Source organism: Pseudoalteromonas sp. (assembly GCF_036960685.1).
GTDB lineage: Bacteria > Pseudomonadota > Gammaproteobacteria > Enterobacterales > Alteromonadaceae > Pseudoalteromonas.
On sequence record NZ_JBALXK010000002.1, the window covers coordinates 1 to 57,671 of the forward strand.

The following is a 57,671-nucleotide window of genomic DNA, read 5'->3' on the forward strand; positions in this document are numbered from 1 at the left end:
CCCTGTCGCTGTACGCGCAGCTAAGCAATTAATTAACGATGTGGCAGGTCATGATATTAATGGTCAAATCATTAATTTAACCGCCGAGCGAATTGCAGAAATTCGCGTATCTGAAGAAGGCCAAGAAGGCTTAACTGCCTTTTTTGAAAAGCGCCCACCAAATTGGCAGAAATAGGGATCACCATGAGCACACAATCATTACAAAAAATTCTTATTGCTAACCGTGGTGAAATTGCCTGTCGGGTAATGCGCACTGCCAAGCAAATGGGTTTAACAACTGTCGCTGTCTACTCAGACGCCGATAAGCACGCACAACACGTAAAGTTAGCTGACGAAGCCTACCATATTGGCGCAGCACCGAGTAAAGACTCCTACTTAGTCGCAGATAAAATTCTTAACGTGGCGCTGTATGCCGGTGTTGATTGTATTCACCCAGGCTATGGTTTTTTATCTGAAAACAGTGAATTTGCCAAAGCGTGTGAACAAAACAACATTGCTTTTATTGGTCCACCAGCGACAAGTATTGAAGCCATGGGCTCTAAGACCCGTGCCAAAGAGATCATGGCAGCAGCCAATGTGCCTTTAGTACCGGGTTACTATGGTGACAAACAAGATCCTGCTTTTTTACAAGCTGAAGCAGAAAAAATTGGTTACCCAGTGCTTATCAAAGCGGCCTTTGGCGGTGGCGGTAAAGGCATGCGTATTGTAGAACATGCGAAAGACTTTATTAGTGCACTACAAGGCGCTCAGCGTGAAGCCATAGCAGGGTTTGGCAATGACTTAGTGCTGCTTGAGCGCTACGTAAATAAACCTCGTCACGTTGAAGTACAAGTATTTGCTGATAACCATGGTAATTGCGTTTATTTAGGCGACCGTGACTGTTCGTTGCAGCGCCGTCATCAAAAAGTAATTGAAGAAGCACCAGCTCCAGGCTTGAGCGATGCATTACGCCAAGAAATGGGTGAAGCTGCTGTACGTTGTGCCCTTGCAATCAACTATCGCGGTGCTGGTACCGTTGAGTTTTTATTATGTGGCGATGAGTTCTTCTTTATGGAAATGAACACGCGTTTACAGGTAGAGCATCCAGTAACTGAAATGGTCACCGGCGTTGACTTAGTTAATTGGCAAATAAATATTGCTGCAGGTCAGCCATTGCCTCTTAAGCAAAGTGATATTCAATTACATGGCCATAGTTTTGAAGCCCGTATTTACGCCGAAGATCCAAGTAATGACTTTATCCCTTGCTCTGGCACGATTAATGGCTTGTATATACCAGCTCAATCAGAGTATGTACGTATTGATACCGGTGTAATGCAAGGGGATGAAATTAGCCCGTTTTACGATCCCATGATCGCAAAACTTATTGTTCACGATGAAAACCGTGAACAAGCCTTAGCCCGTTTAAGTACTGCACTTGAGAAATTTCATTTAGCGGGCTTTAGCTGTAACGTGAGCTTTTTACATACACTTGCTAATCACCCTACCTTTAAACTAGGAGCGCCTGATACCCACTTTATCGAAGAGCAAGGTGATGCCTTAATCAAAGTTGATCAAAAGCACCGTGATATTAGCCAAGTTATTGCTGCTTTTAGCTATGTAACCTCACTAAATCAGCAGGATAAATGCTCTGCATGGGATAATTTAGCCGGTTTTAAACTAAATAGTGCAACCACCATCACAGTCCCTTTTGCAGAGCAGCATCTACTTGCTACAGCAACTGCCGAAGGGTTTATTATTCACGTTGATGAAGTTGACTATACAACCTCTGGCGACATTGAAAATAAACTTTGTAGTGTATTTATAAATGGTGAGAAACACACATCCCACGTAGATACGTGTGATAACACCATTACAGTGATGTATAAAGCGCTACAAAGCCGTTATGAGATTGTTGATAAGCACTATGTCAGCGAACACGAAAGTGATGCACTGCCACTTGCAGCCCCGCTCAATGGTACTGTTGTTAAGCATTTAGTGGATGTAGGTAGTCAAATTACTAAAGGTGATGCCGTGGTGATCATCGAAGCGATGAAAATGGAATATACACTCACCGCCCCACATGATGGCGTACTGCAAAGTTATTGTTTTGCTGAAGGTGAACTGGTAAGTCATGGCGCACTGCTTGCGATAGTCACTGATGAGAGCAAAGCTGATGAGTAATGCAATGACAAACCAATTCCCAAGTCATGTACGGATTGTTGAAGTGGGTGCCCGTGATGGCTTACAAAACGAAAGCGCAGTGAGCACTCAAAGCAAGATTGCGCTTATTAATGCACTTGCCGCTGCCGGTATCAAAGATATTGAAGCAGGTGCCTTTGTCTCGCCCAAATGGGTGCCACAAATGGCCGATTCAAATGAAGTAATTAGCGCACTTGAGTTGCCTGATTGCAATCTAACCGCCCTCACCCCCAATTTAAAAGGGGCAGAAGCAGCACATGCGGTGGGTATTAAAGAATTTGCTATTTTCACCGCAGCCAGCGAATCGTTTTGCCAAAAAAATATCAACTGCTCAATTGAAGAAAGTATTGCCCGTTTTACTGACGTAATGGCATTTGCTAAAGCACATAACATTCGTGTTCGTGGTTATGTAAGCTGCGTTTTAGGTTGCCCTTACGAAGGTGATATTGACCCTCAGGCAGTGCTGGCGGTAACAGAAAAGTTATTAGCACTTGGCTGTTATGAAATTAGCCTTGGCGACACAATTGGTGTGGGCACTGCAAAAAAAGTCGATCAGCTACTAGACTTACTGCTTACTCATATTGATAAGTCATTGTTAGCGGTTCACTTTCACGACACTTATGGGCAAGCGCTCACAAATATTTACACAGCCCTAAAACGAGGTATAGCAACGGTTGACAGTGCAGTTGCAGGCCTTGGCGGTTGCCCTTATGCCAAGGGTGCGTCAGGAAATGTTGCCACTGAAGATGTGGTTTACTTACTACAAGGGCTTGGCATTAAGCATGGAATTGATTTAGAAAGACTGGCTAAGGCTGGTTGGGCTATTTGTAGTGCATTAAACAAACAACCCGTAAGCAAGGTTTCCCTTGCCCTTAAAAATCAAGCTGCTGAGCAATAACAGCAGTTATACACATAATTATAAGGAGTGGGCCCATGGCCGGTTTCGATAAAGTAGTTTCAAGTTATGAAGCTGCAATGGAAGGTTTAAAAGATGGCGATACCATTATCGCTGGTGGCTTTGGTTTATGCGGTATCCCGGAGGGGTTAATTAGCGAGATCAAACGTAAACAAACCAAAGATCTCACTGTGGTATCAAATAACTGTGGTGTTGATGACTTTGGTTTAGGGATTTTATTACACGACAAACAAATTAAAAAAATCATTGCCTCGTATGTCGGTGAAAACGCTCTCTTTGAACAACAATTATTAAGTGGTGAAATTGACGTGGTGCTAACCCCACAAGGTACCTTAGCTGAAAAAATGCGCGCTGGCGGTGCTGGCATTCCTGCGTTTTATACTGCGACAGGTTACGGCACACCGGTTGCTGAGGGTAAAGAAGTTAAAGAGTTTGATGGCCGCCCGTATATTCTAGAAGAATCAATCACTGGCGAGTTTGCTATTGTAAAAGCGTGGAAAGCCGACCGTTACGGTAATTTAGTGTTTCGACACACGGCGATGAACTTCAACCCAATGGCTGCAACTGCGGGTAAAATTACCGTTGCTGAAGTTGAAGAAATTGTTGAACCAGGCGAACTTGAGCCAAGCCAAATTCATACCCCAGGTATTTTTGTTAATCGCGTTATCAAAGGCAGCTTTGAAAAACGCATTGAACGCGTCACCACCAGCGATTAGGAGCAACATCATGGCATTATCACGTGAACAAGTCGCAATGCGTGTTGCGCAAGAATTACAAGACGGTTACTACGTAAATTTGGGGATTGGTATTCCTACCCTCGTTGCTAACTATGTACCTGATGGTATTGAAGTAATGTTACAGTCTGAAAATGGCTTATTAGGCATGGGGCCATACCCTACTAAAGCTGAGCTTGACGCCGATATGATCAACGCGGGTAAAGAAACCGTGACAGCAGCCACTGGTGCAGCCATATTTAATAGTGCAGATAGTTTTGCAATGATCCGCGGTGGTCATGTAGACTTAACAGTCTTAGGTGCATTTGAAGTTGACCAGAACGGCAACATCGCATCGTGGATGATCCCAAAAAAGCTGATCAAAGGCATGGGCGGCGCGATGGACCTTGTCGCTGGCGCTAAGAATATAATTGTTACTATGACTCACGCTAGTAAGCATGGTGACTCAAAATTACTTGAAAGTTGCTCTTTACCGTTAACTGGTGTTAACTGTGTAAAGAAAATAGTAACGGATTTAGCCGTGTTAGAAGTTAAAGACGGCGCATTTCATCTGCTAGAGCGCGCACCTGGCGTATCAGTGGACGAAATCATAAGTAAAACGGCAGGAAAATTGCTTGTTAATGGTGATGTTCCAGAGATGGTGTTTTAACTTTACCACTCATTCACCTTGTACCGACCTCATTCCCAGTGCCAATGGCGCTGAGTTACCCAAAATCCCTCGCAAGAGGGATTTTTTTTCGCCATTTAACTGCACCAAATTACAGCAAAACATTTTTTTGTGCCCCATAACTGTGATTTGTACTACAATTGGATAACTCAGCTAGTTGTTGTAGACAAAAAGTCAAAGCAACGATTAACCTGATAACTAATATCACACAAATTAAATAACCCTAAATTGGTTATTTTTTAATTATAAATGCAGAAAATAGCTATGTTGCAAACTAATTTTGCTAATGTCTCGCAAGTTGGGATAGTTATTGCTTTACTAACGTTATTGAGAATTACTAACATCGATTATGCAAACACCTATTAGAGGATTACGTTCTTTTTGTTTTGCGGCAAGAACGTTAAGCTTTAAAGAAGCCGCTAACTTACTTTACCTTACGCCTTCGGCTGTTAGTCACCAAATCAAGCAGCTAGAAGAGCAGTTAGGTATTGAGCTATTCGAACGCCAAACTCGCTCTATCAATTTAACTGCCGCGGGTAAAAACTTTTATGATTCTGTGTCACCGCTGATCAAAGCGCTTGAAAAAACCATCACTGAATTTAGTCAGTTGCAAGAGAATGTCACTATCAGTATTACTTTACCTGAGTTTTTTGCCAGTGAACTATTGATGCCAAAACTCAGTGAGTGGACCACCGAGCACCCGAAAACCAATTTACAACTTAATACCATGAAAACCCGTAAAGAATTGGCCATTAACAGTGATTTATCGATTGTGTTATCGTCGTCAAAACCACTTGAAGGCGTGGTTCACGAGCTGTTCTCTTTACAATACTCTCCAGCGTGTAATAAAGAAAACTGGCAGCAATGGCATGAAAATCCCCATGAAGCGTTACAACAAGTACCGCTGATTTTACATAAAGCCCGTCCTTGGGCATGGCACCAATGGGCTGAACATGTAGGCCTTGATGACTTTTCACCTAAACAAATCATCCAAATTGATAGCATGTTTGGTGTCGCCCGAGCAGCCCAACAGGGCATGGGAATAGCCCTAATTCCGCTACCAATTAGTCAAACTTGGTTTGATGAAAGCTGGCTATTTAACTTCACCGAAGAACCATTAGTGACTAAAGACAAATATTACTTAGTGCAACATGAGCCGAGCGAAACCAACGCCTCACTTGAACTATTTATAAAGTGGTTACTCGATACCTTTAAACACCTCAAATAAAGCCTATCGCTAGGCTTTTCTTTTAACTAATTTATTCCTCCATCCCTTTAATCTTGAAACGTTTCTTCAATATTGCTATTTCATGACTAGAACGTGATAAAAACTGATTAAATTGCAAAATAATTTCAGGGTGCTTAATACTCGACAAATAAAAGTTTTGTGCATCAACCTTTAGGTGGTTTTGAAAATAAATTGTTGCATCAGCAAACTCTTTACTTAATTGATACTGTAAAACATCATGTGATATATAAATACAATCGACTCTTTTTAAAATTAATAAGCTGATTAACTCACTCGTATCGGCTGTTTCAACTACTTCAATTTCCTTTTTATCAAAATAAGATTTATAGCTTTGTGATGTGAAGCCTCTTACTTTTGCAAAACTCAAACATTCTGACAATTCAATGCTTTTTTTCAGGCTCGCAATGCCCGTCACGGTTGTTAAAATTTTATTAGAGTAAGTCACCGGTTTTATTTCAGCGTATTTTTTCTTATAAGCTTGATGCCACTGAGGATTATCGGGGTATTTGAAATCAATATAATCTTGAACGATAAAATCTTTGTAAAGTCTGTTTATTGGTAATGAATAAAAATCAAATTTATAACCATAATTATGAGCAAACAATTTTAATAATTGCTCACTAAATCCGTAATAATTACTGCCTTGCTGGTCACTGCCATCATAGTATGGTAGATATTCTATGTTTTCGACACCAATCATTAAAGGCGTAGCCGTTCTAGCTACCACTACTTTGGACTGTAAAGTTATTACAAAAAGCAATAACCACTTTAATTTAATCTTATTCACTACCAAATCTTTTTATCCTTTGTTGTATAAACTTAGAACATAACAACACAATTAACTAGCTCTCTAGCTATATTTAGTCATTACGAGCAACAAAGTCTAACACCGTCGCATTAATACAATAACGGTCTTCCCCCTTTGGACCTTCACCTGGGAATAAATGTCCTAAATGAATACCGGTAGACTTAGACTTAATTTCGATACGCTGCATACCATAACTATTATCTTCATGCATGGTCACACTATTACCTATTGGGTGAGTAAATGACAGCCAACCAGTGCCCGATTTAAAGCGATCACGAGTATCAAATAACGCCACACCACTGAGCTTATCTATAAAAATACCATCGGGCGTATTTTTGAATATATCGTATTGCTTACAAAATGGGCTATCTGTTCTGGCATTAAATGCCACCGAGTAAGCCTCAGTATCACCTAACTTAAAAGCGCCTAGTGCTTTATAAAATTCAGCTGCTGAAACATAGCCTTGACGGCCATACACCTCTTTGCCATCTTCTAAAAACAAGATGGTTGGCGTTGCCCACGTTGGCGTTTTAATCGTTAAACCGTCAAGTTGATCGGCCTTACGATAAGTTAACGCAATACTGCCTTTGTACTCGTTACTAACCTCTTTTTTAAACTTTTCACAGTACGGGCAGTAATCACGTGAATCAATCACAACGATCTGTTTCCCTGCTAGTAATGCCGTATTGTCGATTGCATCTTCGGTAACTTTTTCAAATACCACGCCAGTTGAATGATCAGGGCAATAACCATTTGGATTTTTGACTAAATAGTCTTGATGGTATTCCTCTGCTGGAAAAAACTCAGTCAGCGGTTTAACGATAGTTTGAATTTCTCCAAACCCAGCTGCGGTTAGTTTACTTTGATATTGCGCTCGTAATTTTTCAACCACTTCTGCTTGCTCTGTAGTGGTGGTTAAAATAATTGAACGATATTGAGTGCCGATATCATTACCTTGGCGATTCTTTTGGGTTGGATCATGACTTTCAAAATAATTTTTCAATAATGTTGCGGCGCTGATAATATTGCTGTTGAAAGTGACTTGAACGACTTCAGCGTAATTGTTCTCATCGAAGCGGCGTGATTGTTTAGTTATATTGCGGTAAGTTGCTTTGAACCCTTTACCATCTGCATAACCAGATTCTGCATCAATCACACCATTTAATGCTTCATAACGTTTTTCAGCGCCCCAAAAGCAACCTGAGCCTAATACAATCGTTTCTAAATGCATAGTTGCTTGCACATCAGTACCTTTATCACTTTCAAGCGACAGCGCATAACTTGCCGCGCTGAACAAAACGCTACAAGTGGCTAATTTAAGCCAATTATTTGATGTCATCATTGTCCTACCTCACTCTATTAATTGCTTCATTTTAGTAGACCTTAGCGCTGATACTATTATTTCATCGGTTAGCATTATTTTATCGCTCAATATCGCAGCTTTACCGAATTCGACTTAACCTGCGAACCCAAATAAGGTAAAAAGGCTTTTATTTAATATAGGTTAAACAATGAAGACGCTTTTCAATCTATCGGCACTGGCACTTGCTGTAACAATGAGTACGAACACGCAGGCCGCAGAGTTTAGTTTTACTAACAAAATTGATGACAATGCCCATGCATTAGTGCTGTTTTATGCTCAAGATGGCAATAATAAGCAGTTCAAATCTGTTAATAAAACACTAAACAACCAATTACAGCGTGCAATTGAAAGTAATGATTTTAGTGGCAAATACGCCAGTGTTGTTGAAGTATTAGCCCCTCACAACAGTGACTATAACCGTGTGCTTATCGTGGGCACTGGCGAGCAAGAAAAACTTGATAAAGCGTTAATGGCAAAGTTAGGTGGCAATATTCACGCACAATTACTTGCCAATAAAACCGCCACTGCAACGGTGGCTATTGATGAAGTAAACGGTGTAAATAGTAATAGCATTTTAGCCGCTAATTTTGCTCATGGTGCAAATTTGCGTGATCACCGCTTTGAAAAATACAAACAAAAACCAAATACAGAAACAATTAGTTATAGTGTTGATGTTGAAAACGCTAAGCAAACACAGCGCGCATACTCACAACTTGAAAGTATTCAGGCGGGTGTATTTTTAGCCCGCGACCTTACCTCAGAAGTTGCCACCGAAATGACCCCTGTAGATTTTGCTAATGCAGCAAAAGAGTTGGAGTCTTTAGGTGTTGAAATCACCATTTTAGAACCGCAGCAATTGAAAGAGCTGGGTATGGGTGCGCTTGAAGCTGTTGGTCGTGGTAGCCAACAAGGCGCGCGTTTAGTGGTTGCACATTACAAAGGTTCAAACGACACCCCTATTGCACTAGTTGGCAAAGGGATCACCTTTGATTCAGGTGGCTACAGTTTAAAAACTGGCGCATCGATTGCGCGGATGAAATCTGATATGGCAGGCGCTGCAGCCGTACTTGGTACAGTTAAAGCTATGGCATTAGCAAAAGCAGATAAAAATGTAGTGGCTGTAATGGGCATGGCTGCCAACATGGTGTCGCAGTTTGCAGTCGCACCTGGCGATGTAGTACGCACAGCAGAAGGTTTGAGCGTTGAGATTGTAAACACCGACGCAGAAGGTCGTTTAGTGCTAAGCGATGCAATGTGGTATGCCAGAGAACACTTTAAACCACAAATAATGATTGATGTTGCAACCCTTACTGGCTCTAAAATTAAAGCTGTGGGCAATGACTATGCAGCCGTATTCTCTGACGATGACACTTTAATAGAACAATTAACTTTAGCTGGTAAGCAAGTTAATGAAAACCTATGGCGCTTACCTTTAGGCTATAAAGACACATTATCATCGGATATTGCTGATCTTAAAAACTTAGGTTCAAGTGGCCCAGGCGCAACGACTGCGGCAAGCTTTTTACAACACTTTGCAGGTGATACTCGTTGGGTTCATATCGATATCGCTGGGAATGCATTAGCGAGCAAAGGTAAGGATGAAATATCAGCCGGCGGTACTGGCTATGGTGTTCGTCTCTTAAGTGAGTGGCTTTTGAGCAACTAAACTACATTACTACGCATAAGCCGCAATCTGCGTGCTTATGCGTAGCTTCTGTTTGTCTGCAAACAATTAAAATCCGTAAATCTAATCGCATTGCTGTAAACATTTAATACTGAGTGTGCTAGTTTGGGATGATTAAGAATTAATAAAAAATAATCATCAATGAACTCACAAGCAACCGTGTCTGTTGCAATACTCAGTAGCAATAGTCTGTATTTAGATGCAACACATTTAAGCGAAGACAGCTTAATTATTCAAAAGAAGATCTGGGCTTTGGTGAGCAAATGCAAACAGAGTAAAGCCTTTATTGATATCGTACCGGCAATGAACTCACTTAGCGTTTATTTGCTCAATACTGAAGAGCTCAGCCACTGGCAAGCCACCTTAGCAACTTGGTGGGACGAAATAAATGCACAAAACTATCAAGGTGCACATCATAAAATACTCACCCACTACGGCGGTGATCACGGCCCTGATCTTGATTATGTTGCCGATGTGCATGGCCTTACGCCAAAACAAGTGATTGAATTACACAGCAGTGCCCATTACCAAGTGCTGTTTTTAGGTTTTCAACCTGGTTTTGTCTACCTGCATGGTTTAACAGCGCAATTACATACACCGCGCAGAGCAAACCCGCGTACACACGTTGCTAAAGGTTCTGTTGCGATTGGTGCAGGTCAAACCGGTATCTACCCTGCTGACTCTCCCGGCGGTTGGCACATTATTGGCCACACTGATTTTACTTTATTTAACTGCCACGCTAATCCACCCAGTGTTATTCAACCTGGCGATACATTGCAATTTGTTTGTCAGGAGTCTACATCATGATCACGGTACTAAAACCCGGTTTATTAATGACTATTCAGGATAAAGGCCGAACAGGCTTTCGTCATTTAGGTGTTGCACAATCAGGGGCCATAGACAGTTACGCTATGACCATAGCAAACCGCCTGCTCGATAACGATGATAACGACGCCGTTATTGAAATAACATTAGGACTGGCTCAACTGCAATTTAATTGCGATACCCAGATTGCGCTGATGGGCGCCGATATGAAAGCCAAATTGGATGACACACCAGTTTACCCAGGTTGGACATACACCATTAAACAAGGCCAAACACTGACGTTTGCTGCGGCTAGAAATGGCTTTAGAGCTTACTTAGCTGTTAAGGGGGGCATTAACTGTGAACGCGTTATGAATTCTCGAGCGACCGATTTAGCAGCAGGCTTTGGCGGTACAACTGGCGCAGCACTCAAAGAAAACGATACCATTGCGATTACGCCATATTCGCAAAACTGGCCAAAACTGGGGGCAATATCCCCACCAAAGCGTAATGTAATTCGTATCCACCCAAGTATTCATACCCAGCTACTTGGTCAAGCTACGCTAGATGAGTTTTGTGCCAAAACCTGGCAAGTAACCCCGCAAAGTAATCGCATGGGGGTAAGATTGCAGGTAAAAAATAACCAATTAGCGCACTCGCACTCGTTGCCGTCTTTAGCAGTCAGTCCAGGTTCAATTCAGTTACCACCCAATGGTGAGCCAATCGTTTTGTTAAATGATGGCCAAACGACCGGTGGCTACCCATTACTTGGCACCGTAATTAGTGCCGATCTTTATCATTTTGCGCAGCTAAAACCAGGCGACAGTATCAACTTTAGTTATGTCGATTTAACAACTGCGAATGCCGCACAGGCCAAGCTAGATGCGCATTTACAGCAACTTGCTATTGCCCTTAAGAATAAGCATTAGATTTAAATAGACATAATTCGCTTTAAAATGCACTTACCATGCTATAAAGGGTCAAATGCTGGCGCCTTCATACTGTTGGCGGTTGATAGTTTTTTAATCTATATGGAGATTTTTAATGACTAAACTGACATCAAGTATGCCCTGTGTATTGATCACCGGCTTTGCCCCATTTGCAGGGGAATCGATTAACCCCTCTTGGCAAGCTGTCAGCAAGTTGGACGACAATTTAATAGCAAAACATCGCGTTATCGCTTTAGAATTGCCGTGTGAATTTAATCGTTCATTAGCCCTTCTGTACCAAGCAATAGAGCAGCATCACCCCGTCTTGGTACTGTGTGTTGGCCAAGCTGGTGGGCGCAGCGAAATTAGCATTGAACGTATTGCTATTAATATTGATGATGCGCGCATTAAAGATAATGCCGGTAACCAACCAATTGATACGCCAGTCATCGCAGACGCGCCTGCAGCTTATTTTGCAAACCTACCCATTAAGCGCATGTTGCTGGCATTACATCAAGGTGAGATCCCGGCTGTTATATCAAATACCGCGGGGACCTATGTCTGTAATCATGTGATGTATGGACTGTTGCACCATATTAACCAACACGAACCACATATCAAAGGCGGCTTCATTCATATTCCGTATTTACCCAGCCAAGCATTGCACCACAATGGCGCACCCAGTATGAGCGAAGACACCGTGCTAAGTGCTTTAAAAGTGCTGATCAACGAAGCGATCAGTACAAAACTGGATACAAAAGTAGCAGCTGGCACCACGCACCGATCAATTTGGTGCACGCATGCTCGCGTTGGTGCATAAATTATTCTGAAAATATTGTAAAAGCTATGTGACTTAGTTAATTATTTCTGTTAAAACAAGTGTGAATAGTTAGGTATTTTAGGCCTAACTAACACACATGATAGGAATGAGGAGTTACTATGTGTTCAATTTTTGGTGTATTAGATATAAAATCTGATCCCGCTCAGTTGCGTACTCAAGCAATTGAAATGTCAAAATTATTACGTCACCGTGGGCCTGATTGGTCTGGCGTATATTCATCTGAAAAAGCGATTTTAGTGCATGAGCGCTTAGCCATTGTTGGCGTTTCAAGCGGCGCACAACCTTTATATAACCCAGAAAAAACACATATTTTAGCGGTTAACGGCGAAATTTATAACCACAAAGAGCTAGCGGCTAATTTAGAGACTGATTTTACCTTCCAAACACAATCAGATTGTGAAGTGATCTTAGCGTTGTACAAACAAAAAGGCCCTGAGTTTTTAGACGACCTAAACGGTATTTTTGCTTTTTGTTTATACGATGAAGAGCAAGATGCTTATTTAATTGGCCGCGACCATATAGGTATTATTCCACTTTATACCGGTCACGATGAGCACGGTAACTTTTATGTTGCCTCAGAATTAAAAGCGCTGTCACCTATTTGTAAACACATTGAAGAATTCCCGCCGGGGCATTTTTTATGGAGCAAAGATGGTGAGCTACGTCCTTATTACGCTCGTGATTGGCAAAGCTTTGCAGCAGTTAAAGACAATGATGCCAAAGCGCAAGACGTAAAAGAAGCACTCGAAGCTGCTGTTAAACGCCAGCTAATGTGCGACGTCCCTTATGGCGTATTACTTTCAGGTGGTTTAGATTCATCGGTTATTTCAGCAATCACGCAACGCTTTGCCGCTAAACGCATTGAAGATAATGATGAAAGTGATGCGTGGTGGCCAAAACTGCATTCTTTCTCGGTTGGTCTTGAGGGTTCACCTGATTTAGCCGCAGCGCAAAAAGTAGCCGATATGATAGGCACTGTTCATCACCCTATCCACTTTACTATTCAAGAAGGCATTGATGCGCTTCGCGAAGTGATTTATCACATTGAAACCTACGATGTGACAACCATTCGTGCTTCAACACCGATGTATTTAATGGCCCGTCAAATTAAAGCCATGGGTATTAAAATGGTACTCTCCGGCGAAGGCGCCGATGAATTATTTGGCGGCTACTTATATTTCCATAAAGCCCCTAATGCACAAGAATTCCATGAAGAGCTAAATCGTAAAGTGTCTAAACTGCACATGTTTGATTGTTTACGTGCCAATAAGTCAATGGCTGCATGGGGTGTTGAAGCCCGTGTACCGTTCCTTGATAAAGAGTTTGTAGATGTGGCAATGCGTATTAATCCTGAAGGGAAAATGTGTGGCAATGGTAAAATTGAAAAACATATTTTACGTGAAGGTTTTGAAGGCTACTTACCGGATGAAGTACTTTGGCGTCAGAAAGAGCAATTCTCTGATGGCGTTGGCTACAGCTGGATCGACACATTAAAAGAATACGTTGCAGAGCAAGTAAGTGACCAAGATTTAGAGAATGCAAAATTTAAGTATCCAATCAACACACCGGATTCTAAAGAGGCGTATTTTTATCGCAGCATTTTTGAATCACACTTCCCAGGCGATGCGCCAGCGAAATGTGTACCGCATGGTAAATCAGTTGCCTGCTCAACGCCTGAAGCACTTTTATGGGATGCATCATTTCAAAATAATGCTGATCCATCGGGTCGCGCTGCGGGTATCCATAACGATGCCTATAAGCAAAAGTAATAAGTTTACGCAATTATTACCTAGATACCTGCATAAAGCCCCGCGCTTTGTGCAGGTGTTTGCTGAACAAACTGTTTTTGATAATCCTCCCCACAATAAAGGCTCATCGGCACTGATCGTTATTTATAAATCTGGCTTAAGCCGTTTTATGATGCAGCATATCGCAAGCCATACTCATCACAGCGCCACTGTATTTTTGAAACAAACTGAAATTAAAAGCCCCAGCTGCAGTATCCGCTGGTTTAACCAACACAATGAAATAAAGCGTTGTGGACACGGTACCCTAGCAGCTGCTTTGTATTTAAAAAAATATCAAGGTAACCCACCTCGTCAATTTTATTCATTAACGGGTGAAATTTTTAAAATACAAACCAGTATTAATAACTTACAGCTTGAGATCACGGCCATAAACAGCGAAAAAATTGCCCCTGTGCACGCCATCGAAATGGCGATTAAAGCGCCGATCCTGCAAAGCTATTCAACAACCAGTAAACATGGGTATACCACTGTTTTAATTAATACTGAGCATCCACTTAAAGAGCTTAATGTTAGAGTGAAAGAATTAACAGACTACCCCAATGCTGTTATTGTGCTTCAGCAAAATCCCCATAACGGCTGCTTCTCATTTCGATATTTTGCTCCTTACTATGGCATAGCAGAAGATCAGGCAACTGGATCTGCGTTAAGTGTGCTTGCGCCGCTTATTAAACAGCTAAACACAGAATATAAAGGCGTACTTTTTCAAGCATCTGTAAACGGCGCTGTAATAAATTACCAATTAAAAAAACAATCTGTGAGACTTTATTAACCTTTTAGCAAGGGCGCAATAAACACAGTGCAAAGTAATCATTATCATCACACCAAGTATGTTCTAACTTCAAGTTCGCCTGTTTTGCTAAAAGCTCAAAGGCCGTTAATGTATATTTATGTGAATTTTCGGTATGGATGCTTTCGCCTTGTTTAAAATTCACTTCAACATTATTTATAAAAATGCGTTGCGCGCAGTTACTGACAAGATGCATTTCAATCCTGCTTTGTTGTTCATTAAAGCGAGATTGATGAGTGAAATTATCCAGTTCAAATGTCCCATTTAGCTCTTTATTGATACGCAATAACATGTTTTTATTAAATGAAGCCGTAATACCCGCTTTATCATCGTAAGCATTAAGAAGCACTTGGCGGTCTTTAACTAAATCGATACCAATCAGAACATAGCCGTTGATGCCACATAAGCGGTGGAAGTTTTGCAAAATTTCAATAGCCTGAACGGGTGCAAAGTTACCCAATGTAGAGCCAGGAAAATAAACTAGGTTTGTTTGATCCACCAATGCAGATTTTTTTGCCAATTGCTTAACCATCTGACTGTGTGTGAAATCCCCCAACAGTGGCGAGATAACCAGCTCAGGAAAAAGCGGCGATAAGTGTGCTAAGGAATAATTGAGCATCTCTTTGGAGATTTCAAAAGGAACAAAGGTTTTTACATTGACTAAATGAGCAAGCAAATAAGCCACCTTTTTTCCAGATCCACAGCCCGGCTCGATGATCGAGATATCTTGTGGTAATAATTGAGCAATCGCATGAGAATACTTATCTAAAATACTCAGCTCAGTACGTGTGACATAATATTCACTAACGCTGGTGATTTGCTCAAACAATGCAGCCCCTCTATCATCATAGAAATATTTACACGATAGAGACTTTTGGTGCTGCGTTAAGCCATTTAAAACATCATTTAAAAATTGCTGATCTAAAACGTTTTTATTTGCTACCGCTGTAAGGTGACTCATTCGCTATCCCTCGCTAGTCTTATACTACTTTGCATCCACGCTTGATGTGGATAATAAAAATTTCGATATGTGGTGCGTAAATGATTGCTTGGTGTAAATTGACAACCACCACGCAGTACCATTTGATTACTCATAAACTTGCCATTGTATTCACCTGCGACACCACTGATAGGTTTGAAGCCGGGATAAGGCAAATAAGCACTGTTTGTCCACTGCCAGCCACTATCACTTAGTTGTAGGAGTGTATCGGGTTGTTGAGCCGCGTATTCCCACTCGAACTCTGTCGGCAGCCTTGAATTTACAAAATTTGCATAAGCACATGCTTCATAGTAATTCACATGAGTAACAGCAGCGTTTAAATCCAGCGGCTGTAAGCCATTTAAAGTAAACTCAAACCACTCTGCGTTTATAAAATGCCAATACAAAGGCTGTGTTAGTTGCTCTTTTTGAATATAGTTCCAGCCGTCACTTAACCAATGTATGGGTTGTTGATAGCCCTGTTGATTAATAAATTCGAGGTATTCACCGTTAGTCACTAATCGATTTGCTAAACTGAAAGGGTGCATCAACACTGAATGATTTGGCCGCTCGTTGTCATAAGAAAAGTGCTCATCTAGTGCTGCCCCTACAGTGATAATAGACTCTTTAAATTGCACAAATTCGAGTGGTGTTGATACCTTGTTCGCGGTTGCTACCGCAGGTTGGTGATAAGCTGGCAACAAGGGATTAAATGAAAAGTTATATTTAATATCCATTAACATCAGCTCTTGGTGCTGCTGCTCATGATTAATGCCAAGTTCAACAATCTCTTCTAAGCCATTATCACTTGTCAGCAATTCAGCCATTGCTTGGTCAACATACCGACGGTACTCAAGTACTGATTCTAAACTTGGTCGTGATAAAGTCCCCCGATAAGCTCGGCTAAACTGCTCTCCAACACCATTGTAATAAGAGTTAAATAGCACCTTAAATTCGGCATTAAAAATACAGTAGTTAGTAAGGTGCGGTACTAATAAGAAAGTTTCAAAGAACCATGTGGTGTGCGCCAGGTGCCATTTCATAGGGCTTACATCTGGCATTGCTTGAAGCTGGCAATCTTCAACGCTGAGGTTGCTAATTAATTGCTCTGAATCCCGCCTTACTTTATTAAAGTTACGCAAAAGCGTTTGGTTATCCTTTGCTATCATATTATCCCTCACAAACTAGCTGTATTAACTATAGTTTAAGTTTAGTTAAAAGGCATTTAAGTGACACTTAGATGAAATATTAATTAGAGTTGGATATTAAATTAGTGATTATTGCTTATTTTTCCTCATCATCATGACAGCACCAAAACGATCCTGTAAGCTATTCATTACCGTAATGGCTATAATTCAGCGGTTTACGAATAATCTAGGTTTACATTTTGACGATTACTTCTACACTTTAGCATATTACTAAGTGCTATTTTTAGTTTGTCTACGAAGTAATAATCCTGTTCGGGATCGCTGCTCAAACCATTAAAACAAACGGAAATTTAACAAAAGAGGCTTATTCATGAGTGATAATCATGACAAATATAGTATTGATAATACGGACTATACGGTAGGCCAGGATAATATTCAGAAATGGGGATTTGATGTACATAATCCAGTTTTTGGTACCAGTGCTGGCTTAGTTTTAATTTTTTTAATCGCAGTGTTAATTAGTGATCCTGACTCAGCAAAAGCAATGCTAGACGGGATAAAATTCGACATCATTAATACATTTGATAGCTTTTTGATGTGGTCCGCTAATATTTTTTTATTGTTCTGTATCGGTTTAATTTTCTCACCTTACGGGAAAATTAGATTAGGTGGTGTAAGCGCGCGCCCTACTCATTCACGTCTTTCATGGATGGCAATGCTGTTTGCTGCGGGTATGGGTATAGGTTTAATGTTCTGGGGGGTTGCAGAGCCAGTCGCCTACTACACCGGTTGGTATGAAACGCCACTCAATGTCACACCTAATACGCCTGAAGCTGCAAAACTTGCCATGGGCGCGACCATGTTTCACTGGGGACTACACCCTTGGGCTATTTATGCCGTTGTTGCTTTGTCATTGGCCTTTTTTACATATAATAAAGGTTTACCGCTTTCAATTCGCTCTATTTTTTATCCTATTTTAGGTGATAGAACATGGGGTTGGCCAGGTCACGTTATTGATATTTTAGCAGTACTGGCGACGTTATTTGGTTTAGCAACTTCCCTCGGCTTAGGTGCGCAACAAGCCTCAGCGGGTATAGACCATGTATTTGGTATTGAATCCGGTGTTGGTTTACAAATCATAGTCATTTCCGTCGTCACCTTATTAGCGATTATTTCGGTAGTACGCGGTATTGATGGCGGCGTAAAGCTACTCAGTAATATTAATATGTTGATTGCCTTTGCCTTGCTAATGTTCGTTTTATTAGTTGGCTTTGCAGCGTCTGTAGGAAACATTCCAACCACAGTAATGGGCTATGTTGAAAACATTATTCCGTTAAGTAACCCGCATGGTCGCGAAGATGAAACCTGGATGCACGGTTGGACTGTGTTCTACTGGGCTTGGTGGATCTCTTGGTCTCCATTTGTTGGTATGTTTATCGCACGTGTATCTGAGGGGCGTACTATCCGTGAGTTTTTAATTGCGGTATTGCTTATTCCAACTATGGTCACGATACTGTGGATGTCAATTTATGGCGGTATTGCAATTGATCAAGTCATTAATGGGGTTGGTAAACTTGGTACCGAAGGATTAACGCAAGTACCACTGGCGATGTTTGAAATGTTTGATGAATTACCAATGGCTAAATTACTGTCATTCACTGCGGTTGTTCTAGTATTGGTATTCTTTATTACCTCGTCAGATTCAGGGTCATTAGTTATTGATTCGATCACTGCCGGTGGTAAAGTTGATGCGCCAGTACCACAACGCATTTTTTGGGCGACGGTTGAAGGCGCCATAGCAGCAACACTACTTTGGGTAGGTGGAACGAAAGCAATGGAGGCACTGCAAGCCGGTGCCGTGTCCACAGGCTTACCATTCACGATTGTACTACTAATGATGTGTGTAAGCTTACTGTTAGGACTTAGAACCGAACCAAGAAGCTAAACACAGTTAACTAAAATCTAAAAACGCCGCTAAAATTAGCGGCGTTTTTTATATCCATAAATCTGCAAGCCGTGTGTCATCACGATAATGATATGCCAGCTGTGCTTGTAATAACTCTGCGGTAGCCAATGCATCAGTAAGTGCACTGTGGCTTTGATAAGCAGGCAGTGAATAACGTTTACGTGAGTCGCCCAATCTTACTGAATCAAGTTTCTTATTAAATAACCGGCCAATTAGCCCTTGTCTGGCTTTTAACGCGCGTTTCTCTAACTCAAGTGTATCAATCGCTGCAAACTCAAGCCCCTCGCCTAGTCGAGCCTGTAAAGCCTGATATAGAAAGTGACGTTCAATCGGCGCAAAGTGAACAACCACCACTTTTCCTGCCAATGCCGCTAATAAAGGCTCAATGATTTTAGAAAAATCAGGAGCATCAATCAATTCAGAATGGGTGATGCCATGAATAACAATTGATTCTTCATCAAGCTTTTGTTTCGGGTTTACCAGCCAATGTTTACTGCCACTGCAGCTGATACGCCGGGTATTAAACGGCACTAAACCCGCACTGACAATATCATCATGATTAAAATTTAGACCGGTCGTCTCAAAATCTAAAGCAACTAAAGGAACGTCACTAATCGCGGTATTACCATCAAAAATAGCGTTCCTGTAATAGTTTTTGATACAGTCATGTTTGCTGCTGTTTTCTAGCTGCTTATAACGTTTTTGCCAATCAATTTTATTCCCCGCCATATTATTTAATACCTGAATTAGCTGAGTATCTAAATTTAAGGAAGTTTTGTGCTTTGTCTAAAATAGCAAATGCTTCTTTTAGATTGCGCTGCTCAAACGGCGATAATAAATGTGGTTCTAAATCATTATCCGGTTGCTCATCGAGTTGCTCTATTTGCCACGCTTGGTGGCGAATACGCACCATGGCAATGTATTCAAGTGCGTCTCTTAAATCCTGTGCTTTGCCTTCTGGCAGCAATTTAGCATCTATAATATCTTCTAAGCGCTCAAATGAATTTTGTTTACGTGAACCTACGGCCAAAGCATGCACTCTTATCACATCAGATAATGGCGCAGTACCGCGTCGTTTAAGGTTCATCGAACGCTTATGTTGACCATTGTGCTCAAGCACAAAGTCTTTAAAAAAGCCCAGTGGCGGTGTACGGTTTCGCGCGTTGGCAGCCATATTTGCTAAAAAGCGTTTATTGTTGCGCCCTTCTATGGCAATAAAGCGTTGCAGCTCTTGCGCCCATTTAACTTTGCCGTATACGCCATCTAAATCAAAAAAAATGGCGCTATTGAGTAAAGCTTGTGGTTTTGGCTCGGCAATCCATTTAGCAAATTGCGCCTGCCATTGATCTTTGGTTAATCGCCACTTTTTAAATGAAGCCATTATTTCACCAGCACAATATGTATAGCCGCATTCAGCTAAACCATCGCACACAAAGTCAGCCAGCTTTTGAAAATATTCATCATGCTTTGCTTCATCAAAACTGTTATCTAGGATAATGGCGTTATCTTGGTCGGTAACAATAAGCTGTTCATCACGGGCCATTGAACCTAAAGCGATAAAGCAATAAGGCACTGGCGGAGGGCCAAATTCTTCCTCAGCTAAACTTAACAAACGTTGTTTAAAGGTGCGGCCAATCACAGCCATTGCAGTACCAATCATGTGTGAATTAGCGTCTTCATTTACCATACGTACAAACACGTTTGGTAATTGCCGTGCATAATATGCAAGATCTTCAACAGAGGGCTGCGATAATATCCCTCTAACTAACAGTAAGCTGCTTTGCGATTCGTAACGTAAAATATCGGAAAGTGAAATCACACCAATAGGCTTTTTCTTAACAACAACAGGTAAGTGATGGATATTCTCTCGTAGCATCGCTAAAACAGCTTCAAAGATATACGCGTTACTGTCTAGTAAAATTAAATCTTGCTGCATGATAGCTTGCGCGGTCATCGTGTAATCAAGACCTGCGGCAATGACTTTACTGCGTAAATCTCTATCTGTGATAATACCAACAACTTGACCATCATCATCTTCAGGATCGTCACTAATTGGCTTATCAACATCGGTTACAAGTACCGACGATACCGATTCATCCGTCATCACTTGCGCTACGTGCTGTATACTGGCATCTTTTGCCACAGTGACAACGTCGCGATGGAGTAGAGATTTTACTTTAGCCGTTGTTAAATCATTACTATCGGCTTGTTCAACAATTGCTTGATGCAACCTTACCGTGCCGTTGGCTTCAAAATAGTCTGCAAATGCGTCAAATTTATCACAATATTTATTAAAGAATTCAACGTTAATACAATAAACTAAAGTATCTTCAAGTGCTTTTGCAGGGTAACGAACTTTGCGATTCATTAATAAACCCATTTGCCCAAATATACCACCAACCGTTAATCGGTTGTACAGCTCGCCATCGCGTCGATACATTTCAACTGCACCACTGCGAATTATATATAAGTCATTTATATCATCGCCATAGAGAAGAATATTGGTTCCAGCGCGAAAGTAAGCAACTTCGATTTGACACGCTAGTTGGTTTAAAGCTTCTTCTGGTAGATCATCGAATGGAGCGTGCTCACACAGGAAATGAGCGATATCAACATGTTCGGCTTGCATTAACTTGTCCGTTTTGATGCGTTTTGTTGATTGTGGGCCTAATCGGCTATTTTTTCAAAGAAAAATAACCGATTAGTACAAGTAACGAGGTTAAACTTGCTCTAACTCCTGAGCTAATTGTTTAGTTTCATCACCCCGAGGTGAGGTAAAACGCGCAAGACCTAAGTAAATAACGGGCGTTAAATACAAGGTAAATAATACCGCAAGTGATAAGCCACCAAACACCACCCAACCGATAGCGTTGCGTGCTTCTGCCCCTGCGCCCGTTGATAATATTAACGGCAAAGCGCCAAGCAAGGTAGATACTAAGGTCATAGTGATTGGTCTTAAACGCACCAGTGCCGCTTGCTCAACCGCTTTACGTACCGTTAAACCTTGATCTCGTAATTGATCGGCAAATTCAACCAGTAAAATCGCATTTTTAGCAATTAATCCTATTAGCATCACTAAGCCTATTTGCGAGTAAATATTAAGAGAAGTCCCCGTAAGATACAGCGCTAGGATTGCCGAAGTGATACCAAATGGAACGGTGATCATCACCACTATCGCGCTGTTTACGTTTTCAAATTGTGCCGCCAACACTAAGAACACAATTAAAAATGCCAGTATGTAGGTAATAAACACTTCATTAGAGGTTTCTTCAAACGTTAAAGCTTCACCTTTGAATGCTAAGCTAATACCACTTGGCAAAGTTTGCTCTGCAATATCACGGAGCTGCGAAACTAGCTCTGCAATACTCATATCTTCTGGCAATTCCATGTCCAATTCGATAGCGCGGCGCTGTGCATGGCGCTCAAGCTCTGCCGCAACACCTTCTTCGCTAATAGTTGCAACACTGCTCAATGGTACGAGTCTGCCATTTGATGCACTGACATAGAGGTTTGCTAAATCACTGGGATCATTAATGGTTTGATTTTGTGCTTGCAACATAATAGGCACTGATTGATCACCAATATTGAGATCGGCAATATCATCGCCGTTAATTGCAGCACGCAATGTCACTGATATATCACTTAATAAAACACCTAATTCATCAGCGCGGCGTCTATCTATATTAACGCGTAACTGCGGTTGAGATGGTTGATATGAAATTCTAACATTATCAATGGCCGGAATTTGCTGCTCAACTTGGGCTGCAAATTGCTGTGCGGCTTTATAAATTTGCAGGTAATCTTGCCCTAATAACGCCAGTTCAATGCCGCCACCTTGACCACGTAAATTTAAACTATTTGAACCATTTGGGTAGCCTGCTGCACCGGGCACATTGCCCAATGGAGTACGGATTTTATTGATGATCTCTTGCTGGGTAAAATGGCGTTCGTCCCAATGCTTTAATGGCACGGTGATAAACACGATATTAGGATCCCATTGCCCTACTACAGTATAAATGGATTCTATCTCACCGCTTTCTACGTACGGCAATAAAATGTCTTCCATTTGCATGGCTTGTCTGTCCATAAAGTTTAAGCCAACGCCATCTGGTCCACGGGCAAAGATACGAATTTTTCCGCGATCTTCTGATGGGAGTAACTCATTGTCTAAATTGACATACAAAGCACCCGACCCCGCTGCAATCAATACGCACGCTGCAAACGTTAGCCATGCGTGATCAAGCACCCAATGAATGGTTTTAGTGTAAACATTAGCAAGCCAATGGCCTATTTTTGCAAACGGGTGCTTGCCACCTTGCTTAAGTTTTAGTTTAGAGGTTAATGCAGGAACCAAGGACAGTGCGACAAAACTTGAGATAATCACCGCGCCCGCAAGCACTCCACCAAACTCTCTAAATAGCCGCCCTGCGGTTGAAGGTAAAAATGCGATGGGTACAAATACGGCAGCCAACACGGCAGTTGTGGCAACGACCGCAAAAAATACTTCACGGGTGCCCACCACGGCAGCAGCGCGTCGGCCAAGACCTAAACCACGTTGACGTTGGATATTTTCGCTAACCACAATCGCATCATCAACAATTAAACCGGTTGCAAGCACTAATGCTAACAGCGTAAGTATATTGATTGAAAAACCCAGCGCCCAAATCAAGGCTAATGAACCAATCAGGGCAACAGGAATGGCAAATGCCGGCACTAGAGTTGCCCGCCATGAGCCAATAAATATCCACAACGTAATGATCACTAATAATACAGTGAGTACTAATGAAGAGATCACCTCATCAACTGAGCTTCTAATAAACTGTGCATCATCCGATGTCAGGGTAAATTCAAGCTCAGGAAAACGTGTTTGCATTTTCGCTAATAAACTTAACACTTCATCGGATATCTCAATGGTATTTGATTGCGCTTGACGGATAACTTCCATGCCAATCACAGGTTGGCCATTTAAACGCACCATAGAACGTGGATCTGCGGGGCCAAAATAAACCGCTGCAATGTCGCCAATACGCGTGCCATCGCGAATGATAATATCCGCTACTTGCTCTGCTGTGACCGATGTAGCATCTGCGCGAACAATAATTTGTTGATCCGCTGACTTTAAACTACCCGCGGGTACATCAAAGGGAGCTTGGCGCAGCACACGTGCCACATCGGGGACCGTTAAATTAAAACTGGTTAATTTAAGGGGATCTAATCGTACCCGTAATACTCGTTTACGGTCGCCATTTAAGCGGACATCGGCAACCCCTGGAATGGTTAAAAACTGCGGGGCTAAATCAACCTCAACTAATTCTGTTAAAGCCTCAAGCGCTAATGACTCACTGGAAACGGTTAACGATACGACGGCTTCAGCATCGTTATCCGCTTTGATTATAGACACTCGCTCAACTTCTTCAGGTAAATCACGTTGCACGCGCGCTACGGACTCACGGGTTTCATTTGCGGCATCATCAAGATCAACGCCCGCACGAAACTCAACCACAATTCGCGCACTACCTTCTTCACTTTGTGCACGAATCGTTTTAACACCACTGACTCGCGCAACAGCACCTTCAAGTTTACTGGTTACCTCGGTATCAACCGTCTCAGGTGAGCCACCTGGAAAAGAAGCCGATACAGTGATCCTCGGCGTATCAACATCGGGCAGTTCACGTACTTCAACCCCCGCAATGGCAGCAATACCAGCGATTATAATTAATAAGTTAAGAACGACTATCAATACTGGGCGGCGAATTGCCATTGACGGCAAGTCTTGCATCGTAGGTGATTGCATCCTTGCTACTCCTGTACGTTTGCAAGTGGCTGCACAAACTCAAGTGCTTGCGCTGGACGAAGTCGTTGCACGCCTTCAACTACTAAAAGATCGTCTTCAAGTAAAGGGCCAGAAACCAATAAACGACCCGCTAAACGTTGTTGAATTTTTACATCAACACGGGTGGCTTTTTGCTCAACACTTTTCCAGACGTACGGACCCGTAGCGCCCCACAGTAATGCCGCTTCCGGCACTGCCGCATAACGTTCACCTTGAATTTCTATATGCACTCTAAAACTCATACCAGGTAAAAATTGTGCGTTTTTATTCTCTAATTTTGCTTTGACCCGCAACGTACGCGTTTGAGGATCGATTCGTGAATCAAGGTAAGCAACCTTAGCATTAACAGCAGTACTGCCTTGCCATGGAATAACCTGCACATTTGCGCTGTTTCTGAGCATACTAATTGCTGATTCTGGCGCGTTAAAATTGATATACAAAGCACGGGTATCATCAATACTGGCGATGGCCGTTTGTGTGGTGATACGGTCACCAACTTCCACATCAGTTAACCCCATAGTGCCACTAAATGGCGCACGGACTTGGCGATCTTGTAATTCAGTTTCAGCTTTGGTGACTGCCACTTTTGCTAACTCGTACACGGTTTTAGCATCGTCTAAGTCACTTTGCGGAACCGCACCTTTTGCATGACTTTGCTGTAAACGAGTTTGGATACGCTCGCTATCAGCAAGCTTTATTTTCGCTTCGTTTAATGCCGCTGTTTGTCTACGCGAATCAAGTTCGAGTAACACAGCACCAGATGATACTTGATCGCCGGGCTTAAAATGTACCGCTGTCACCTTATCACCTACTGCAGGATATAGGATTACGGAGCGGATAGCTTCAGCATTACCAACGGCTTGCACTTGCTCTTTGGCATGTTCCATCGCAACGTGTTCTACAAGTACATTGGCAGCCAATGCCGAAGGTACAACCGCAGCACAGCAAAAATAAACACAGGTTATAAGCACGCGAAATTTCAAAAGATCACCTAATTAATTATTATTTCCATTATGATACGCAGTGTATCAGCCTTTTGATCAATAAAAAGTCTAGTTCGATTAACTGGCAAAACAATACGTTGAAATACCTTAGAAGTGGCAAGAAAAAAGGTAATTGAAAGCGTTGTATTGAATGCAGCGCTTTACACTTGTTATTAGGTGAACATTTAGATGAATAATTATTAGCTGAATAAGCCTTAACTTGAACGGTTAGATTTGATTTACAGGCGGAAGCAAGCCTGACCGTCAAGATGTGCCTAAACTAAGCGCTAAATTTCCCTCATTTACTTCTCATTCCCTTCTCTTTGTGCAAAAAAAATTTAGTGAATTATTCACAAAGAGGTTAAGAGAAGCTGCGCTTTAGAGGGCAATAAGTAAATGCTGCCAAAAGTAGGGCTTAGAAGCGAAGACCCTTGTCAAAGCTCAAAAACAAAAGGAATTAACATTGTGCTGGGCAATGACTATTTAGCGTCACAAGGTTTAGTGTCATTGAAAGATATTTGGATCAATATTCATTACGAGAGGTGGACCGCCCATTGCACTTCCTGTTAATAAAAAGCGCCTGATGGGTGGTGTGGGAGATGGAGGAGACCTCCAGCTACCCGATTATAAGCATACTACTCAGTTTTGGTTTTCGATTCAATTAGACGCCCAACCATTGTTACACCAACTAGAACATCTGGTGAATCTAGCCCAAATATGTAGAGCCATATTGTTTTCATCTCCCCATCAATAATACAACTTTCGTGCTTTAAGTGAATAAAGGCAAAGTTAATGTCTTCTTTGGGATAATTATTCTCTATGTGTGAAACAACTTTTTCTGTTGCGATATTAAGTGAAACTGGAGGCTCCACATCTCCTAATTTCCAGTCAGAGCTGTTTAGAAAATCATCATTAGAAAGGTAGATATTTTGATTTCCTCGACCAAAAACGAAGATTTCGCCACAGCCAAAAGAAATAACATCACCAAAAGCATTGAACGAAATTAATAGAAATACAATTAAAAACTTACTCATAAGTTAAAGTGCTTATAACGAGCCTGTAGAATAACTCGTTTTAAATTTATTTTTATTGATGCATTAACCATAGCCGATTTCCTATTTTGATTCAATTAGTTACTTCGATTTTACGTAAAATATAAAAAGAGGATTTAGTGCCGGTCTAATTGGCGTTTTGAAAGGTATCACAGGTGTTTGAGTGGCTGTATTTAGGTTAGCAGGGCCTACCCTTTTTAATGCATCGTGTTTTGCAGCTTTTCTATATTATGAACTAAGCAATACAGTTGCCGCAGGATGAAGTTGACGCAAGTCCTGCAAAGAATAACTTTCGTTCTCATCGGCCTATTATAAGTTCGCCTGTTAAATAAATCATTCTGGATAGTAATAGTCAGCTTTCATCCGTTAGCATTGAGCTCGGCATTTGCAGGACGTTATTTAGTTTTTGGCGAAAGTATTATAACCAACGCATGCGCTGTTTACTTTTTATACTGAAGCGTTCAACACGACAGATAAAATTATGATATAGCTTAAAAATCCAACAGTAAGAATGTTAAATCACTTACTTTGCTCAACTAATTGCACTATATAAGTGCCACTCGGTTAGCGGTTTAACCACATTATTAATTTACTTTTTAATGTGTCGGGTTTTATCGGTTTGGTTATATAGTCGTTCATTCCGGCTGAAATACAGCGCTCTCTATCGCCTGCCATTGCACTTGCGGTCATGGCGATGACGGGCACATGCTTGTAAATAGTGCCAGCTTGCCCCTTACGGATAGCCGCTGTTGTGTCATACCCATTTAAGTTTGGCATTTGGCAGTCCATTAAGATCAAATCATAAGGTGTGGCTTGCTGTAATGTTAATGCCTCAATTGCTTCTAGGCCGTCATTTACGCAGCTTATCGAAATCGCTGTACTTTTCAATATTGCTTTGGCTACTTCAAGGTTAATCATATTATCATCAACAAGTAATACATGAAATTGTGAAAGATTTAGCTGCGCTTCGTCGATGTGAGGCTGTTTTTGTGCTGGCAATAAAAAGCTATTATTTGCACCAAAAATACTGGCTAATTTAAAACTAAATTGATCTTGAGTGAGTGGTTTATTGAGTACGTGGCAGTTTTCTGCAAAGGTGGCTTTAACTTCTTTGCTGAGCAATAAATCTCTTAAAATCAGTATGTATTTTTTGTTTAGTTGATCACACAGCGCTATTAATGATTCTAGCTCAGGGTGCTCATTATCAATCACGAGTAAATCGACGTTAAGCTCATGATGCTTTAAAAGATAATCAAAGCGCTGAATATTATTAGCTTTTACGTTACAATTTTTCACTAATAAATTGCTTACGTTATTAAACACACTGTCTTTAGCTATCAAAACGCCAACATGTATATCTGTGCTTAATTCTATTGCCGTGTTTAGTTTTTTCTCTGCTGCAACATGTAATTCTACCAATGCGGTAAAACAACTCCCTTTGCCTTTTTCACTTGTTACTGTGATGTCTCCGCCCATTAATTGAGCAAGCTTTCGACAAATTGATAAACCTAACCCTGTACCACCAAAATGACGGGTGGTACTGGTGTCTTCTTGGGTGAATACATCAAATAACTTATCTAGGTTAGCGGCTTCAATACCAATACCGGTGTCGGTTATCGCGAAGCTCATTATTAATTTATCGTCCGTTAAATAATTACAATCTAAGCTTAAACTCACTTCTCCTTTATGAGTAAACTTAAATGCATTGTTTAACAGGTTAGTTAAGATTTGTTTTAGCCTATGACTGTCTCCAACGACCAAGCGATCTATAACTTTGCCAGTATTAAGTATGACTTCTAAACCTTTGCGTTGCCCTTGTAATGCCATTGATGTGATCATGTCACTGCACACTGTAATAATGTCAAAACTATGGTTATCAATATCAAGTTTGCCCGCTTCAATTTTTGAAAAGTCTAAAATATCATTGATGAGTGTCATCAACGAATTAGCACTGTTGTTAGCGAGCTTCAAATAATGTTGTTGCTCCTCGTTTAAGGAGTCATCTCGAAGCATGTCTAACATGCCTAACACACCATTCATAGGTGTGCGTATTTCATGGGAAATATTAGCGACAAAGTCGCTTTTGGCTTGGCTTGCTGCCAGTGCATCCTCTATCGCGGTTTCCAATTCAATGGTACGTTGGGCTACCTTTTGTTCAAGTGAATCGTTGAGCTTTTTAAGCTCAACTTGCGTTTGTTTGAGTGAATCAATATTCCTCAAAATAGCGGCGACTTGAGTTTGCTGGCTAAATACGTCAAAAACCGCGGTTAGCGTAATAGAGTAATAATGCTCTAGATTATCAGCTGCTATATACATGCCTTCAAAGGGGGCTTTATTGCCATCAACAATTGTCGTAGCAATACAAGATTTATCTTGGTCTTTTAAGTGAAAGAGCTCATTAAAAACGATTTTCTCACCAATTAAGTTAAAACTGGCTTTTGCAGTTTGATTTGCATTACAGATCACGCCATCGGCTTTTACAGTCACAATTGCATCGAGTGAGTTTTCAATAATTTTATTATTCTGCTCTTTTAGTGAATGTAACTCTAATTTACGGTTTATATAGCGTTGGTATAACCATACCAAAACAAGTAAAGCTGAAAACAAGCCAATTACAACAAGCATTAAATTATCTCTGCGTTGTGTAACTTCTTTTAGTAAATAGTCTGTATCGATTGCTACCGCTAATTTAAGGGGGTGCATTGCAACATCCCCCGCTAATGTAATTTCTTTACTTAGGTAATAGTGTGCAGGCAGATCGGTTAATGGTAATGCCGTGTATTCACTCATCAGCTGAGTCGTTGAAAACTCATCATGCCAATTAGTTGTTTGGCCAAATTCAAATGCGAATCTCAGTTTAGGATTAGGATGATATAGAAACTGATCATTATGATTCAATAAGTACAGATTGATACCTACCGGTGTGTTAAAGGTTAAACTGTTAATGAGTTCCTCAGCGAAGTAATTGGTAACCAAAACACCAAAAACCTGTCCTTCGCTATCAAAAACAGGCTTTGCAACACGATACATACTGACGTAAGGGATCTGCATTTCGCCATTTTCGCGATTATAATTAATGGGAGAAATATACACCGTGTTGTTATCAAGTTTACTGGCCGCTTTTACGTAATCACGTTGGCCCTTTTTTTGTAATTGTAGCCCCGTTAAGCGTTTAATACCTTGCTCAGTTCTATCGATGCGAACTATTTCTTGGCCTTGCTCAGCCAACATTATATAACGCGACTGCGCTAAGTAGCTGTCAGTTTGCATAAAGCCACTAAAAATCTCAGCTAAACGTGCTTGCCAAACCGCTATTGGTGTTTTTAATACAGGATCAACCAAGTCATTCTCTGCTGCGCGTATAATACCTGTAACGGGTGGCGTGACATTAAAAAAATGAATCGCAGCAATGCTGTGTTGCAAGTGCCCTCGTAATGCTTGGCTTTTGGTATCTAATTCTTCTTGTAAATTAGCGTATGCTAATTGGTAGGCGTCTTTTCTACTTTTTAATTCAAAAAAGTACAATGTGGGGATCAATAAAATACAAAAAACGAGCAGTGCAATCAGAAATACTTTATTACCACTTACGAAACGGTTAACTGGACTATTATTTGGCATTGAACACGTTCTACAGTCTATTATCTGAATCACAGTATAGATAACTTACTACGATATTTCCCACGCTTGTTAAAATAAAAATGGCGGATATGCCGCCATTTTAAATTAGTTAGTTTTGAGTGTGCTATTTAAATCAGCTTACCTAAACAAGACTTCTTCTTTATTAAACCATTTAACACAAAATGCCAGTAACGCACCCGCAACCAATACTGTGGCTAAGAAAATCAAACCAAGTAAGGTGTAATCAATCGTACCTTTAATAATTTCTTTTATGGCCAGTGCTACATTGGTAACAGGAATAAACGCTGTTTTAGCCGTCAGCTCTACGTTAGGTAATAGTGCAACAATAATTGGAAAGATAACCCCCATGGTCAGCGGTGTCATGTAGTTTTGCGCTTCTTTAAAACTACGTGCATAGATTGAAATCGCTAAGGCAAGTGATGAAAATATTGCTGCAACAGGCAGTAATATAATAAATATTAAAGCAAGATCTAACACGCGTAACGAGCTAAATGCTGTTTTAACAACGGCTAAATCTACAAACGTGATCGCTATACTGATCCAAATCCCCATACTCAGTACCGTAATTGTGGTGGTCGCAATGGATGCCGCAAGTAAGGTTATAAACTTACCTAATACCAGTTGTGTGCGAGTAATAGGGGTAAGTAATAGCGTCTCTAATGTGCCGCGTTCTTTTTCACCCGCACCCAAATCAATTGCTGGGTAAGTTGCACCCATTAATACCAAGGGGATCAGTAGATAAGGTATTAAGCCCCCTATTTTCTCACCGAGGTTCTCTCGTTTATCGGCGGTATCAACTTTTACAACTTTTATCGGTGCAATGATTGCTTGCTGTTGTTGCTCATTAATACCGTAACTAAGTAGCTTTTCGGTGCGTAAATTATCACCAAATTCTTCAGCTAATTCTTTTACACGATCAAATAAAAAGTTGATTGTTTTGGCATCATTATAAACCACTTGCCACTGACTTTGTTTAGCTTCATCTAATGCTTGCTTGGCGTCCGATGGCAGGTAAATCCCCATATCTATGGTGCCCGCCTTTACTGCCTCAGTGAGCTCTGCAACGCTGGTAAAAGTTTGCTCACCTTTGTAGAGTTCAAAACTTTTATGGTAAAACACTTTATCAGTGAACGACTGTGCGTACTGGCCATTAATAATGGCATACGTATTTACTTTTTGTTCTGCTTCAAGCGCAGCTTGAGAGCTTATAAACGCCATAACAGCGAATAACAGTGGAAAGATAGCAACTGGCAGTGCGACGATAAATATTAACGTTTTCTTATCACGCAATAGCTCTTTTATTTCCTTTTTAAATACTTCAAACATCATTTTTCTCCGTTAGAATGTTCATAAATGCTTGATTCAATTCGTCGCTTTTGCCTACTTTTTTAAATTCCTCAAGACTGCCATCAAAACAACTTATGCCTTCGTTGATCACTGCAACGCGGTCACATAATAAGGCCACTTCATCTAAATGATGGGTTGAAAAGATAACCGGCGTACCTTGCGCTTTTAACCCTTTGATAAAGTTGATCACGGTTTGCGTGGTCATAATATCAAGCCCTGTAGTTGGCTCATCAAGCACAACCACTGCCGGATGATGCACAACGGCGCGAGCAATATTGGCTTTTTGCTTCATCCCGGTTGATAGGTTTTCTGCGCGCTTATCAATAAAGCTGTGCATATCGAGTAAATCAAATAATTCCTCGCAACGAGATTTAATGGCCGCTTTACTCATACCGTGCAGTTTAGCAAAGTACTCAATGTTCTCTTTAACAGTTAAACGGCCATATAACCCTGTACTACCCGATAAAAAGCCAATAGATTTTCGGCCAAATAATGGCTTTTTAATAATATCTTCACCCGCAATGTGAATACTGCCAGCATCTGGCTTTAGGGCTGTGGAGATCATTCTTAAAGTGGTCGTTTTACCTGCACCATTTGGCCCAAGTAAACCTAGCACTTCACCTTTATTACAATGAAAATTTACATCACGTACTGAGTGAAAAAAATCTTTATCCTCTCGAGGATCGACTTTATCTTGTTTATTTTTTTTATGATCTTTGGTCAGCTTAAACTTCTTTTTAAGCCCTCTTACTTCTATCATATTCGCGTCCTTCGTTTCGGTCTAAAGTAATCCGTATTACTATAGAATTCGGGGTTATTATTGTCATACCAGCCCGGTACGCCTAACAAGGGTAACGGTGACAGCTGGCTGTTGTCCCTTAAACAGTTATCAAGTTTAATCATCTCATAAAGTCTGCGATCAATATACTGGTACTGCTGTGCTAAATCTTTACAAAATATGTCACTCGGTACTTTTACAAATAACGCTTTCCCTGTTAAACCAATATACGGTTTTGTCAGCATTTCATAATTAGCATGACCGAACATAAACGGTGCAATAGTTTTACCCCATAAAGCTCTGTGTGTAATAAATGCCTCTTGCCATTGGTGATTTTTTAGAAGCTGTGGCCAAACATCATCACACACCGCAAGTACCACCCCACATTCATCAAATAAGGTCAGTGCATTACGGTGTTTAGAGCGTTGCTTTGTGCCGTGCAAGGTGATCTCTTCAACATGACGCTGGTTAATTAATGCTTTTGTTTTAGGAAATAAACACCAGCTCAAACCACCAAATAGGTCATGCCAATTTTGTTGCCGCGTAGGTACTTTACCGGTGTCAAAAATGATTTGTTCGTAGTAGCGCTCTTCCTCAGTAAAACAGGCATCGTCAACGAAACTAATGACTTGTTGATTAGCGTTTTTAGCATCAAGAAAGCTTGAAAACCATGCACATGCTGGCCAGTCAGTTAAACTGTTCAAAGAAAATAATCTATTTAAGTGGTTAAATGCGCCATTTTCTAAGCTGGCGCTATGCCATTGTTCGTGAGGAGTAAAACGCTTCATGAGTATCTTTAGCTTTACAGTAATTTTAGGGGGAGTTTACCGCAAAAACTGGTTCTATTTAATAGAAGTTCTTATACTCTGCCCACTTAAAACAAAAAAAGAGCGACTATGAAACGTTATTTTTCTCTTACACTCCTTGCAACTGCGGTACTTGCAGGATGTGCAACAACAAGTCTTACCTCTGATGATGTTAGCAAAGGGTATGATTCAATAAATGCCGAACAACTCGCTGAGCATGTAAAAGTGCTGGCATCGGATGAGTTTGGTGGCCGTGCACCATCTTCTAAAGGTGAAGAGCTGACACTAGCCTACCTGACAACTGAATTTAAAAAACTGGGTTTTGAGCCAGGCAACGGTGATAGTTTTTTACAAGAAGTGCCGTTGGTTTCGCTAGAAGCTGATTCAGATATGGTGCTTAATATTGGTGGTAAAGCGTACCAATATAAAACAGACATGGTAATGGGCAGCAGCCGTATTAGTGAACAACAAAGCATTAAAGATTCTGAGTTAGTGTTCGTGGGTTATGGTGTTAATGCACCTGAATACAACTGGAACGATTATGAAGGCCTAGATGTAAAGGGTAAAACAGTCGTTATGCTGGTTAATGATCCAGGTTTTGCAACTAAAGATCCTGCTTTATTTACTGGCGATGCTATGACCTACTACGGTCGCTGGACCTACAAATACGAAGAAGCAAGCCGTCAAGGTGCTGCAGGTGCCATTATTATTCATGAAACAGCGCCTGCGTCATACCCATGGTCTGTTGTAGAAAATTCATGGAGTGGTGAACAGTTCGGTTTTCAAAAAGAAAACAATAATATGGACAGAGTTGCCGTTGAAGGTTGGGTAACCACAGACGTTGCCAAAGAACTTTTCACTAAAGCTGGTTTAGACTTTGATACAGCAAAAGCTAATGCAGCTAAAGGTGCATACCATGTTGATATGGGCGATTTAACAGCGTCAGTTGCGGTTAAAAACACCATTAAAAAGTCTATTTCGTATAATTTCATCGCCACCTTACCTGGTAGTGAAAAAGCCGATGAACATATTATTTATTCAGCACACTGGGATCATCTAGGCACAGATAAAAACCGCAAAGGTGACCAAATATACAATGGCGCTCATGATAACGCGACAGGCACCGCTGGATTAATTGAAGTAGCCGAAGCCTTTGCAAGTTTACCTAAACACCCTAGCCGTTCGATGACCTTTTTAGCTGTTACAGCTGAGGAGCAAGGTTTATTAGGGTCTAAATATTATGCTGCAAACCCAGTGATCCCGGCAAGTAAAACGGTTGCGAATATCAACATGGACAGCCTGAATTTATTAGGCAAGGTAAAAGATATCAGCGTGGTGGGTCTTGGTAAATCTGAAATGGACTCGCTTTTAGAAGTAGCAGCAAAAGCACAAGGACGCACTGTATCAGGCGATCCTAAGCCATCATCAGGAGGTTACTACCGCTCTGATCACTTTGCATTTGCTAATATGGGTATTCCAGCCATGTATGCAGGTGGTGGCAGCGAAGCGCTCGATGAAGACACGGCTAATTATCGTAAACGCATGAGTTTAGTGCTACGTGGTTGTTACCATCAGCCATGCGATAGATACCGTGATGAGTGGGATTTATCTGGCGCAGTGCAAGACTTACAATTGTTTTATCAAGTAGGTTTTGACATTTCTGAGCAAGCTCAGTGGCCAACGTGGAATAAAAATTCTGAATTCCAAAGAAAATAACGCAAATGATATTGATTTTCATTTGATTTAATTTTAAAGTGCAACCTAGATTATTTTTAGGTTGCACTTATGCCCCCTCTCTCACTAGCTAAAATAAGTTTTCCAACTTCCAGCCATTTTATTTTCAGTAATAAGCGACTGTTGCTGCCACTATTGCTACTAATTTGTTTAGCTTATTCGCCAATCAGATCACTGACATTAGCGGCAATGAGCGATGCGTTTTTTCAAGTAAGTGTGTTTGTAGCAGCCACTTTGTTTATTTATTATTTCGCCATTGATCGCCTGCCGCAGTTAGAGTTGGGTTATTTAAGTCAAAAATCGCCATTACTAGAGGTCAGTTTTGCCTCATTACTCGGTGCTCTGCCCGGCTGTGGTGGCGCAATAATCGTGGTAACACAATTTACTAAAGGGCAAGCCAGTTTTGGCTCTGTGGTGGCAGTGTTAACAGCGACCATGGGGGATGCCGCATTTTTATTATTAGCTACCAAACCGCTAGAAGGTCTCATGATCATGCTTATTGGTCTGAGCGTTGGCATCATCAGTGGCAGCGTAGTAAATGCCTTACATAAAGCTGATCACCTTCGACCTGCAAAAAACAACTACACAGATGACTGCTATAACCAACCAAGTAAAGCACTGATAATGAGTAAGTCTATTTGGCAAGTTGTATTGATCCCCAGTATCATTATTGCTGTAATGATCGCTCTTAATACTGATTTCAATAGCTTCGATGCCGTTTTGGCAGACTCAATTACGCTATTTGGCGCTTGTATGGCGTTAATAGCCGTAGCAACCTGGGCATTATCATCTAAAGGACAAAGCTACCAAGACGTTGCCTCAGAGGAAGAGACCATTACGCCGCCTTCAAAGCTCTATAAAGTTTTGCAAGACACGCATTTTGTGACTGCTTGGGTGGTTGCATCATTTATGCTGTTTGAATTATTGATCACCTTTGCTGGCATTGATTTAAAAGCCTGGTTTGCCCATTATGCTTATTTAGCCCCTTTAATTGCCGTGTTGATTGGTTTTTTACCTGGCTGTGGTCCGCAAATAGTGGTCACCACTCTTTATATTCAAGGGATCATTCCGTTTAGCGCTCTCGCAGCTAATGCCATATCAAATGATGGCGATGCGCTTTTCCCAGCAATAGCCATGGCGCCGCGTGCTGCATTAGTGGCAACTATTTATTCTGCTTTGCCAGCAATACTTGTAGGTTATGGCTTGTATTTTTATGGTGTTTAAAATTCAATAATAAAAAAGCTCAGCGATCGCTGAGCTTAAGATTTAATTATTTACTTAAGTACTTTTAAGCGCTTTGTAGTTCAGCTTCTTTTGGGTTAGCGCCATGATCATTTTCACCTTCTTGCGAGTCTTGTGCTAGGAAGATAATTAGAGCAATCGTACCAATCAATGGTATTAACGCTATTAACTGCCACCAACCTGAACGATTAGTATCATGTAAGCGTCTTGCACCAGCACTGAGACTCGGAACAAGCAATGCTAAACTATAGATTGTTGAGATCCAAACTGTATTTAATGCGCTGTCCAACAAAACACAAATTACATAAAAAATAAAATAGAAAAGTGCAAACATCCAATATGCTTTACGACGAATACGGCCGTTAAAATCGGCGTATCGACGCAGTGCTTCCATAAAATATTCCATATCAACTCCTTAATTATTTTAAATTCCCTTCCGGGTGTCGCTTTTTAGCGACAACAATATAATAAATAAAAAGCAACAATATGAAAACAAAAAACCAGCATTAAGCTGGTTTTAAAATAGGAAACGTCTAAAGTTAACTCATTGCCATCATCATTTTGGCTGGGTTTTCTAAGTAAGATTTCCACAAGTTGTTAAAACGTGCAATCGTGCCGCCATCAATCACTCGATGATCACCAGACCAACTAACTTGCATAATAGCTTTACTCACAACCTGACCTTGCTCATCAAAGCGAGGTAAATGCTGTAACTTACCTAAGGCAACAATTGCCACTTCTGGCTTATTGATGATCGGCGTTGCGATGGTGCCACCAATTGCGCCAATATTAGAAATACTAATAGTGCCGGCTTTTAAGTCATCAGGTGATACGCGCCCTTCTCTTGCAGCATCCGTTAGTCGCGTTACTTCATTGGCAACATCAACAATACTTTTCAGTTGGCATTGTTTGATATTAGGCACTAACAAGCCGATTTTTGAATCGACTGCCATACCAATATTGTGATCAGCAAAATAAGTAAGCTCAGTACACTCATCATTTACTTTTGAATTTAATACCGGAAACTCTTTCATCGCAAGCGATAAGGCCTTGATGAAAAATGGCATCATGGTTAACTTAACGCCTTGTTGCTTATACTGCTCTTTCAATTCAGTACGTAGGGCAATAAGCGCAGTTAAATCAATTTCGTCACAAAATGTAAAATGTGGAATAGTACTAACAGAGGCAACCATTTGCTTAGCCATCGCAGCTTTAATGCCTTTGATTGGCTCAACTCGTGTGTCACTTGCGGTAGAATTAGCGGTCTTTGCAACATCAGTGTTAACTTGCAATGGCGAGGTATCGATACTGTTTGGCACTTCACCTTTTACAAAGCGTTCAATGTCTTCTTTATAAATACGACCATTTTTACCAGTGCCTGGAACGGTGGTTAAGTCAACATCAAGTTCTCGCGCCTTGCGTCGAACAGCAGGTGAAGCGACTGCTTTTTGATTAACTTGTGCTGCCACTTGTTGATTGTTGGTGGCGCAAACCTTTAGCTCAGTGGCTGCAGCTTTAGGCTCTACGGCTTTTGTTTGTGCTTTAACAAGCGCATCACTGACATCAACTTTAGCTGAATGAGTACCTGCAATCGACATTTTAAAAAGTGGACTGTGTACTTGAGCCACCTCCCCTTTTGCATAATAAAGCTTGACCACAGTGCCTGTATATTTGGCGGGAATTTGCACCAAGGCTTTATCTGTCATTACATCACAAACAGCCTGATCTTCTTCTATAACATCGCCTTCACTAACTAGCCATTCAACAATTTCACACTCGACAATGCCTTCACCGATATCTGGTAAAATAAAGTCTTCGAGTTGCTCTGTACTGTCGCTGGTAGTTGCAGTTTCACTAGGGGCTGCTTGTTGTTCTGGCTCAGCGCTCGTCTCACCAGCCACATCCATTGCAAAAAGCGGCGCATGCACTAAAGCAATATCGCCTTTGCCGTAATATAGCTTGCTGATCACACCATCATGTACCGCGGGAATTTGCACTAGCGCTTTATCAGTCATTACATCACAAATAGGTTGATCTTCAGTAACCTTGTCACCTTCGGCTACCAGCCATTCAACCACTTCGCATTCAACAATGCCTTCACCGATATCCGGTAAAATAAAATCTTTTGCCATGATAACTCCTAAAATTCGACCGATTGCTTAATTGCAGCAAGTACTTTTAATGCATCCGGTACATATTCTTTTTCAAGTGCTAGTGGATACGGAGTATCTAAGCCGCAGACGCGTAAAATAGGTGATTCTAAATGCAAGAAACATTCTTGCTGAATTGTCGCCGCAATTTCTGCACCAAACCCGTTCGTAATTGGCGCTTCGTGACTGACAATTAAGCGGCCTGTCTTGGTTACAGATTTGGCAATTGTGTCCATATCCCACGGTAATATACTGCGCAAGTCTATCACTTCGCAGCTGATACCCTGCTCACTGGCGCGTTTTGCAGCATCTTCGATGATTTCCATCTGAGCGCCCCACGCGAGCAGTGTCACATCTGTACCTTCTATAACAACTTCAGCTTTACCCAGTTCGATACTGTAATCTTCTTCAGGTACTTCACCTGTAGAGGCACGATATAGACGTTTCGGCTCAAAGAAGATAACTGGGTTATCATCTTTTATCGCTGCACGTAATAAGCCTTTTGCTTGATACGGGTTACGCGGGACAACAATTTTAAGTCCTGGTGTATGCGCAAAATACGCTTCTGGTGATTGAGAATGATATAAACCACCGGCAATACCGCCACCGTAAGGAGTACGAATAGTCAAGTTACCAACATTAAACTCATTACCACTACGATAGCGGAACTTGGCTGATTCATTCACTATTTGATCAAACGCAGGAAAAATATAATCAGCAAATTGAATTTCAGCAAGTGCTGGTGCACCAAACGCAGCTAAGCCATTGGCAAAGCCCATAATACCTTGCTCAGTAAGCGGTGTATTAAACACCCGATGCTGGCCGTATTTTTCTTGTAAGCCTGATGTGGCACGAAATACCCCACCAAAAAAACCCACATCTTCGCCAAAAATACACGCTTGTGGGTGCTCAGCCATAGTAATATCAAGGGCTGAATTAATTGCATGTAACATATTCATTTTAGCCATTACTTAATTCTCCCTGCTGTGATTGGGTAAGCATCTGGGTGTTGCTTGATATGGGTTTTTAATTGCTCATATTGACGTTGTAAAGAAGGGATCGGCGTATCATATACATCCGATATCAACTCTTCTAATGCCGGTTTTGCAATCACTTCAGCGCGTTTTAATGCCGCAAGAATGTCTTCACGGATGCTTTCTTTCGCTTTCACGTCTTCTTCTTCATTGAGCCAGTTTTGTTTCACTAACCATTTACGAAAACGTTCAATTGGGCATGCTTGGTAATTCGCTTCTTCATCTTTAGAACGATAACCGCTTGGATCATCTGAAGTTGAATGCGCGCCTAAGCGATAAGCTATTGATTCAATTAAAATTGGCTCGCCGGTAGTTGTGGCTATCTCGCGTGCTTTTTTGGTTGCTGCATAGACAGCCAATGCATCAGCACCATCCACACGAATTGTTTTAATACCATAGCCGACACCGCGACAAGCAATACCGTCCCCTTTAAACTGTTCATCTGCAGGCGTTGAAATTGCATAACCATTATTACGAGCAAAAAAGATAACCGGAGACTTATGTACCGCAGCCATATTTAAACCCGCATGAAAGTCACCTTCCGATGCAGCACCTTCACCAAAATAACAAATAGTGATGTTATCAATGGCCGAATTTAGCTCACCCGTTTTGGCATCAATATGCTTAATTTTTTGACCGTAGGCATAACCTGTCGCTTGCGGAATTTGCGTACCAAGCGGAGAAGAAATAGTCATATAATTAAGCGCCGCACTACCATAATGGATTGGCATCTGGCGACCTTTACCTAAATCGAGTTCATTTGAAAACATTTGATTCATAAACTGATCAAGGGTAAATCCACGATAATGCAATGCTGCCTGCTCACGGTATTGGGCCATGATCATATCATCTTGATCAAGGGCTGCCGCTGATGCAGTTACCGCGGCTTCTTCACCCAAACACTGCATATAAAAACTGACACGCCCTTGGCGTTGCGCGGCTTGCATACGCTCATCAAGCGCACGAATAAATCGCATTGTTTCGTATAATCGCAGCGCTGTGCTTTCGTCAATATCAGGGGCTGTTGCACCGTCGTGGATATCGCCATCCTCGTTTAAAATACTCAAGGTCGGAATATTCAAGGCATGACCGTCAATAAATTCAAGATCGTGACTGATATTCAGCGATACGTTATTTGGATTACTCATAACCTACCTTCTTTTGTTGTCAACACAGTGCAAATCGCTTGTTATTATTGGATGAATTCTGCTGGTTAAAGTTTGCAGAAATTACACTGTATTTAAATTAAACCTGTCGACACTTTACGTTAACGTAAGGTGTTATTCAACTAAGCATAGACGAAACAAATTGAATTGGCGAGAGAGGGACTGGAAAGTTAACTATACAAAAATATAAAACATATACAATCATATAGTTAACAACTTAGGTAAGATTTTTTAACGCTAATTTAAATAATATTATCTGTTAATTGCAGCGGAATTACGGTTAATAACGCTCGCTGACCTAAAGCAACATCTGCATTGGGAAATATAATTGCCTCTCCCTCTACATCGGCGTAATAATGTGTTTCGCCATCCGTTGCGAGTAACTCTCCCTTACTAAAGCCCGTAAAATTCTCTGCATCATCAGCAAAAGGAAAAGAAAAATTTTGTGCTGTACGATTAATTGAACGATGCACAGAGAATAACTCAAAGTCACTTGCATTAAATTCTTTGTATGAAACTTCTTTTTGGCTAATTAATGCAGTAAGCGTGTCGCGCGTTTTAGCAAAGCGGCTCATGTCATTTTCACCAAATGGCTTTACTTGGCCAAGCTCCACAGTAAAAGAGTCTGCATTATGGATGAATGATGAATAATAACTAAATGTTGTTGCCGCAGATTTCATCATCAAAACTGTATTTACACCACAGCTCAATAAAAATTGCAGCTGTGATTTTTTCCATGGTTTACCGTGTAAAAATGGATAAACAGCAAATTTGTCATTTTTAGAGCCACGAATAGCAGTATGTAAATCATAATGACAACGCGCACGCTCTGCTCCGCCTCGAGTAAAAAAGTCACTTACATAATCTTCTAACTTTTTAGCACGATGGCGTTCATTGTTCATTGCAATGCCGTCTACGCTATGGTGGCCGTTAAACAAGCGGTTCAGGTTTTCTGTGACAAATCGTTTACCGATATTAATCGACTGCGGGTTACCAAAAATAAACAGTACGCGCTGCGCCAACTGTAATTGACCAAGCAGAACTTGTTTAATTAATTGATCGCAAATCTCGATAGGTGCGGTTTCATTACCATGGATGGCACTGGATAGCACAATATCTTTGCTGCTGTGCACTTGTGGTTGAAACTCTATAACGCCAGTATCATGAACATTTACTTTTGTACCGTTGGCTAACATAAACTCACTGGCATCTAAGTGCCATTCGTTAGCACGACTGAGGGTTAAAAAGTCACCAGTTTGTTTTAACTCATTGATATAATTTGTTGTGGCTGACATTGAATCGCCTTTTTGTGTGGAGTAAATACAAAAACGGCTGATCAAGTCAGCCGTTTCTTTAACACTTTGATGATTAGCTGATCACTGAATCAACTAATTTTTTCGCTTCTTTTTCAAGTAATGCTAAATGCTCTGCACCTTTGAAAGACTCAAGGTAGATTTTATAAATATCTTCAGTCCCTGATGGACGCGCTGCAAACCAGCCATTTTCAGTGACCACTTTTAAGCCACCAATTGCTGCGTTATTACCTGGTGCATGAGTAAGCTTTTGTAAAATTGGCTCACCGGCTAACGTATCAGCAGTAACGTCTTTGGCACTAAGGGCTTTTAGGCGATCTTTTTGAGCAGCACTTGCTGGCGCATCGATACGTTTATATAAAGGCGCGCCAAATTCTTGTTCAAGCTCTTTATAAAGTGCGGAAGGTGTTTTACCTGTCACAGCTAGAATTTCAGCTGCTAATAAGCCCATAATAAAGCCGTCTTTATCGGTATTCCACACGGTTCCGTCAAAACGCAGGAATGAGGCCCCTGCACTTTCTTCTCCGCCAAACGCAAGCGTTCCCGTGCTCAAGCCTTCAACAAACCATTTGAAGCCAACAGGCACTTCTTGTACTTGCCGTTTATTGCGCGCAACAACGCGGTCAATCATCGCACTTGATACCAGCGTTTTTCCGATTTGTACGTCAGCAGACCAATTACGATGATTTAATAAGTAATCAATAGCAACAGCTAAAAAGTGATTCGGGTTCATTAAACCATCAGGAGTAACAATACCGTGACGGTCATAATCGGGGTCGTTACCAATGCCAAGATCAAAATCATCTTTTAGGGCAATGAGATTTGCCATTGCATAGGGAGACGAGCAATCCATACGGATTTTACCGTCTTTATCAAGCGGCATAAATGCAAAACGCGGATCAACTTGTTCATTTACGACTGTTAAGTCTAAATTGAATTTCTTTGCAATAACGGGCCAAAAGTTGATTCCTGAGCCACCCAGTGGATCAATACCAATTTTAATATTTGCTTTACTAATAGCCGCAACATCAACCACATTAATTAAGTCTTCAATGTATGGGGTCATTAAATCTTGGTATTTAATAAAACCAGAACGTGATGCTTTAGCAAACGGAAACAACTCAACTTCAACTAAATCTTCAAGTAGTAATTGATTTGCTCTATCTTCTATCCATTTAGTTACATCGGTATCAGCTGGGCCGCCATTAGGTGGGTTATATTTAAAGCCGCCGTCTTCTGGTGGATTATGCGAAGGAGTAACAACAATACCGTCCGCTAATTCATGCGGATGCAATTTGTTATGACAAACAACGGCGTGGCTAATTACAGGTGTTGGTGTAAAGTCATCATTTTCTTGAGTGATCACTTGTACTTCGTTTGCAACTAAAACTTCAATCGCTGAGTTATAGGCAGCTTCACTTAAGGCATGAGTATCTTTGCCTAAATAAAGCGGACCAAAAATATTATTTTGTTTACGGTAGTCACAAATTGCTTGGGTAATGGCGAGAATATGTGATTCATTGAATTTCACATCATACGAACAACCTCGATGTCCTGAGGTACCAAAGGCAACACAATGTTCAGGATTTTGTTCTAAATCAGGCTCATTTAAGTAATAAGCCGACACTAATTTTGGTACATTTACTAAATCTGATTGTGTTGCAAGTTTCCCTGCACCGGAATGAATCGCCATTACACTTCCTTTATAAGTAGTCTCGAATTTTTTCAGCTTGTTCAGCGCTATAGCCTAAGCCAAGCGCCACTTCATGCAACATCATTTTCTTACGGGTGGTGTTTGAATTAGTCATTACCCAATATTCACTGTCAGTGATATTTTTTGGATTCATACTACTACCACTGTTAACGAGTGCTTCTTTACTAGTCGCAAAGTAAACACGATCACGACCTTGCACATCCAGTACTGCTGAAAAATCAGTTTTATGTGTTCTGTGTAAAGCAGAGAGGATAAACAAAAAGCGGCCAACCACCCCTTTTTGCATCGCTAACTCTTCTTTATTGAGTATATTAAAAACATTCGCATGCTGTTGTGTCAATTGTGTGACTGGGGCTGGCTTTTTATCCTCAACATCTAATGTCGTTTCAGATGACTGAGCAGTTGCAACAGCCGCATCTTTGCTCGCTGGCATATCAGCAAGCACTGGTTTTTCTGGCACGACTAAATCATTCTCGTCGTGAATATTTAACAAACGACGTAAAATAGTTGAAGCGCTTTCGCCTATACTTTGTGTATTACTTGCAATGTATTGATATAACTCGTCGTCTATGTCAATTTTTTTCATGTTATTCCTGTCGTTACGGGTCACATTCTTTTTTCTCACTTGATTATACCCAAAGCTGATTTAATTCTCTATGTTTTGCAATTTGTTATTTCACTAGGCAAACTAGGCACACTTTTTTAGAGATATTTTGGAAACTGTGATGCTGTTAAATTACAAACAACTAGGCCAAGGGCCAGATGTAATTTTGATCCATGGCTTATTTGGTTCACTGGAAAATTTAAATGTTATCGCTAACTCATTAGCAGAAAATTTTACAGTAACCAATATTGATTTACGTAACCATGGCCGTTCACCACACAGCGAAATAATGGATTACCCTGTAATGGCGGATGATGTGCTAAATTTGATGGTGCATTTAAATATAAGCAAAGCACACATAGTTGGTCATTCAATGGGTGGCAAAGTAGCCATGCAAATTGCGCATTCAAGCCCTGAATTAGTTAACAAACTAGTTGTTTTAGATATCGCACCGGTGGCGTACCAAAGTCGACACGATGATATTATTGCGGCTTTAAAACTCGTTGAACAGCACGCAGTTAATGACCGTAAACAAGCTGACCAATTGATGCAGCAGCTTATTCCTGAGCTTGGTGTACGTCAGTTTTTATTAAAAAGTTATGCTAAAAATGACCAAGGCCAATTACAATGGCGCTTTAATTTAGCGGCACTGAGTGAAAAATATAGTAATATCCTAACAAATATTAAAGCAAATGATTCTTGTTTATGCGATACTTTATTTATCAAAGGGAACGATTCTGACTATATATTGCCTGAATACCGCGGTGCAATAATGGCGCAATTTAGTAATGCAAAAGCAAAAATTATTCATGGAGCTGGTCACTGGTTACATGCACAGAAACCACAAGCCGTGAATAAGTCTATCAATGATTTTTTAATGGCTTGATAAAGCCAAATTTAATCATGTATTTTTGACTAAGCGCACTAAATTATTGCGATTTTATATGCTATAGTACGCGCCGTTTAATTTAAAGGTTATACGTTGATGGTCAGTCAGTTAATTAACGAATTTGATACCCTTGGGTTGTATTTTGGCTTAGCCGGTGTGTTCTTTTTTATTGGTATGGCTATTCAAGACGTACTTAAAAGAGGTAATGTACCTAAGTTTGGCCGCTATATAGTATGGCTTGTGCTATTTTTAGGGTGTTCTGGTTTTATCGCTAAAGGGCTTATTCAAGTGTTTTGGCAAGGTGCGGGTGTGGGTTAACCATGGCTAAGTCTGAAACAGATAGAACAACACTCGATTTATTTGAATACGAAAAACGCCCCGGCAGACCAAAAACGAATCCCCTTCCGAGGGAGGTTCAGTTAAAGGTAAATAAACGTAATCAAATAAAAAGAGATAAAGCACGTGGTTTAAAACGTGTCGAATTTAAAGTTTCATCGCAGTTGTATCAAGCGTTAAGCGATATGGCCGATGCACAAAATATTAGCCGTAGTGCGCTGATTGAAACTATTTTACAAGAAAGATTGGCTATTGATAGATAAAAGGTTTTAAATCCATGGCAAGTGTAGGTATTTTTTTCGGAAGTGACACAGGTAACACAGAGCACGTAGCTAAAATGATCCAAAAAGAATTGGGTAAAAAGCTTGTTGCTGTGCACGATATTGCTAAAAGCTCTAAAGAAGAGATCGCTGAATTTGATTTGATCTTATTTGGTATCCCTACTTGGTATTATGGCGAAGCGCAATGTGATTGGGATGACTTTTTCCCTGAATTAGAAGAAGTTGATTTTGATGGCAAACTGGTTGCTATCTTTGGCTGTGGCGATCAAGAAGATTATGCTGAATATTTCCTTGATGCGATGGGTATGATCAACGACATCGTTACCGAGCGCGGCGCAATTGTTGTGGGTCACTGGCCAACAGAAAGCTACGACTTTGAAGCATCTAAAGGCATGGCTGATGACAACCATTTTGTTGGTTTAGGTATTGACGAAGACCGTCAACCAGAGCTGACTGAACAACGTGTAAAAGCATGGTCTGCACAAGTTTATGAAGAAATGTGCTTAAGCGAACTTGCTGATTAAATACACTTTATTGCTAGTAATTGGATAAAATAGTGACGTTCGATTTACTATTTCACTTTTTATAAGTAATTCTAGCAATTGATCTTTGCACTTAATGACTAGGCGCGTTATTCTTATCTTTGCTAATGTGTCGTGTACATCTTTGTAAGGTGTCTAGTATAACCAAATATAATTGAGACAGATTTAATGACTGATCATAACTTGGAATTAAAAAAAGCCGGCTTAAAAGTAACTCTGCCGCGTATTAAAATTTTAGAGATTTTACAATCTCCAGATAACCAACACATCAGCGCTGAAGATGTTTATAAAATTCTTTTGGACCTAGGTGAAGAGATTGGTCTAGCTACAGTGTACCGCGTACTTAACCAATTTGATGATGCTGGTATTGTTAGCCGTCATCATTTTGAAGGTGGTAAATCAGTGTTTGAACTTTCAGGTAGCACACACCATGACCACCTTGTTTGTTTAAAATGCGGTAAAGTAGTTGAATTTGAAGATGAGATGATTGAACGTCGTCAAGTTGAAATTTCAGAAGAAAATGGTATCAAATTAACCAATCACTCGCTTTACTTGTATGGTGAGTGTACTGACACTGCTGCATGTAAAGCATTTGCTGATAGCCAATAATTTCGTTTTATTTCTTCGCTAAAATGAAATAAAAAAACCTGCTTTATGCAGGTTTTTTTGTGTCTGTTGCTTTTATCCCCGCGCCTTCAGTGAAGGGATAATACCAATCGTGTTAAGTCGATTGGTATAACAGACTATTGCTGTGTTTTAGTCCATGAGTCGCGTAAACCAACGGTTTGGTTAAACACTACTTTTTCAGACTTAGTATCACGGCTAAAATAACCAGTACGTTCAAATTGAAACCCTTGTGCCGGTGCTGAATTAGCAAGTGCAGGCTCAAGTTTCGCGTTGCTTAGTACAACAAGTGAATCTGGATTTAACGTTGACGAAAACTCTTCCGCGGCAGCTGGATTTGGTACGTTAAATAGACGATCATATAAACGCACTTCAGCAGTAATTGACTCACTCGCTGAAACCCAATGGATAACGCCCTTCACTTTTCGACCATCACTTGGATTTTTACCCAAAGTCTCTGGATCATAACTACAGAAGATTGTTGTGATCTCACCATTTTCGTCTTTTTCAACACGATCCGCTTTAATAACATAAGCACCACGTAAACGTACTTCTTTATCAAGCACTAAACGTTTAAACTTGTTATTAGCTTCTTCTTTGAAATCTTCACGTTCAATATAAATTTCACGGGTGAACGGTACATCACGACGACCCATGCTTTCATCATTCGGGTGGTTTGCAACCGATAATGTTTCAACTGTCTGGGCATCATAGTTTTCAATGATCACTTTAACAGGATCTAGCACAGCCATCGCACGTGGTGCATGTTCGTTTAAGTCTTCACGGATACACGCTTCAAGCATGCCCATCTCAACCATGTTTTCTTGTTTGGTTACACCGATACGAGCACAAAACTCTCGGATTGATGCTGGTGTATAACCACGACGACGTAAACCCGCAATCGTTGGCATACGTGGATCATCCCAACCTTCAACATGGCCATTGACCACTAAGTCGTTCAACTTTCGCTTAGACATAATTGTGTATTCAAGGTTTAAACGTGAAAACTCAATTTGTTGTGGATGACATTCAAGGCTGATGTTATCTAATACCCAATCGTATAAACGGCGGTTATCTTGAAACTCAAGTGTACACAATGAATGGGTAATGCCTTCTAGCGCATCTGAGATACAGTGGGTGAAGTCATACATTGGGTAGATGCACCATTTATCACCGGTCTGATGATGGTGTGCAAATCGAACACGATAAATAATAGGATCGCGCAGCACCATAAATGAGCTGGCCATATCTATTTTAGCACGCAGTACACACTCACCTTCTTTAAATTCACCCGCACGCATTTTTTCAAATAGTGCTAAGTTTTCTGAAGGACTGGTATCACGTGTTGGACTATTTTTACCTGGCTCTTTTAACGTGCCGCGATATTCACGCGCTTGATCAGCCGTTAAAAAGCAAACATAGGCTAAGCCTTTATTGATAAGCTCTACCGCATAGTCATACAAAGTATCAAAATAATTTGACGAATACTTTATTTCACCATCCCAGTTGAAACCTAACCACTGAACATCTTCTTTGATTGAATTAACGTAGTTAATATCTTCTTTTTCAGGGTTAGTATCATCAAAACGTAAATTACATTGGCCACTGTAGTCTTGCGCTATACCAAAATTTAAACAAATTGATTTAGCATGACCAATATGTAAAAAACCATTTGGCTCAGGTGGAAAACGAGTATGTGTTGACGCATGTTTACCTGATGCTAAATCTTCATCAATACGGGTTCTTATAAAGTTACTTGGGCGATTCTCAATTTCCGCCATAGGAGTACAATCCTCACAATAGTGCATGGTGACAAAACTAAGTCATTATTACAAAAACAAACCTTAACATACAGCAATAGATGCCAGTTTATTAAAGATATTAATTTATTATACTCAAGTGCAAAATTTAACTTGCTCATATACATAAAAACTCTGTGTTAACGCAATAAAACATTCATAGAATCCACTTATAGTGCCAACCAATGTAATTTAGTAAATAAGGGAAGATAATGGCATCAAGTAAGCAACATCGCGTTTATATCGCAAGTAATGCACGAGCAAATCACTACTTACTGGTAGAATTTAAACCAAGTGATGAGTTTTACTTGCAATTTAATGATTATATTAATTGTTATAACCGTATAGCCCGTGAACTTTTCTCATTTTGTGATGAATATGAGCTTCATAATGTGCAGATTTTGGCAAATGATAAATTACCTGTGGTTCGCTATCATGATGAGCCCTACTGTTTGCAAACACCAAAGCAAATGCTGTTTTTTTACAACCCTAAATACCATGAAAGCCACAGCCTTTATGCTGACAGTAATAATCGATGCGACAAAATCCGCTTTTTATTTTTAGCAACTGGGGATGATTTACGCAGTAATGCCGCACATTTTCATAGCCGAGTACAAAAAGCAATTTCATCGCTGCAAGAACATTTACTCAGTGGCGAAGCACAGCTGAAAATTCGTGATCATCAACATTTAACCTATGATTTATTTGCTAAGGCAAAAGGTAATAAAGAAAGTTACGGCTATAAATTACGCAGTATCTACCCACGTTATCAATCACGTCATTGTCAATTGCCTGAGCAATATAACGATATGACCTATGTAACGTTTTCTATCCCTGTAACGCGAGAAATAAAAACCCAGTTCCAAGCGATGCTCAATGATAAACACTACGATCAATTCTATTGTTATTTATTTGATGCGTTTCAACGTGCTTGTATCAATCGAGATATTACGCGTGGTGCGATGATCGCGGATGATAGTCGACCTATCGTTCGAAACAGCATGATAGACAAAGTAGCTAGCAACAGTGAACTTCATAAACTGACATTTAACTGTGATGATCACGCTGTACAAATGGAGTATGCTTGGCAAGGTGACAAACTTGTCGATATGATTCATTTTGTCATTGCTGCAGGCAAAATAGATGAACATGATATGGGATTTGGTAAGTTCATGAATAACGTTCACAGCGCTATCAATAAAGTGACTGATGAGTTAGCTTTCAACCCAACCCGCCAAGAACTATTGGTGCGTTTCTTCCAGCACATAAACTATCAATACTAAAGCAATAAAAGGTGACACTCAGTGTCACCTTTAGATTAACGATTTTTTGTTAATTTAGTTAAATCTAAGCGTAACACTTTTGAGCGTCGTTCATAATTGTAGAGCGCTTTTTTCTTCGCGGGTAAATCATCCACTGTGGCAGACTCGAAACTTTGCTCTAAAAACCAATGGATGCTGCGTGTTGTCAAAGCAAATAATGCACTGTAACCAACACTTTTAGCTTTATTAATAATAAAGCGTAATAAATAACTTCCTCTATCAGCATCGCGATATTGTGGGTGCACAGCCAAGCTCGCAAACTCCCCAACTTGCTCTTCTTCATATGGATACAGGGCTGCACAGGCGATGATCAACCCATCACGCTCTATCACTGTGAATTGTTCAATTTCTATTTCTAATTGCTCTCTTGAGCGGCGCACTAAATAACCTTGCTCTTCAAGCGGTCTAAGTAAATTAATAATACCAGTAATGTCAGAAATTGTTGCGCTGCGCAGTTGCTCAGAACTTTGTGGCGCAATTTGAGTGCCAATCCCATCTAAAGAAAATAGCTCTTGTAGTAAGGCGCCATCTTCTTTATAGCTAACTAAATGACAGCGATGCACACCGCCACGACAAGCATCAATAGCGGCTTGTAAGAAAACGGGCGCACTTGAGCATGAAGAAGTATGCGTTTTATAATGCGTTAATAGTCGCTCTGCTTCATTTGGCATGAGCTCTGCAATGGCTTCGCCATTTTCATCTAAAATACCGGCATCTTGACTAAAACCTAGCATTTTATCTGCTTTTAATTTAAGCGCGACTTGCGTAGCTATTTCTTCTGCTGTTAAGTTAAAACTTTCACCCGTTACCGATGCAGCGATGGGCCCTAATAATACAATGCTGTTGTTATTTAGCTGATGACGGATGCCATCCACGTCGATACGTCTAACGCGGCCGGAATGATGGTGGTCAATCCCCTCGTCTACGCCTAACGGTTGAGCAATAACAAAGTTGCCACTGACCACATTTAAAAATGAGCCGGACATAGGGGTACTGCTCAATGACGTGGACAAACGCGCAGTTATATCAAACTGCATAGCACCGGCAACTTTTTTTATGACATCAAATGTCGCGTTATCAGTAACTCTAATAGCATTATGAAAGTGACTAGTTATGCCAACATCATCTAAGGCAGCATTAAATTGTGGTCGCGCACCAAAGACTAAAACTATCTTTATACCAAGACTCGTTAGCAAAGCAACATCGTTAATAATACTGCGACAACCTGGTTGGTCAATCGCTTCACCACCAAGCATTACAACGAAAGTTTTACCTCTATGGGCATTAACATAAGGAGTAGACTGGCGAAAACCGTCTACCAACTCTGTGGTACGCACGTCATTATTACCTTTTAGAATTCGAATATTTTTAAGAAATACGAATGAACAATGCACCAGTTTAAAGAATTTAAATTCACAAATAAAGCATTATTATTCGCACATGCAAATAAAATACTAAATTGCCATACTAGGAAATTGAGAAACAAAAAAGGCCCGCATTAGCGAGCCTTTTTAAAAAGAAAGAACTGCTTACCAGCCTGTTTTCTCTTTAAGTGCTTTACCGATATCAGCTAGTGAACGTACAGTTTTTACGCCCGCAGCTTCTAATGCAGCAAATTTCTCATCAGCAGTACCTTTACCACCAGCGATGATTGCGCCAGCGTGACCCATACGCTTACCTTCTGGTGCAGTAACACCAGCAATGTAAGAAACAACAGGTTTAGTAACGTTTGCTTTGATGTACTCTGCAGCTTCTTCTTCTGCAGTACCACCGATTTCACCAATCATTACGATTGCTTCAGTTTGTGGATCTTTTTCGAACATTTCTAGAACGTCGATAAAGTTAGTACCAGGAATTGGGTCGCCACCAATACCAACACACGTAGACTGACCAAAACCAGCATCTGTAGTTTGTTTAACTGCTTCGTACGTTAAAGTACCAGAGCGTGAAACAATACCTACTTTACCAGGCTTGTGGATGTGACCAGGCATGATACCAATCTTAGTCTCACCAGGAGTGATAACACCTGGGCAGTTAGGACCGATCATGCGAGTACCCGTTGCGTCAAGCTTAACTTTAACGTCAACCATATCAAGCGTTGGGATACCTTCAGTGATACAAACGATTAGCTCAATGCCAGCATCGATTGCTTCTAGGATTGCATCTTTACAAAAAGGTGCAGGTACGTAGATAACTGATGCAGTCGCGCCAGTTGCTTCTACAGCATCACGTACAGTGTTAAATACTGGAAGACCAAGGTGCGTTTGACCGCCTTTACCTGGGCTTACACCACCAACCATTTGTGTACCGTACTCAAGCGCTTGCTCAGAGTGGAAAGTACCTTGGCCACCAGTGAAACCTTGACAGATAACTTTTGTATCTTTATTGATTAATACAGACATTATTTGCCCTCCGCAGCAGCAACAACTTTTTCAGCCGCGTCTGTTAGTGATTCAGCAGCAATGATATCTAGACCAGAGTTCTTAAGAACTTCACGACCTAGTTCAGCGTTAGTACCTTCTAAACGTACAACTACTGGTACGTTTACGCCAACTTCTTTAACTGCACCAATGATGCCTTCAGCGATCATGTCACAACGAACGATACCACCAAAGATGTTAACTAAAACAGCTTTAACGTTGTCATCTGAAAGAATGATTTTGAATGCTTCAGATACACGCTCTTTAGTCGCGCCGCCACCAACATCTAAGAAGTTAGCTGGCTTGCCACCATGTAGGTTTACGATGTCCATTGTACCCATTGCTAGGCCGGCACCATTAACCATACAACCAACGTTACCGTCTAATGCAACGTAGTTAAGCTCAAAGCTTGCTGCATGTGCTTCACGTGCATCTTCTTGAGATGGATCGTGGAAATCACGCATTTTAGGTTGACGGTAAAGTGCATTACCATCAATACCGATTTTGCCGTCAAGACAGTGAAGGTTACCTTCGTCTGTGATTACAAGCGGGTTGATTTCTAAAAGTGCGAAATCGAAATCAGTGAACATTTTACCAAGACCCATGAAGATCTGTACGAACTGTTTCATTTGCACTGGGTTAAGACCCAATTTGAAACCTAGTTCACGTGCTTGGTAAGCTTGAGGACCAACTAACGGGTCGATCTCAGCTTTGTGGATAAGCTCTGGTGTTTCTTCAGCAACAGTTTCAATTTCAACACCGCCTTCAGTAGACGCCATGAAAACAACTTTGCGAGATGCACGGTCAACAACTGCACCTAGGTACAATTCGTTGGCGATATCAGTACAGCTTTCAACTAAAATTTTAGCTACTGGCTGACCATTCTCGTCTGTTTGGTAAGTAACTAGGTTTTTACCTAACCAGTTAGCTGCAAACGCTTTAACTTCGTCGATAGTTTTAACTAGCTTTACACCGCCAGCTTTACCACGTCCACCTGCGTGAACCTGAGTTTTAACAACCCACATATCACCGCCGATTTTCTCAGCAGCTGCTGCAGCTTCTTCAGGTGTATCGCACGCGAAACCTTGAGAAACTGGTAAACCATATTCGGCAAAAAGTTGTTTTGCCTGATACTCATGCAAATTCATGATGCTTTATCCAATTTTTTATACTAAAAGAGCTGACTATTTCGATTAACAGACAGCTATCCCAAATTGCGCAACTAGTATAGATCCCAAGGCTTAACATGAAAACCCCAGTTAGACTAATAGACGCAAAAAAAAAGCTGTGAATGTAACTCACAGCTTAGATTTTATACAACTAGATTAAACATCTAGTAATAAGCGAGTTGGATCTTCAAGTAACTCTTTAATTGTTACTAAGAAGCCAACAGATTCTTTACCATCGATTTGGCGATGATCATAAGATAGTGCCAAATACATCATCGGCAAAATTTCAACTTTACCATTTACCGCCATTGGACGATCTTGGATTTTATGCATACCCAAAATAGACGACTGCGGTAAGTTGATGATAGGTGTTGATAACAATGAACCAAACACACCACCGTTAGTGATAGTGAAGTTACCACCGGTCATATCGTCAAGCGTCAGCTTACCGTCACGACCTTTAAGTGCTAGTTCACGAATACCTTTTTCGATTTCAGCAACAGATAGCTTATCGCAATCTTTTAGTACTGGAGTTACTAGACCGCGCGGCGTAGAAACTGCAATGCTGATATCAAAATAGTTGTGGTATACGATATCATCGCCATCAATTGAAGCATTTACATCAGGGAAGCGTTTTAGCGCTTCAGTTACTGCCTTCACGTAGAAAGACATGAAACCTAAACGGATACCGTGACGTTTCTCGAACACTTCTTGATACTGCTTACGAAGGTCCATGATTGGTTTCATGTTTACTTCGTTGAATGTTGTTAACATTGCCGTTGAGTTTTTCGCTTCAAGAAGACGGTTAGCAATGGTTTTACGTAAACGCGTCATTGGTACACGTTTTTGTGTACGGTCACCCATAGGCGCAGGTGCTGCTTCAGTTGCTTTTGCAGCTGGTGCTGGTGATTTTAAGAAGGTATCAACATCTTCTTTCGTTACACGGCCATTTTTGCCAGTGCCTTTGATTTTAGAAGCGTCAAGGCCTTTTTCAGCAATTAAACGACGCACTGACGGTGTTAACACGTCTGAACTATCGCTAGAAGAATCTGCAGCAGGTGCTGCTTCTTCTTTTGCTGCTGGTGCTGATGCTGGTTTACCACCGGCTTGTACTTTACCGATCACTTGATCACCGAGTACTGTCTCACCTTCTGCGTGAATAATCTCACCCATGATACCGTCTTCTTGAGCAACAACTTCAAGAACAACTTTATCTGTTTCGATATCAACCAAGTTTTGGTCGCGTGTTACCGCGTCACCTGGTTGCACATGCCAAGTAGCTACTGTCGCGTCTGCGACTGATTCTGGAAGTACAGGTACTTTAATGTCCACTTCTTTACCTTCTGATGCTGGTGCTGATGGCGCCTCTGGCGCATTTTCTTGTTTAGCAGAAGCCGGTGCAGCTTCGCTCTTAGCGTCTTCACTTGGCGCAGCTGCATCAGCGTCGCCAATAATACCGATCACTTGGTCACCAAGCACGGTTGCACCTTCTTCTTGTGAAATTTCAGTGATCACACCGTCATTTGGTGCAACAACTTCTAAAACAACTTTATCTGTTTCGATGTCTACTAAGTTCTGATCACGGCTTACTTTGTCGCCAACACTTACATGCCATGTAGCAACGGAAGCATCAGCAACCGACTCAGGAAGAACAGGAACTTTAATTTCTGTGCTCATTGCTTATCCTTTATTTTCAATAGTAAGCGCGTCTGCGACTAGCGCTTGTTGTTCTTTAGTATGCACTGACATGTAACCACATGCTGGAGAAGCTGATGCTTTACGACCTGCATATTTAAGCTTCGCACCTTGCGGAATTGCTTCTACAAAGTGGTGTTGTGAACAATACCAAGCACCTTGGTTTTGTGGCTCTTCTTGACACCAAACAAAATCTTTCACATGTTGATAACGGGCCATAATGGCTTCCATCTCATCATGAGGGAACGGATATAATTGCTCAACACGCACAATAGCAATGTTGTTAAGTTCAAGTTTACGACGCTCTTGTAGTAATTCGTAGTACACTTTACCACTACAGAAAACCACACGTTCAACGCTAGCTGCATCAATATCATCGATTTCGTCGATCATATTATGGAACACACCTTCCGATAACTCTTCAAGTGTTGATGTCGCAAGTGGATGACGTAATAACGATTTGGGTGTCATAACTATTAGTGGGCGACGTAGTGGTCTAACTGATTGACGACGAAGCATGGCGTATACTTGAGCTGGTGTTGAAGGCACACATACTTGCATGTTGTGATCAGCACAAAGCTGTAAGAAACGCTCTAAACGTGCCGAACTGTGCTCTGGACCTTGGCCTTCATAACCATGTGGCAATAAAATTGTAAGACCACACAAGCGGCCCCACTTTTGCTCACCTGAACTTAAGAATTGGTCAAATACTACTTGAGCACCGTTGGCGAAATCACCAAATTGTGCTTCCCACAGTACCAATGATGTAGGCTCTGCTGTTGCATAACCATATTCAAACGCAACAACGGCTTCTTCAGATAATACAGAATCGAATACTTGGAAAGTACCTTGCTCTTCACTTAAATGCTCTAACGGTGTATAAGTTGCACCATCAGTTTGGCTGTGAACAACGGCATGACGATGGAAGAATGTACCACGGCCAGAATCTTGTCCAGTTAAGCGAATATCAGTACCTTCAGTGGCGATTGTTGCATAAGCAAGTGTTTCTGCCATCCCCCAGTCAAGCGGTTTTTCACCTGCGGCCATTAATTTACGGTCATCGTAAATCTTTTTAACACGTGATTGCGCTTTGTATTGCTCAGGGTAGTTAGCTACTTTTTCACCTAGCTCTTTTAGCTTTTCAACTGGCACACTTGCATCATAATCAACACTCCACTCATGGCCCACATATTTAGCCCAATCAGATGAGTGTGATGTTTCTGGTTGAATTTCTTCAACAACACAATGACCATCATCGAGGCCATTACGGTAATCGTCAGCAAGTGCTTTAATTTCATCTTCAGTAAACGACCCTTCTGCCATTAATTGATCTGCGTAGATCAAACGAGGTACTGGGTGTTTTTTGATTTTTTGATACATGATCGGTTGAGTCGCATTCGGCTCATCCGCTTCATTATGGCCATGACGGCGATAACAAACTAGGTCAATAACCACATCACGTTTAAATTGATTTCTGAAATCAAGCGCAATTTGAGTTACAAATGCTACCGCTTCAGGATCATCAGAATTTACGTGGAAAATTGGTGATTGCACCATTTTTGCGATGTCAGTACAGTAATCTGTAGAGCGCACATCGTCTTGCTTGCTTGTTGTAAAACCAACTTGGTTATTTACAACAATACGAATACTACCACCACAACTAAACGCATTAGTTTGCGATAAGTTGAAGGTTTCTTGAACAACACCTTGGCCTGCGACTGCTGAGTCACCATGGATAGTAATTGGCAGTGCTTTAATACCTGAGCTGTCACCCAAACGGTCTAAACGTGCACGCACTGATCCCATAACTACAGGGTTTACAATCTCAAGATGCGATGGGTTAAAGGCAAGTGCCATATGAACTTTGCCACCTTTAGTAGCAAAATCAGAAGAGTAACCCATGTGGTATTTAACATCACCAGAGCTTAATGTTTCTTTATGCTTACCAGCAAACTCATCAAATAATTCTGATGGATTTTTACCAAGTACATTGACAAGAACATTTAAGCGACCACGGTGAGCCATACCAATTACCGCTTCTTGTTGGCCACTTTCGCCAGCACGGTGAATAAGCTCTTTCAGCATCGGTACTAACGCATCACCACCTTCGAGTGAGAAACGCTTAGCACCTGGGAACTTAGCCCCTAAATACTTTTCAAGACCATCGGCTGCGGTTAATCCTTTGAGGATACGCAACTTTTCTTCTTTACTGAATGTTGGTCGTGATTGCACTGATTCTAAACGTTGTTGTAACCAACGTTTTTCTTCAGTTGATGTGATGTGCATATACTCAGCACCTACTGAACCACAATATGTGGTCATTAGTGCTTGATATAAC

Annotated in this window: 46 protein-coding genes and 1 pseudogene (1 of these 47 running past the window's edge); 21 read left to right on the forward strand and 26 right to left on the reverse strand. The window is 40.9% G+C overall.

Translation table 11 applies throughout. The features are described 5' to 3' along the window. The 6 genes and pseudogenes from V7783_RS02185 to V7783_RS02210 form a co-directional block, all read left to right on the forward strand. Window positions 1–175, forward strand: a pseudogene (locus V7783_RS02185) (gamma-carboxygeranoyl-CoA hydratase); the annotation flags it as partial. A gap of 8 nt (window positions 176–183) precedes the next feature. After that, complete coding sequence (locus tag V7783_RS02190) at window positions 184–2,160, forward strand: acetyl/propionyl/methylcrotonyl-CoA carboxylase subunit alpha (protein ID WP_335677338.1); 1,977 nt, start codon at window positions 184–186, stop codon at window positions 2,158–2,160. Between the two features lie 4 nt (window positions 2,161–2,164). After that, complete coding sequence (locus V7783_RS02195) at window positions 2,165–3,076, forward strand: hydroxymethylglutaryl-CoA lyase (RefSeq protein WP_335677339.1); 912 nt, start codon at window positions 2,165–2,167, stop codon at window positions 3,074–3,076. 35 nt (window positions 3,077–3,111) lie between these two features. Beyond that, the gene (locus V7783_RS02200) at window positions 3,112–3,810 is read left to right on the forward strand and encodes a CoA transferase subunit A (RefSeq protein ID WP_335677340.1); all 699 of its coding nucleotides are present in this window, start codon (window positions 3,112–3,114) and stop codon (window positions 3,808–3,810) included. 10 nt (window positions 3,811–3,820) lie between these two features. Beyond that, window positions 3,821–4,477 carry a CoA transferase subunit B gene (locus V7783_RS02205; protein ID WP_335677341.1) on the forward strand — a complete coding sequence of 219 codons (657 nt, stop codon included), beginning with the start codon at window positions 3,821–3,823 and terminating at the stop codon, window positions 4,475–4,477. Window positions 4,478–4,844: 367 nt separating this feature from the next. Beyond that, window positions 4,845–5,723: a LysR family transcriptional regulator gene (locus V7783_RS02210; protein ID WP_335677342.1), complete on the forward strand. Its 879-nt coding sequence runs from the start codon at window positions 4,845–4,847 to the stop codon at window positions 5,721–5,723. Between the two features lie 31 nt (window positions 5,724–5,754). Here the strand turns inward: V7783_RS02210 and V7783_RS02215 are convergent, their stop codons facing one another. Then, window positions 5,755–6,531, reverse strand: coding sequence for an amino acid ABC transporter substrate-binding protein (locus tag V7783_RS02215; protein ID WP_335677343.1), 777 nt, complete (start codon window positions 6,529–6,531; stop codon window positions 5,755–5,757). A gap of 73 nt (window positions 6,532–6,604) precedes the next feature. Next, window positions 6,605–7,894, reverse strand: a complete 1,290-nt coding sequence (msrA, locus tag V7783_RS02220; RefSeq protein ID WP_335677344.1) for a peptide-methionine (S)-S-oxide reductase MsrA — start codon at window positions 7,892–7,894, stop codon at window positions 6,605–6,607. Between the two features lie 169 nt (window positions 7,895–8,063). On the opposite strand from msrA, the gene V7783_RS02225 reads away from it, so the two are divergent. From V7783_RS02225 to V7783_RS02250, 6 genes are all read left to right on the forward strand, one after another. Further along, window positions 8,064–9,581 (forward strand): leucyl aminopeptidase, encoded by a 1,518-nt coding sequence (locus tag V7783_RS02225; protein ID WP_335677345.1) that lies wholly within the window; start codon window positions 8,064–8,066, stop codon window positions 9,579–9,581. A 159-nt stretch (window positions 9,582–9,740) separates the two neighbouring features. Beyond that, window positions 9,741–10,406 (forward strand): 5-oxoprolinase subunit PxpB, encoded by a 666-nt coding sequence (gene pxpB / locus V7783_RS02230; protein WP_335677346.1) that lies wholly within the window; start codon window positions 9,741–9,743, stop codon window positions 10,404–10,406. Next, window positions 10,403–11,332 (forward strand): biotin-dependent carboxyltransferase family protein, encoded by a 930-nt coding sequence (locus V7783_RS02235; RefSeq protein WP_335677347.1) that lies wholly within the window; start codon window positions 10,403–10,405, stop codon window positions 11,330–11,332. The genes pxpB and V7783_RS02235 overlap by 4 nt, the downstream gene beginning before the upstream one ends. Before the next feature lie 115 nt (window positions 11,333–11,447). Then, on the forward strand, window positions 11,448–12,152 hold the full coding sequence (gene pcp, locus V7783_RS02240) for a pyroglutamyl-peptidase I (RefSeq protein WP_335677348.1): 705 nt from the start codon (window positions 11,448–11,450) through the stop codon (window positions 12,150–12,152). Window positions 12,153–12,271: 119 nt separating this feature from the next. Continuing rightward, window positions 12,272–13,942: an asparagine synthase B gene (gene asnB, locus V7783_RS02245; protein WP_192542180.1), complete on the forward strand. Its 1,671-nt coding sequence runs from the start codon at window positions 12,272–12,274 to the stop codon at window positions 13,940–13,942. Beyond that, window positions 13,923–14,750 (forward strand): PhzF family phenazine biosynthesis protein, encoded by an 828-nt coding sequence (locus V7783_RS02250; RefSeq protein ID WP_335677349.1) that lies wholly within the window; start codon window positions 13,923–13,925, stop codon window positions 14,748–14,750. Before asnB ends, V7783_RS02250 begins: the two co-directional genes overlap by 20 nt. A 4-nt stretch (window positions 14,751–14,754) precedes the next feature. On the opposite strand, the gene egtD is transcribed toward V7783_RS02250, so the two are convergent. Then, window positions 14,755–15,729 (reverse strand): L-histidine N(alpha)-methyltransferase, encoded by a 975-nt coding sequence (gene egtD, locus V7783_RS02255; protein ID WP_335677350.1) that lies wholly within the window; start codon window positions 15,727–15,729, stop codon window positions 14,755–14,757. Continuing rightward, entirely contained in the window at window positions 15,726–16,928 is a 1,203-nt protein-coding gene (egtB, locus tag V7783_RS02260; RefSeq protein WP_442961338.1) for an ergothioneine biosynthesis protein EgtB, read from the reverse strand. The genes egtD and egtB overlap by 4 nt, the downstream gene beginning before the upstream one ends. 337 nt (window positions 16,929–17,265) lie before the next feature. On the opposite strand from egtB, the gene V7783_RS02265 reads away from it, so the two are divergent. Then, window positions 17,266–18,840: a BCCT family transporter gene (locus tag V7783_RS02265; RefSeq protein WP_335677352.1), complete on the forward strand. Its 1,575-nt coding sequence runs from the start codon at window positions 17,266–17,268 to the stop codon at window positions 18,838–18,840. Between the two features lie 48 nt (window positions 18,841–18,888). On the opposite strand, the gene V7783_RS02270 is transcribed toward V7783_RS02265, so the two are convergent. The 9 genes from V7783_RS02270 to V7783_RS02310 form a co-directional block, all read right to left on the reverse strand. After that, on the reverse strand, window positions 18,889–19,590 hold the full coding sequence (locus V7783_RS02270) for a 3'-5' exonuclease (protein ID WP_335677353.1): 702 nt from the start codon (window positions 19,588–19,590) through the stop codon (window positions 18,889–18,891). 1 nt (window position 19,591) lies between these two features. Continuing rightward, window positions 19,592–21,490, reverse strand: a complete 1,899-nt coding sequence (locus V7783_RS02275) for a DUF294 nucleotidyltransferase-like domain-containing protein (RefSeq protein ID WP_335677354.1) — start codon at window positions 21,488–21,490, stop codon at window positions 19,592–19,594. A gap of 90 nt (window positions 21,491–21,580) precedes the next feature. Next, the gene (locus tag V7783_RS02280) at window positions 21,581–24,655 is read right to left on the reverse strand and encodes an efflux RND transporter permease subunit (protein WP_335677355.1); all 3,075 of its coding nucleotides are present in this window, start codon (window positions 24,653–24,655) and stop codon (window positions 21,581–21,583) included. 5 nt (window positions 24,656–24,660) lie between these two features. Continuing rightward, entirely contained in the window at window positions 24,661–25,677 is a 1,017-nt protein-coding gene (locus tag V7783_RS02285; RefSeq protein WP_335677356.1) for an efflux RND transporter periplasmic adaptor subunit, read from the reverse strand. Between the two features lie 635 nt (window positions 25,678–26,312). Next, on the reverse strand, window positions 26,313–26,711 hold the full coding sequence (locus V7783_RS02290) for a hypothetical protein (RefSeq protein WP_335677357.1): 399 nt from the start codon (window positions 26,709–26,711) through the stop codon (window positions 26,313–26,315). A gap of 582 nt (window positions 26,712–27,293) precedes the next feature. Then, a complete protein-coding gene (locus V7783_RS02295) occupies window positions 27,294–30,347 on the reverse strand; it encodes an ATP-binding protein (protein WP_335677358.1) in 3,054 nt (1,017 codons plus the stop codon). Window positions 30,348–30,485: 138 nt separating this feature from the next. Then, entirely contained in the window at window positions 30,486–31,694 is a 1,209-nt protein-coding gene (locus tag V7783_RS02300) for an ABC transporter permease subunit (RefSeq protein WP_335677582.1), read from the reverse strand. After that, complete coding sequence (locus V7783_RS02305) at window positions 31,687–32,475, reverse strand: ABC transporter ATP-binding protein (protein WP_335677359.1); 789 nt, start codon at window positions 32,473–32,475, stop codon at window positions 31,687–31,689. The genes V7783_RS02300 and V7783_RS02305 overlap by 8 nt, the downstream gene beginning before the upstream one ends. Next, on the reverse strand, window positions 32,472–33,281 hold the full coding sequence (locus V7783_RS02310; protein ID WP_335677360.1) for a DUF3025 domain-containing protein: 810 nt from the start codon (window positions 33,279–33,281) through the stop codon (window positions 32,472–32,474). Before V7783_RS02310 ends, V7783_RS02305 begins: the two co-directional genes overlap by 4 nt. Window positions 33,282–33,389: 108 nt before the next feature. Here V7783_RS02310 and V7783_RS02315 point away from each other — a divergent pair, with 108 nt between their 5' ends. Both V7783_RS02315 and V7783_RS02320 read left to right on the forward strand, forming a co-directional pair. Then, complete coding sequence (locus V7783_RS02315; RefSeq protein WP_335677361.1) at window positions 33,390–35,015, forward strand: M28 family metallopeptidase; 1,626 nt, start codon at window positions 33,390–33,392, stop codon at window positions 35,013–35,015. 69 nt (window positions 35,016–35,084) lie between these two features. Continuing rightward, window positions 35,085–36,257, forward strand: a complete 1,173-nt coding sequence (locus V7783_RS02320) for a putative manganese transporter (RefSeq protein ID WP_335677362.1) — start codon at window positions 35,085–35,087, stop codon at window positions 36,255–36,257. Window positions 36,258–36,321: 64 nt separating this feature from the next. On the opposite strand, the gene V7783_RS02325 is transcribed toward V7783_RS02320, so the two are convergent. The 7 genes from V7783_RS02325 to seqA all read right to left on the reverse strand — a co-directional run bounded on the left by V7783_RS02325 (window position 36,322) and on the right by seqA (window position 44,238). Beyond that, on the reverse strand, window positions 36,322–36,681 hold the full coding sequence (locus V7783_RS02325; protein WP_335677363.1) for a DUF805 domain-containing protein: 360 nt from the start codon (window positions 36,679–36,681) through the stop codon (window positions 36,322–36,324). Between the two features lie 133 nt (window positions 36,682–36,814). Next, complete coding sequence (locus V7783_RS02330; RefSeq protein WP_335677364.1) at window positions 36,815–38,407, reverse strand: dihydrolipoyllysine-residue acetyltransferase; 1,593 nt, start codon at window positions 38,405–38,407, stop codon at window positions 36,815–36,817. An 8-nt stretch (window positions 38,408–38,415) separates the two neighbouring features. Next, window positions 38,416–39,393: an alpha-ketoacid dehydrogenase subunit beta gene (locus tag V7783_RS02335; protein WP_335677365.1), complete on the reverse strand. Its 978-nt coding sequence runs from the start codon at window positions 39,391–39,393 to the stop codon at window positions 38,416–38,418. Continuing rightward, the gene (locus V7783_RS02340) at window positions 39,393–40,607 is read right to left on the reverse strand and encodes a thiamine pyrophosphate-dependent dehydrogenase E1 component subunit alpha (protein ID WP_335677366.1); all 1,215 of its coding nucleotides are present in this window, start codon (window positions 40,605–40,607) and stop codon (window positions 39,393–39,395) included. Before V7783_RS02340 ends, V7783_RS02335 begins: the two co-directional genes overlap by 1 nt. A gap of 260 nt (window positions 40,608–40,867) precedes the next feature. After that, entirely contained in the window at window positions 40,868–41,920 is a 1,053-nt protein-coding gene (gene astE, locus V7783_RS02345) for a succinylglutamate desuccinylase (protein ID WP_335677367.1), read from the reverse strand. Window positions 41,921–41,993: 73 nt separating this feature from the next. Continuing rightward, the gene (gene pgm, locus V7783_RS02350) at window positions 41,994–43,631 is read right to left on the reverse strand and encodes a phosphoglucomutase (alpha-D-glucose-1,6-bisphosphate-dependent) (RefSeq protein ID WP_335677368.1); all 1,638 of its coding nucleotides are present in this window, start codon (window positions 43,629–43,631) and stop codon (window positions 41,994–41,996) included. Window positions 43,632–43,641: 10 nt separating this feature from the next. Further along, window positions 43,642–44,238, reverse strand: a complete 597-nt coding sequence (gene seqA / locus V7783_RS02355) for a replication initiation negative regulator SeqA (RefSeq protein ID WP_335677369.1) — start codon at window positions 44,236–44,238, stop codon at window positions 43,642–43,644. Window positions 44,239–44,377: 139 nt separating this feature from the next. Between seqA and V7783_RS02360 the strand changes: the two genes are divergently transcribed. The 5 genes from V7783_RS02360 (at window position 44,378) to fur (ending at window position 46,913) form a co-directional block, all read left to right on the forward strand. Beyond that, window positions 44,378–45,142 (forward strand): alpha/beta fold hydrolase, encoded by a 765-nt coding sequence (locus V7783_RS02360; RefSeq protein ID WP_335677370.1) that lies wholly within the window; start codon window positions 44,378–44,380, stop codon window positions 45,140–45,142. Between the two features lie 99 nt (window positions 45,143–45,241). Continuing rightward, a complete protein-coding gene (locus V7783_RS02365; protein ID WP_064666161.1) occupies window positions 45,242–45,463 on the forward strand; it encodes a DUF2788 domain-containing protein in 222 nt (73 codons plus the stop codon). Window positions 45,464–45,465: 2 nt separating this feature from the next. Then, window positions 45,466–45,744: a LexA regulated protein gene (ybfE, locus tag V7783_RS02370; RefSeq protein ID WP_016709654.1), complete on the forward strand. Its 279-nt coding sequence runs from the start codon at window positions 45,466–45,468 to the stop codon at window positions 45,742–45,744. A gap of 14 nt (window positions 45,745–45,758) precedes the next feature. After that, complete coding sequence (gene fldA / locus V7783_RS02375; RefSeq protein WP_335677371.1) at window positions 45,759–46,286, forward strand: flavodoxin FldA; 528 nt, start codon at window positions 45,759–45,761, stop codon at window positions 46,284–46,286. Between the two features lie 186 nt (window positions 46,287–46,472). After that, window positions 46,473–46,913 carry a ferric iron uptake transcriptional regulator gene (gene fur, locus V7783_RS02380; protein ID WP_192540984.1) on the forward strand — a complete coding sequence of 147 codons (441 nt, stop codon included), beginning with the start codon at window positions 46,473–46,475 and terminating at the stop codon, window positions 46,911–46,913. A gap of 134 nt (window positions 46,914–47,047) precedes the next feature. Here the strand turns inward: fur and glnS are convergent, their stop codons facing one another. Continuing rightward, window positions 47,048–48,709, reverse strand: a complete 1,662-nt coding sequence (glnS, locus tag V7783_RS02385; RefSeq protein ID WP_335677372.1) for a glutamine--tRNA ligase — start codon at window positions 48,707–48,709, stop codon at window positions 47,048–47,050. A gap of 230 nt (window positions 48,710–48,939) precedes the next feature. Here glnS and V7783_RS02390 point away from each other — a divergent pair, with 230 nt between their 5' ends. Next, entirely contained in the window at window positions 48,940–50,010 is a 1,071-nt protein-coding gene (locus tag V7783_RS02390) for a DUF3083 family protein (RefSeq protein ID WP_335677373.1), read from the forward strand. A gap of 35 nt (window positions 50,011–50,045) precedes the next feature. On the opposite strand, the gene argA is transcribed toward V7783_RS02390, so the two are convergent. The 5 genes from argA to V7783_RS02415 all read right to left on the reverse strand — a co-directional run. Next, window positions 50,046–51,386 carry an amino-acid N-acetyltransferase gene (argA, locus tag V7783_RS02395; protein ID WP_335677374.1) on the reverse strand — a complete coding sequence of 447 codons (1,341 nt, stop codon included), beginning with the start codon at window positions 51,384–51,386 and terminating at the stop codon, window positions 50,046–50,048. Between the two features lie 192 nt (window positions 51,387–51,578). After that, window positions 51,579–52,451 carry a succinate--CoA ligase subunit alpha gene (gene sucD, locus V7783_RS02400; RefSeq protein ID WP_335677375.1) on the reverse strand — a complete coding sequence of 291 codons (873 nt, stop codon included), beginning with the start codon at window positions 52,449–52,451 and terminating at the stop codon, window positions 51,579–51,581. After that, complete coding sequence (sucC, locus tag V7783_RS02405; protein WP_145233868.1) at window positions 52,451–53,617, reverse strand: ADP-forming succinate--CoA ligase subunit beta; 1,167 nt, start codon at window positions 53,615–53,617, stop codon at window positions 52,451–52,453. Before sucC ends, sucD begins: the two co-directional genes overlap by 1 nt. 177 nt (window positions 53,618–53,794) lie before the next feature. Continuing rightward, the gene (gene odhB / locus V7783_RS02410; protein ID WP_335677376.1) at window positions 53,795–55,315 is read right to left on the reverse strand and encodes a 2-oxoglutarate dehydrogenase complex dihydrolipoyllysine-residue succinyltransferase; all 1,521 of its coding nucleotides are present in this window, start codon (window positions 55,313–55,315) and stop codon (window positions 53,795–53,797) included. Between the two features lie 3 nt (window positions 55,316–55,318). After that, window positions 55,319–57,671 carry the 3' portion of a 2-oxoglutarate dehydrogenase E1 component gene (locus tag V7783_RS02415; protein WP_335677377.1) on the reverse strand. Its footprint extends 470 nt past the window's final position, so the window shows 2,353 of its 2,823 coding nt (coding positions 471–2,823); its start codon lies off the right edge, out of view — the gene reads right to left on this strand; the stop codon is at window positions 55,319–55,321.

Coding starts and splice junctions, on each gene's coding strand:
- V7783_RS02190 (WP_335677338.1), top strand. CDS start 184: ATGAGCACACAATCATTACAAAAAATTCTTATTGCTAACCGTGGTGAA.
- V7783_RS02195 (WP_335677339.1), top strand. CDS start 2,165: ATGACAAACCAATTCCCAAGTCATGTACGGATTGTTGAAGTGGGTGCC.
- V7783_RS02200 (WP_335677340.1), top strand. CDS start 3,112: ATGGCCGGTTTCGATAAAGTAGTTTCAAGTTATGAAGCTGCAATGGAA.
- V7783_RS02205 (WP_335677341.1), top strand. CDS start 3,821: ATGGCATTATCACGTGAACAAGTCGCAATGCGTGTTGCGCAAGAATTA.
- V7783_RS02210 (WP_335677342.1), top strand. CDS start 4,845: ATGCAAACACCTATTAGAGGATTACGTTCTTTTTGTTTTGCGGCAAGA.
- msrA (WP_335677344.1), bottom strand. CDS start 7,894: ATGATGACATCAAATAATTGGCTTAAATTAGCCACTTGTAGCGTTTTG.
- V7783_RS02225 (WP_335677345.1), top strand. CDS start 8,064: ATGAAGACGCTTTTCAATCTATCGGCACTGGCACTTGCTGTAACAATG.
- pxpB (WP_335677346.1), top strand. CDS start 9,741: ATGAACTCACAAGCAACCGTGTCTGTTGCAATACTCAGTAGCAATAGT.
- V7783_RS02235 (WP_335677347.1), top strand. CDS start 10,403: ATGATCACGGTACTAAAACCCGGTTTATTAATGACTATTCAGGATAAA.
- pcp (WP_335677348.1), top strand. CDS start 11,448: ATGACTAAACTGACATCAAGTATGCCCTGTGTATTGATCACCGGCTTT.
- asnB (WP_192542180.1), top strand. CDS start 12,272: ATGTGTTCAATTTTTGGTGTATTAGATATAAAATCTGATCCCGCTCAG.
- V7783_RS02250 (WP_335677349.1), top strand. CDS start 13,923: ATGCCTATAAGCAAAAGTAATAAGTTTACGCAATTATTACCTAGATAC.
- egtD (WP_335677350.1), bottom strand. CDS start 15,729: ATGAGTCACCTTACAGCGGTAGCAAATAAAAACGTTTTAGATCAGCAA.
- V7783_RS02265 (WP_335677352.1), top strand. CDS start 17,266: ATGAGTGATAATCATGACAAATATAGTATTGATAATACGGACTATACG.
- V7783_RS02270 (WP_335677353.1), bottom strand. CDS start 19,590: ATGGCGGGGAATAAAATTGATTGGCAAAAACGTTATAAGCAGCTAGAA.
- V7783_RS02275 (WP_335677354.1), bottom strand. CDS start 21,490: ATGCAAGCCGAACATGTTGATATCGCTCATTTCCTGTGTGAGCACGCT.
- V7783_RS02280 (WP_335677355.1), bottom strand. CDS start 24,655: ATGCAATCACCTACGATGCAAGACTTGCCGTCAATGGCAATTCGCCGC.
- V7783_RS02290 (WP_335677357.1), bottom strand. CDS start 26,711: ATGAGTAAGTTTTTAATTGTATTTCTATTAATTTCGTTCAATGCTTTT.
- V7783_RS02295 (WP_335677358.1), bottom strand. CDS start 30,347: ATGCCAAATAATAGTCCAGTTAACCGTTTCGTAAGTGGTAATAAAGTA.
- V7783_RS02300 (WP_335677582.1), bottom strand. CDS start 31,694: ATGTTTGAAGTATTTAAAAAGGAAATAAAAGAGCTATTGCGTGATAAG.
- V7783_RS02305 (WP_335677359.1), bottom strand. CDS start 32,475: ATGATAGAAGTAAGAGGGCTTAAAAAGAAGTTTAAGCTGACCAAAGAT.
- V7783_RS02310 (WP_335677360.1), bottom strand. CDS start 33,281: ATGAAGCGTTTTACTCCTCACGAACAATGGCATAGCGCCAGCTTAGAA.
- V7783_RS02315 (WP_335677361.1), top strand. CDS start 33,390: ATGAAACGTTATTTTTCTCTTACACTCCTTGCAACTGCGGTACTTGCA.
- V7783_RS02320 (WP_335677362.1), top strand. CDS start 35,085: ATGCCCCCTCTCTCACTAGCTAAAATAAGTTTTCCAACTTCCAGCCAT.
- V7783_RS02325 (WP_335677363.1), bottom strand. CDS start 36,681: ATGGAATATTTTATGGAAGCACTGCGTCGATACGCCGATTTTAACGGC.
- V7783_RS02330 (WP_335677364.1), bottom strand. CDS start 38,407: ATGGCAAAAGATTTTATTTTACCGGATATCGGTGAAGGCATTGTTGAA.
- V7783_RS02335 (WP_335677365.1), bottom strand. CDS start 39,393: ATGGCTAAAATGAATATGTTACATGCAATTAATTCAGCCCTTGATATT.
- V7783_RS02340 (WP_335677366.1), bottom strand. CDS start 40,607: ATGAGTAATCCAAATAACGTATCGCTGAATATCAGTCACGATCTTGAA.
- astE (WP_335677367.1), bottom strand. CDS start 41,920: ATGTCAGCCACAACAAATTATATCAATGAGTTAAAACAAACTGGTGAC.
- pgm (WP_335677368.1), bottom strand. CDS start 43,631: ATGGCGATTCATTCCGGTGCAGGGAAACTTGCAACACAATCAGATTTA.
- seqA (WP_335677369.1), bottom strand. CDS start 44,238: ATGAAAAAAATTGACATAGACGACGAGTTATATCAATACATTGCAAGT.
- V7783_RS02360 (WP_335677370.1), top strand. CDS start 44,378: ATGCTGTTAAATTACAAACAACTAGGCCAAGGGCCAGATGTAATTTTG.
- V7783_RS02365 (WP_064666161.1), top strand. CDS start 45,242: ATGGTCAGTCAGTTAATTAACGAATTTGATACCCTTGGGTTGTATTTT.
- ybfE (WP_016709654.1), top strand. CDS start 45,466: ATGGCTAAGTCTGAAACAGATAGAACAACACTCGATTTATTTGAATAC.
- fldA (WP_335677371.1), top strand. CDS start 45,759: ATGGCAAGTGTAGGTATTTTTTTCGGAAGTGACACAGGTAACACAGAG.
- fur (WP_192540984.1), top strand. CDS start 46,473: ATGACTGATCATAACTTGGAATTAAAAAAAGCCGGCTTAAAAGTAACT.
- glnS (WP_335677372.1), bottom strand. CDS start 48,709: ATGGCGGAAATTGAGAATCGCCCAAGTAACTTTATAAGAACCCGTATT.
- V7783_RS02390 (WP_335677373.1), top strand. CDS start 48,940: ATGGCATCAAGTAAGCAACATCGCGTTTATATCGCAAGTAATGCACGA.
- sucD (WP_335677375.1), bottom strand. CDS start 52,451: ATGTCTGTATTAATCAATAAAGATACAAAAGTTATCTGTCAAGGTTTC.
- sucC (WP_145233868.1), bottom strand. CDS start 53,617: ATGAATTTGCATGAGTATCAGGCAAAACAACTTTTTGCCGAATATGGT.
- odhB (WP_335677376.1), bottom strand. CDS start 55,315: ATGAGCACAGAAATTAAAGTTCCTGTTCTTCCTGAGTCGGTTGCTGAT.